Annotated in this window: 59 protein-coding genes (1 of these 59 only partly in view); 20 read left to right on the top strand and 39 right to left on the bottom strand. The window is 29.2% G+C overall.

What is annotated here, in order from left to right; all coding sequences use genetic code 11:
* Positions 1–301, top strand: partial view of a glycosyltransferase family A protein gene (locus ACTG3V_RS02580; protein WP_439130562.1) — the 3' portion only. It extends 143 nt beyond the left edge of the window; only the last 301 of its 444 coding nucleotides appear in the window; the start codon falls outside the window, past its left edge; its stop codon occupies positions 299–301.
* Here the strand turns inward: ACTG3V_RS02580 and ACTG3V_RS02575 are convergent.
* The 11 genes from ACTG3V_RS02575 to ACTG3V_RS02525 form a co-directional block, all read right to left on the bottom strand.
* A complete protein-coding gene (locus ACTG3V_RS02575) occupies positions 298–651 on the bottom strand; it encodes a hypothetical protein (RefSeq protein WP_439130561.1) in 354 nt (117 codons plus the stop codon). The genes ACTG3V_RS02580 and ACTG3V_RS02575 overlap by 4 nt on opposite strands.
* 7 nt (positions 652–658) lie before the next feature.
* The gene (locus ACTG3V_RS02570; protein WP_439130560.1) at positions 659–865 is read right to left on the bottom strand and encodes a hypothetical protein; all 207 of its coding nucleotides are present in this window, start codon (positions 863–865) and stop codon (positions 659–661) included.
* Positions 832–1,053, bottom strand: coding sequence for a hypothetical protein (locus ACTG3V_RS02565; RefSeq protein WP_439130559.1), 222 nt, complete (start codon positions 1,051–1,053; stop codon positions 832–834). The genes ACTG3V_RS02570 and ACTG3V_RS02565 overlap by 34 nt, the downstream gene beginning before the upstream one ends.
* 266 nt (positions 1,054–1,319) lie before the next feature.
* On the bottom strand, positions 1,320–2,930 hold the full coding sequence (locus ACTG3V_RS02560) for a hypothetical protein (RefSeq protein ID WP_439130558.1): 1,611 nt from the start codon (positions 2,928–2,930) through the stop codon (positions 1,320–1,322).
* A 16-nt stretch (positions 2,931–2,946) separates the two neighbouring features.
* Positions 2,947–3,711: a hypothetical protein gene (locus ACTG3V_RS02555; protein ID WP_439130557.1), complete on the bottom strand. Its 765-nt coding sequence runs from the start codon at positions 3,709–3,711 to the stop codon at positions 2,947–2,949.
* A 152-nt stretch (positions 3,712–3,863) separates the two neighbouring features.
* A complete protein-coding gene (locus ACTG3V_RS02550) occupies positions 3,864–5,099 on the bottom strand; it encodes a DEAD/DEAH box helicase (protein ID WP_439130556.1) in 1,236 nt (411 codons plus the stop codon).
* A gap of 244 nt (positions 5,100–5,343) precedes the next feature.
* Positions 5,344–5,811, bottom strand: a complete 468-nt coding sequence (locus ACTG3V_RS02545; protein WP_439130555.1) for a hypothetical protein — start codon at positions 5,809–5,811, stop codon at positions 5,344–5,346.
* 334 nt (positions 5,812–6,145) lie between these two features.
* Positions 6,146–6,448 (bottom strand): type II toxin-antitoxin system RelE/ParE family toxin, encoded by a 303-nt coding sequence (locus ACTG3V_RS02540; RefSeq protein WP_439130554.1) that lies wholly within the window; start codon positions 6,446–6,448, stop codon positions 6,146–6,148.
* Complete coding sequence (locus ACTG3V_RS02535) at positions 6,430–6,666, bottom strand: hypothetical protein (RefSeq protein WP_439130553.1); 237 nt, start codon at positions 6,664–6,666, stop codon at positions 6,430–6,432. Before ACTG3V_RS02535 ends, ACTG3V_RS02540 begins: the two co-directional genes overlap by 19 nt.
* A 178-nt stretch (positions 6,667–6,844) precedes the next feature.
* Positions 6,845–8,755 carry a molecular chaperone HtpG gene (htpG, locus tag ACTG3V_RS02530; protein ID WP_439130552.1) on the bottom strand — a complete coding sequence of 637 codons (1,911 nt, stop codon included), beginning with the start codon at positions 8,753–8,755 and terminating at the stop codon, positions 6,845–6,847.
* Between the two features lie 272 nt (positions 8,756–9,027).
* Positions 9,028–10,419, bottom strand: a complete 1,392-nt coding sequence (locus tag ACTG3V_RS02525; RefSeq protein ID WP_439130551.1) for a Gfo/Idh/MocA family protein — start codon at positions 10,417–10,419, stop codon at positions 9,028–9,030.
* A 107-nt stretch (positions 10,420–10,526) separates the two neighbouring features.
* Here ACTG3V_RS02525 and ACTG3V_RS02520 point away from each other — a divergent pair, with 107 nt between their 5' ends.
* The 5 genes from ACTG3V_RS02520 (at position 10,527) to ACTG3V_RS02500 (ending at position 18,111) form a co-directional block, all read left to right on the top strand.
* Positions 10,527–11,534, top strand: a complete 1,008-nt coding sequence (locus ACTG3V_RS02520) for a 3-oxoacyl-ACP synthase III family protein (RefSeq protein ID WP_439130550.1) — start codon at positions 10,527–10,529, stop codon at positions 11,532–11,534.
* A gap of 228 nt (positions 11,535–11,762) precedes the next feature.
* The gene (locus ACTG3V_RS02515; protein WP_439130549.1) at positions 11,763–12,188 is read left to right on the top strand and encodes a hypothetical protein; all 426 of its coding nucleotides are present in this window, start codon (positions 11,763–11,765) and stop codon (positions 12,186–12,188) included.
* A 133-nt stretch (positions 12,189–12,321) separates the two neighbouring features.
* Entirely contained in the window at positions 12,322–13,404 is a 1,083-nt protein-coding gene (locus ACTG3V_RS02510) for an efflux RND transporter periplasmic adaptor subunit (RefSeq protein WP_439130572.1), read from the top strand.
* A 23-nt stretch (positions 13,405–13,427) separates the two neighbouring features.
* Positions 13,428–16,676, top strand: coding sequence for an efflux RND transporter permease subunit (locus tag ACTG3V_RS02505; protein ID WP_439130548.1), 3,249 nt, complete (start codon positions 13,428–13,430; stop codon positions 16,674–16,676).
* Positions 16,666–18,111, top strand: coding sequence for a TolC family protein (locus ACTG3V_RS02500; protein ID WP_439130547.1), 1,446 nt, complete (start codon positions 16,666–16,668; stop codon positions 18,109–18,111). Before ACTG3V_RS02505 ends, ACTG3V_RS02500 begins: the two co-directional genes overlap by 11 nt.
* Before the next feature lie 136 nt (positions 18,112–18,247).
* Here the strand turns inward: ACTG3V_RS02500 and ACTG3V_RS02495 are convergent, their stop codons facing one another.
* A complete protein-coding gene (locus ACTG3V_RS02495) occupies positions 18,248–20,722 on the bottom strand; it encodes a TonB-dependent receptor domain-containing protein (protein WP_439130546.1) in 2,475 nt (824 codons plus the stop codon).
* A 94-nt stretch (positions 20,723–20,816) separates the two neighbouring features.
* Between ACTG3V_RS02495 and ACTG3V_RS02490 the strand changes: the two genes are divergently transcribed.
* Complete coding sequence (locus tag ACTG3V_RS02490) at positions 20,817–21,179, top strand: CoA-binding protein (RefSeq protein ID WP_439130545.1); 363 nt, start codon at positions 20,817–20,819, stop codon at positions 21,177–21,179.
* Positions 21,180–21,346: 167 nt separating this feature from the next.
* Here the strand turns inward: ACTG3V_RS02490 and ACTG3V_RS02485 are convergent, their stop codons facing one another.
* From ACTG3V_RS02485 to pyrR, 6 genes are read right to left on the bottom strand one after another with little or no spacing between them, the layout of a single operon-like run.
* Positions 21,347–22,117: a LuxR C-terminal-related transcriptional regulator gene (locus ACTG3V_RS02485; RefSeq protein WP_439130544.1), complete on the bottom strand. Its 771-nt coding sequence runs from the start codon at positions 22,115–22,117 to the stop codon at positions 21,347–21,349.
* Entirely contained in the window at positions 22,086–23,030 is a 945-nt protein-coding gene (locus ACTG3V_RS02480) for a ribonuclease Z (protein ID WP_439130543.1), read from the bottom strand. Before ACTG3V_RS02480 ends, ACTG3V_RS02485 begins: the two co-directional genes overlap by 32 nt.
* Positions 23,027–23,347: a T9SS type A sorting domain-containing protein gene (locus ACTG3V_RS02475; protein ID WP_439130542.1), complete on the bottom strand. Its 321-nt coding sequence runs from the start codon at positions 23,345–23,347 to the stop codon at positions 23,027–23,029. The genes ACTG3V_RS02480 and ACTG3V_RS02475 overlap by 4 nt, the downstream gene beginning before the upstream one ends.
* Before the next feature lie 10 nt (positions 23,348–23,357).
* A complete protein-coding gene (locus tag ACTG3V_RS02470; protein ID WP_439130541.1) occupies positions 23,358–23,690 on the bottom strand; it encodes a hypothetical protein in 333 nt (110 codons plus the stop codon).
* A gap of 30 nt (positions 23,691–23,720) precedes the next feature.
* A complete protein-coding gene (locus tag ACTG3V_RS02465) occupies positions 23,721–24,650 on the bottom strand; it encodes an aspartate carbamoyltransferase catalytic subunit (RefSeq protein WP_439130540.1) in 930 nt (309 codons plus the stop codon).
* A 1-nt stretch (position 24,651) separates the two neighbouring features.
* Complete coding sequence (gene pyrR, locus ACTG3V_RS02460) at positions 24,652–25,191, bottom strand: bifunctional pyr operon transcriptional regulator/uracil phosphoribosyltransferase PyrR (protein WP_439130539.1); 540 nt, start codon at positions 25,189–25,191, stop codon at positions 24,652–24,654.
* Between the two features lie 305 nt (positions 25,192–25,496).
* On the opposite strand from pyrR, the gene ACTG3V_RS02455 reads away from it, so the two are divergent.
* Positions 25,497–26,867 carry a tetratricopeptide repeat protein gene (locus tag ACTG3V_RS02455; protein ID WP_439130538.1) on the top strand — a complete coding sequence of 457 codons (1,371 nt, stop codon included), beginning with the start codon at positions 25,497–25,499 and terminating at the stop codon, positions 26,865–26,867.
* A gap of 3 nt (positions 26,868–26,870) precedes the next feature.
* Here the strand turns inward: ACTG3V_RS02455 and ACTG3V_RS02450 are convergent, their stop codons facing one another.
* From ACTG3V_RS02450 to ACTG3V_RS02415, 8 genes are all read right to left on the bottom strand, one after another.
* Positions 26,871–28,553, bottom strand: a complete 1,683-nt coding sequence (locus ACTG3V_RS02450) for a response regulator (protein ID WP_439130537.1) — start codon at positions 28,551–28,553, stop codon at positions 26,871–26,873.
* Positions 28,546–30,237 carry a response regulator gene (locus ACTG3V_RS02445; protein ID WP_439130536.1) on the bottom strand — a complete coding sequence of 564 codons (1,692 nt, stop codon included), beginning with the start codon at positions 30,235–30,237 and terminating at the stop codon, positions 28,546–28,548. The genes ACTG3V_RS02450 and ACTG3V_RS02445 overlap by 8 nt, the downstream gene beginning before the upstream one ends.
* An 80-nt stretch (positions 30,238–30,317) precedes the next feature.
* Complete coding sequence (locus tag ACTG3V_RS02440) at positions 30,318–31,997, bottom strand: ATP-binding protein (protein WP_439130535.1); 1,680 nt, start codon at positions 31,995–31,997, stop codon at positions 30,318–30,320.
* 4 nt (positions 31,998–32,001) lie between these two features.
* Positions 32,002–33,672, bottom strand: coding sequence for an ATP-binding protein (locus ACTG3V_RS02435; protein ID WP_439130534.1), 1,671 nt, complete (start codon positions 33,670–33,672; stop codon positions 32,002–32,004).
* 428 nt (positions 33,673–34,100) lie between these two features.
* The gene (locus ACTG3V_RS02430) at positions 34,101–35,030 is read right to left on the bottom strand and encodes a peptidylprolyl isomerase (protein ID WP_439130533.1); all 930 of its coding nucleotides are present in this window, start codon (positions 35,028–35,030) and stop codon (positions 34,101–34,103) included.
* Positions 35,031–35,080: 50 nt separating this feature from the next.
* Entirely contained in the window at positions 35,081–36,643 is a 1,563-nt protein-coding gene (locus tag ACTG3V_RS02425) for a hypothetical protein (RefSeq protein ID WP_439130532.1), read from the bottom strand.
* A 4-nt stretch (positions 36,644–36,647) separates the two neighbouring features.
* Entirely contained in the window at positions 36,648–38,240 is a 1,593-nt protein-coding gene (locus ACTG3V_RS02420; protein ID WP_439130531.1) for a peptide chain release factor 3, read from the bottom strand.
* Positions 38,241–38,284: 44 nt separating this feature from the next.
* On the bottom strand, positions 38,285–38,983 hold the full coding sequence (locus ACTG3V_RS02415) for a peptidylprolyl isomerase (RefSeq protein ID WP_439130530.1): 699 nt from the start codon (positions 38,981–38,983) through the stop codon (positions 38,285–38,287).
* Between the two features lie 118 nt (positions 38,984–39,101).
* Here ACTG3V_RS02415 and idi point away from each other — a divergent pair, with 118 nt between their 5' ends.
* Both idi and ACTG3V_RS02405 read left to right on the top strand, forming a co-directional pair.
* On the top strand, positions 39,102–39,620 hold the full coding sequence (idi, locus tag ACTG3V_RS02410; RefSeq protein WP_439130529.1) for an isopentenyl-diphosphate Delta-isomerase: 519 nt from the start codon (positions 39,102–39,104) through the stop codon (positions 39,618–39,620).
* Positions 39,613–40,026: a 6-pyruvoyl trahydropterin synthase family protein gene (locus ACTG3V_RS02405; protein WP_439130528.1), complete on the top strand. Its 414-nt coding sequence runs from the start codon at positions 39,613–39,615 to the stop codon at positions 40,024–40,026. The genes idi and ACTG3V_RS02405 overlap by 8 nt, the downstream gene beginning before the upstream one ends.
* 7 nt (positions 40,027–40,033) lie before the next feature.
* On the opposite strand, the gene ACTG3V_RS02400 is transcribed toward ACTG3V_RS02405, so the two are convergent.
* The 5 genes from ACTG3V_RS02400 to ACTG3V_RS02380 all read right to left on the bottom strand — a co-directional run bounded on the left by ACTG3V_RS02400 (position 40,034) and on the right by ACTG3V_RS02380 (position 44,662).
* Positions 40,034–40,957, bottom strand: a complete 924-nt coding sequence (locus ACTG3V_RS02400; protein ID WP_439130527.1) for a hypothetical protein — start codon at positions 40,955–40,957, stop codon at positions 40,034–40,036.
* A 110-nt stretch (positions 40,958–41,067) separates the two neighbouring features.
* On the bottom strand, positions 41,068–41,994 hold the full coding sequence (locus tag ACTG3V_RS02395; RefSeq protein ID WP_439130526.1) for a hypothetical protein: 927 nt from the start codon (positions 41,992–41,994) through the stop codon (positions 41,068–41,070).
* Between the two features lie 290 nt (positions 41,995–42,284).
* Positions 42,285–43,229, bottom strand: coding sequence for a hypothetical protein (locus ACTG3V_RS02390; RefSeq protein ID WP_439130525.1), 945 nt, complete (start codon positions 43,227–43,229; stop codon positions 42,285–42,287).
* A 172-nt stretch (positions 43,230–43,401) separates the two neighbouring features.
* Positions 43,402–44,316 (bottom strand): hypothetical protein, encoded by a 915-nt coding sequence (locus ACTG3V_RS02385; RefSeq protein ID WP_439130524.1) that lies wholly within the window; start codon positions 44,314–44,316, stop codon positions 43,402–43,404.
* A gap of 181 nt (positions 44,317–44,497) precedes the next feature.
* Positions 44,498–44,662: a lmo0937 family membrane protein gene (locus tag ACTG3V_RS02380; protein ID WP_439130523.1), complete on the bottom strand. Its 165-nt coding sequence runs from the start codon at positions 44,660–44,662 to the stop codon at positions 44,498–44,500.
* A 107-nt stretch (positions 44,663–44,769) separates the two neighbouring features.
* Here ACTG3V_RS02380 and kdsB point away from each other — a divergent pair, with 107 nt between their 5' ends.
* The 4 genes from kdsB (at position 44,770) to ACTG3V_RS02360 (ending at position 46,808) form a co-directional block, all read left to right on the top strand.
* Positions 44,770–45,504 carry a 3-deoxy-manno-octulosonate cytidylyltransferase gene (gene kdsB, locus ACTG3V_RS02375; protein WP_439130522.1) on the top strand — a complete coding sequence of 245 codons (735 nt, stop codon included), beginning with the start codon at positions 44,770–44,772 and terminating at the stop codon, positions 45,502–45,504.
* Positions 45,497–46,189, top strand: coding sequence for an HAD family hydrolase (locus tag ACTG3V_RS02370; protein WP_439130521.1), 693 nt, complete (start codon positions 45,497–45,499; stop codon positions 46,187–46,189). The genes kdsB and ACTG3V_RS02370 overlap by 8 nt, the downstream gene beginning before the upstream one ends.
* A 41-nt stretch (positions 46,190–46,230) precedes the next feature.
* A complete protein-coding gene (locus ACTG3V_RS02365; RefSeq protein WP_439130520.1) occupies positions 46,231–46,491 on the top strand; it encodes a hypothetical protein in 261 nt (86 codons plus the stop codon).
* A gap of 122 nt (positions 46,492–46,613) precedes the next feature.
* A complete protein-coding gene (locus ACTG3V_RS02360; RefSeq protein WP_439130519.1) occupies positions 46,614–46,808 on the top strand; it encodes a hypothetical protein in 195 nt (64 codons plus the stop codon).
* A gap of 28 nt (positions 46,809–46,836) precedes the next feature.
* Here ACTG3V_RS02360 and ACTG3V_RS02355 read toward each other — a convergent pair whose 3' ends face one another.
* The 4 genes from ACTG3V_RS02355 to ACTG3V_RS02340 form a co-directional block, all read right to left on the bottom strand.
* A complete protein-coding gene (locus ACTG3V_RS02355; RefSeq protein WP_439130518.1) occupies positions 46,837–47,295 on the bottom strand; it encodes a sensor of ECF-type sigma factor in 459 nt (152 codons plus the stop codon).
* 11 nt (positions 47,296–47,306) lie between these two features.
* Complete coding sequence (locus ACTG3V_RS02350) at positions 47,307–47,846, bottom strand: hypothetical protein (protein WP_439130517.1); 540 nt, start codon at positions 47,844–47,846, stop codon at positions 47,307–47,309.
* 31 nt (positions 47,847–47,877) lie between these two features.
* Complete coding sequence (locus tag ACTG3V_RS02345; RefSeq protein WP_439130516.1) at positions 47,878–48,426, bottom strand: RNA polymerase sigma factor; 549 nt, start codon at positions 48,424–48,426, stop codon at positions 47,878–47,880.
* An 84-nt stretch (positions 48,427–48,510) separates the two neighbouring features.
* Positions 48,511–49,959 (bottom strand): TonB-dependent receptor, encoded by a 1,449-nt coding sequence (locus ACTG3V_RS02340; protein ID WP_439130515.1) that lies wholly within the window; start codon positions 49,957–49,959, stop codon positions 48,511–48,513.
* Between the two features lie 76 nt (positions 49,960–50,035).
* Here ACTG3V_RS02340 and ACTG3V_RS02335 point away from each other — a divergent pair, with 76 nt between their 5' ends.
* The 6 genes from ACTG3V_RS02335 to ACTG3V_RS02310 all read left to right on the top strand — a co-directional run bounded on the left by ACTG3V_RS02335 (position 50,036) and on the right by ACTG3V_RS02310 (position 55,274).
* Positions 50,036–50,818 carry an MBL fold metallo-hydrolase gene (locus tag ACTG3V_RS02335; RefSeq protein WP_439130514.1) on the top strand — a complete coding sequence of 261 codons (783 nt, stop codon included), beginning with the start codon at positions 50,036–50,038 and terminating at the stop codon, positions 50,816–50,818.
* A gap of 110 nt (positions 50,819–50,928) precedes the next feature.
* Positions 50,929–51,282: a hypothetical protein gene (locus ACTG3V_RS02330; protein WP_439130513.1), complete on the top strand. Its 354-nt coding sequence runs from the start codon at positions 50,929–50,931 to the stop codon at positions 51,280–51,282.
* Entirely contained in the window at positions 51,283–52,098 is an 816-nt protein-coding gene (locus ACTG3V_RS02325; protein ID WP_439130512.1) for a cell envelope biogenesis protein OmpA, read from the top strand.
* A 19-nt stretch (positions 52,099–52,117) separates the two neighbouring features.
* Complete coding sequence (locus ACTG3V_RS02320) at positions 52,118–52,603, top strand: Rab family GTPase (protein WP_439130511.1); 486 nt, start codon at positions 52,118–52,120, stop codon at positions 52,601–52,603.
* 5 nt (positions 52,604–52,608) lie between these two features.
* A complete protein-coding gene (locus ACTG3V_RS02315; protein WP_439130510.1) occupies positions 52,609–54,129 on the top strand; it encodes an ATP-binding response regulator in 1,521 nt (506 codons plus the stop codon).
* A gap of 38 nt (positions 54,130–54,167) precedes the next feature.
* Entirely contained in the window at positions 54,168–55,274 is a 1,107-nt protein-coding gene (locus ACTG3V_RS02310; RefSeq protein ID WP_439130509.1) for a lycopene cyclase family protein, read from the top strand.
* A 4-nt stretch (positions 55,275–55,278) separates the two neighbouring features.
* On the opposite strand, the gene mazG is transcribed toward ACTG3V_RS02310, so the two are convergent.
* The 4 genes from mazG to ruvX all read right to left on the bottom strand — a co-directional run bounded on the left by mazG (position 55,279) and on the right by ruvX (position 57,660).
* The gene (gene mazG, locus ACTG3V_RS02305) at positions 55,279–56,058 is read right to left on the bottom strand and encodes a nucleoside triphosphate pyrophosphohydrolase (protein WP_439130508.1); all 780 of its coding nucleotides are present in this window, start codon (positions 56,056–56,058) and stop codon (positions 55,279–55,281) included.
* A gap of 64 nt (positions 56,059–56,122) precedes the next feature.
* Positions 56,123–56,539 (bottom strand): DUF5606 family protein, encoded by a 417-nt coding sequence (locus ACTG3V_RS02300; protein ID WP_439130507.1) that lies wholly within the window; start codon positions 56,537–56,539, stop codon positions 56,123–56,125.
* A 38-nt stretch (positions 56,540–56,577) separates the two neighbouring features.
* Positions 56,578–57,168, bottom strand: a complete 591-nt coding sequence (gene def, locus ACTG3V_RS02295) for a peptide deformylase (protein ID WP_439130506.1) — start codon at positions 57,166–57,168, stop codon at positions 56,578–56,580.
* Positions 57,169–57,249: 81 nt separating this feature from the next.
* Positions 57,250–57,660 (bottom strand): Holliday junction resolvase RuvX, encoded by a 411-nt coding sequence (gene ruvX / locus ACTG3V_RS02290; RefSeq protein ID WP_439130505.1) that lies wholly within the window; start codon positions 57,658–57,660, stop codon positions 57,250–57,252.
* Between the last annotated feature and the right edge of the window lie 11 nt (positions 57,661–57,671).

Below are 57,671 nucleotides of genomic sequence, written 5' to 3'. Positions count from 1 at the left end.
TAAAATAAAGCTAAAGGCAAACACAAGCGATAACATATTTATTGTAGATAATAGCCGTAATAAAGGCTTAAAATATGCTGTAAAAGCAGGAGCTCGTTTTTTACTAAATGAAGCCGAATTTGAAAATATTATATACCTAGAGTCTAATACTATCTTTTATTTAAAACACATCGAAGAATACTTTTCTCGTTTAGAACTTCAAAAAGAAATATTAACAAAGTACCAAACAAGATCTGATAGAAATGTGCTTAACAATGTTTTTCCTTTTAAAGAACTTATAAAAATAAATGATAGTATTTAATGAAGAAGGGTTTCTTTAACCCGAAAACAATTTTCAAATCCTAAATAAAGTGGATTACCTTCTTCTTCTGACCAAAAACCTTCTAAGATGTCTTTTGTTATGCATTTATAAACAACAGTGCCAGTGTACATTTTATTATTGTCATCTAGGTAATAAAAGTTAATCACCAAAATATTATCTTTAAAGAAACCCTTACCAAATTGTTCTTGATTATTATTAATAATCCATTTTGCTATAATTCTTTTACTATCGTCTAAAGACAAAAAAAGTTCACCTTTATAGGTTTCATCCGAAAAATCTTGATTACTACCAATAACACTAAACTGCCCAATAATATCTTTTACTTTCAAATTTATTTTAAAAACGTTTTCCAATTCCTAATCCTACAGACCAAGTACCAAAGTTATTAGAACGATGATCATAAAATATAGTTGGTGCTATATCCCAATGATTACCAAACTCAATTTCGTATTCTACTCCAGTTCTAATTATAAAGAGATTTTCATTTTTTTCAAATTCTACACCTGTACCTAAAACAATACTAGATCTTTGTAAACTTTCCAAAAAGCATCTATTGTAACCACAACAGGAAATTCTTTTTCAATAAAAAGTTCATGGTCTTTCTCAATTTCGAAAGTTAATAATTCTAAATCATTATGAAAACCTAATCCTAATTTTTCTGTAAACCAATATTCCAAATCTAAACCAAGAGAAGGTACAATAACGGTTTCATTACCATTTATGGAACCCATGGGTATATAAGTGTGGCTTATAACTGGGCTAACTCTAAAATGCTTAATTATTAATAAGGCACAAACTTATTATTAAGTTTTTTATATGAAAATGATAAATGTTATCTTTTATGTAAAAGCCAAAATGTATGTCAGTATTAAAAACAACTAATACATAAGATTTTAAATTTTATGAAAAAAATTACTACAAACTGCGGTATATTTTGTTTGAATTTCAAAAAACTATCAATTGCTTTTAACGAATATCATTAAATTGTTATATCTTTTTAATTACAAAAACCACCATCTACAGTCTCATTATAGGTAACTGAAACGCCATCAATTAGTATTGTTTTTTCAGCAATATTTCCATCGTAACTAACTTTAAAATCGTAGTTTTTATCAATTTGAACAGATGAGACTTTACACGAAGCCCTTTCTAAAACTTGGGTTTCTGAATTAAAATTCCATTTTAAATTAGTAGCAACTCTCCAAGGTGTTCCGCTTTCAGCATCCTCTAACCTATATAAAATAGAAGCATTAGGTAAATCTGTAACTCTAACTTTCTCACCACTATTAGTACAATTTAAAATAACTGTCATAGTTGCGTCTATAAGGTTTGTAGATGGTGCAGGTAAATTAATACTAGGACTTGAAGTGCCACATAAATCTATATTTTCATTAAAGTTACCAGATGGTAGTGTTACATTAATTTTTTTTGTACCTCTTGTAACATTCCTTAAATTAACATTACTAATTCCAGATTGAAGATCAATAGCTCTAAGAAATCCTTTTTCAGTAATATTTATAGTTAATTTATCGTTATTTCCATTTCTGTTAATTTGTAAAATTACATTACATGGCTGTTCGGAAAAATATACAAGCGCCATGTGTTGAAATAAATTAGTGTTTAGTAAATATCTTAATTCTACTCTACCACCTTCTAACGCTGTTACCTCAGGAGTTTTATAAATAATTAACCTTTCAGCTGTAGTTGGGCTAATATATGCTAATCTTAATAATTGATTTAATTCGGCATAAGTATTAGAATTTAAAATAAAATTAACAATATATTCTCCAGTATTGTTCTTGTTTGATGTTTTTAATTTTGACTGATTTTTTGCAATATTTCCAGAAGAGTCTGTTATACTTATCTCAGTAGCTCCAACAACAACTAAGGCAGAATCATTAACGTTTTCTAATAATTCAACAGGTAATGCATTAATAGCTTTAGGGTCACTTGGGTTATAGTAACTATAATTTATACTTAGTTCGCCAACTAAAGGGTTTCCATTTTCTCCTTCAAAAATATAATCTTTTGGAAATTCAAAACTAACACCAGTCTCTGTATTATTATCCGTGTCTAGATTACTAAGAGAAATATTTATAGGGTCATTAATTTTACCATCTGCAGATGTAGAAACAATATTATTATCAGATTTAAAAACTATGCCATTAGGTGGGTTTGAAATATTAACCATTGAAACTGTAAAGTTAGAATTACCAAGTTCTGAAATAGAAATGTTTTTTACTGTTTCTTTAAATCCATCAGCATTTAATTTTAGTTTAACATCAACAGGATTTTGTTCATTTGGGATAATCTCATTTTTTACACCAAAATTAATAATACCACCTCTTATTTTAAGTTCGGTTACTTCATCGCTAAAAGTATCTATAATATCATTTTTATTTTTTCCTTCAAAACTAACATTTACAGGTGCGTTAATAATTTCACCTGTTTTTGCATCTGTTATTATTATGGTTGTTGATGTATTAATGGGTTCCAAACCTACCACTATTCCAAAATTATTGATAGCTTCTTCTAATATTTTTGTATCACATGCATATATAACTAGGATAGAAATACTGCAAATGATTAAATTTTTAACTTTATTCATAATAAATATTTTTTAATTATTGTTTTTCCTTATTCTTTTTAAAAAGTTGTAATGAAACCCCAAGATTTAGCATTGGATACCACCCAAACTCGTTTAAACCTTCTTGTAAGTTTTTTATTTGATTTATGGTAGGAGATATTAACCCTGTGCCTTCCATTTCTAACTTTGGAGATTCACTATAAAGTACACCAAGTGAAAGATTCAGTTTAATAGCACTTCCTTTAGATAGTGAATTTCCAAATCCAAAACCTAAATATGGCATATATGTATTAGGATAAGTTAATAGTGCTGAAATAGAACCTACCCTTTCAGGTGAAAATGTTCGATCACTATTAAATTCATAAGGAGTTAGAGCAGTAGAAAATCCATTTATTTCAAAATTATTTTTTACTACCCCTGCAATTAGTTTAAAACTACTATTAAAAGGATGGTAATCTAAAAGTAAAGCCAAAGCTCCAATGGAACCTTTTGCTTCATAACCAAAAGTTATATTTTCATCAGCTTCTTCTCCTTTTTCAGAATAGCTAAATCCTGTTATTGAAAAGCGTAAGTTTACTTTTTTTGAAATATTTGTAGCAACCTCTCCTCCAAAACCAGTTGTACCTCCTGTAAGGCCAATAGAAAATTTATTAAAGCTATCTGTTTGTGAAGCTAATTTAAAAGGGAAAATAAATAGAAAGAGAATAAATGCTAATTGGTTTTTATTTTTAAAAAGATGTATTAACAAAAAATTTTTACAATTGTCTACAGATTTGATTTTTTCAGGAATGATACCCATCATAATTTTAGCGTTGGAATTTTTGACTTTCAGGTAAAGATATAATTTTTTTTATTTATTATAATAATCTTTTCTTCAACATAAATTTCATTAAACTGTAGAAAGTTTTTATTTTTAGCGTTTTACATTTTTTTTTATTCGAGTATTGCTAAATCTTAGTACCAACGCTTTTTCTTCTTTTTAGAAGCCGCAGATTTTCTACTTTTTTTATGCTTACTTACTGTATTTGGTTGCTTCTTTTTATGCTTTGGTTTGTTGATGGGATAAGGATGGTCATCAATAACTTTAATTGATTTTTCAATTAGGGTTTCTATGGTTTTTATGTATGCATTTTCATCAGGAGAACAAAAAGAAAACGCAATGCCTGATTTTCCTGCTCTACCAGTTCTTCCAATTCTATGAACATAAGTTTCTGCTATATTTGGAATATCAAAATTGATTATGGCATCTACATTAGTAATGTCAATTCCTCTTGCAGCAACATCAGTGGCAATTAAAATAGTGGCTTTTTTATTTTTAAAATCCTCAATAGCTGTATTTCTAATAGCTTGTGTTTTATCACCATGAATACTGGTGGCTTGATAACCGTTTTTTAGTAGCGTTTGTTCTAGTTTGTCTACTCCAAATTTGGTACGTCTAAAAATAATAATTTTACCATTTATTGTATCTCGTAACAAATGCAAACATAAATCGGTTTTGTTCTTTTTAGGGAGATAATACAACAACTGACCAATATTTTTAGCTGTAGTTTCCTCTGGATTTATCTCTACTTTAACTGCATTTTTAATCACAGACTTTGCCAATTCATCAATCTTTTCTGGTATAGTAGCCGAAAATAAAAGTGTTTGTTTTTTCTTTGGTGTTGATTGCTCAATCTTTTTTACATCGTTGATAAAACCCATATCTAGCATTAAATCAGCCTCATCTAAAACAAAGATTTCTAAATGACTTAAATCGATATTTCCTTGCATTTGCAAATCGATTAAACGACCAGGTGTTGCCACTAAAATATCTACACCTTTTGCCAAAACTTCTTTTTGTGGTTCTAAAGAAACACCACCAAAAACAGCAGTAGTTCTTAAGTTTGTGTATTTGCTAAAATTTTTAAAGTTTTCTAAAATTTGAATAGCTAACTCGCGAGTTGGCGTAATTATCAATGCTTTTATAGTTTTTGCACCTTTTTCTGCATCTTGTTTTTCAAACAATAAATCTAAAATTGGTAATGCAAAAGCTGCAGTTTTACCTGTACCTGTTTGCGCTGCAACAATTACATTTTTTTTTGCTAAAACTAAGGGTATTGTTTTTTCTTGGGCTAAAGTTGGTCTTTGAAAACGAGCTTCAGCAACTGCTTTTTGTATAGACTTGTTTAATGGTAATTCAGTGAATTGCATTGGTAAATTTTTTGTAAAGGTAAGTGAAAAGGAATGGGTATTTTGTATTCTTTCGTTTAACGGTTGTGTATAAGAATGGTGCGGTTTTGTGTACGAGGATTTTTCTGCGGGGAAAATAGACGTAACAAAATTGCATTTACCTTTGATTAACTACTAAACTACTAATTATTTTTATCTGGTTTTAACACCAGTATTTACTCTTAAGTTTCACTTTAGCATTTTAAGAATAAAAGTTGTTTTTTATTTACTGATTGCTTTTTAAAATTATAAGGATGTGCCAAGCCATAAAAAATAAAACTCCAACAAAAAATAACATATGAATTAGATTGTAATAAATCACCATTTTTTTCGATAAAGGAGATGTTTTTTTTTCATGTTCAGCTCTGATTTCGGTTACTTTATCCTTATAAATCGTTCTTGACATTTCATTAGATTCCTTTTTCAATTGAAAAAGACTAGAGTAAAATAAAGAACTATAATATTTTGCAGATATTTTTAATCTTAAAAAAAGCAAACCTATCAATGTACTTAAAAGCCAAAAAATACATGCAAATAATAATAAAGTAGTTAGTTCATTTATAATAAGGTTTTTCGTAATTGAAACAGTGTAACCTAGAGCAGTAATATTTAATCCAATTAAATAATAACTGTATTTTATTAAACTATTTTCATATTTATCTTCAAACTTCTTTTTTTCATCATGATAATCCATAATTTTTTTTAGTAGAATTATTGTAATATTATTTATGTCGTTTATTTATTGGTAGCTTACGTAATAACGAATATGCAACGTTTTAATGTTTTATATTCGAAGTTAAACGAATTTAGTTGATTTTTTTGAGAAAGTCAATAAAAAAACCTCTCTGTTTTCACAAAGAGGTCTTGGTTGTTTGTCATTGCGAATGTAATGAAGCAATTTATTATTTAAAAAGAAGATTACTTCAATCGTACCTTATTCGTAATGACGTGTTTTTATTTTATTAGTTCATAAGAGCGTTTGATAAAATTGGTTAACTCTTCACCATTCAATAAGTTTTGAGATCTTTTTAAATATCAATATTTCTATTTTTTTTATCTTGTCTATTATCCCAAAAAGAAAGAATTTCAATGTTATTATTATTTATTTCGTAGAAAATTAAATACACTTTCATTGGTATTACTCGTGTTTTTTTGTTTGAAGTTAATCTCCCAATAAATTCAGATTTTGAGAGTGTTTTTGTTAATTCTTCAATTTCAGCTATAAGTTTCAAGCTATAATTAGTGTTTCCATTTCTCTTATTATAAAACTCAAGAATCTTTTTTAATTGAATTTTTGCTTTAGATGACCAAATTATTTGCTTGTTAACCATTTTTTCATATCAGAAATCACCTCCTTGTTTTCTTCAAAATTGCCAGCTTTTATTTCTTGACGTCCAATTTCTATGGCTTCACTTTGTTTTGTAGATAACTGATATAAAGATTGTTCAGTAGAATCAAAAATAGTTTGTAGTGCTTTTAAAAAACTTAAATCAGTAGAGGTTTTAATTCTGTGGATTAAGTCTTTTTTTATTTGAGTTGTTGTGTCCATAACTACTTTCGCTTTTTATCAAAAATAAGAATTTTTCTTTAATTATGATGTAGAAAGTAAAAACCTCTCTGTTTTCACAAAGAGGTTTTGATTGTCTGTCATTGCGAATGTAATGAAGCAATCTTATCATTTAAAAAGAAGATTACTTCAATCGTACCTCATTCGTAATGATGCGTTTTTATTTTATTAGTTCATAAGAACGTTTGATAAAGTTCGTTAACTCCTCACCATGTAATAGGTTTTGAGATAATTTTGCTAAATCAAAAGCTTGAGAAATTAAGCCTTTTTGTTTGTCTTCATCCGCAGCTAAAATTTCTGAAACTAATGGGCTATTGGTGTTTACCACCAAATTATACATATCTGGCATATTACCCATTCCCATCATTCCACCACCTCCAGAAGCTTGCATTTCTTTCATTCTACGCATAAATTCTGGAACAGTAATGATAAATGGAGAAGCAGCAGAATCCATAGCTTCTAACTGAACTGTGTAAGCAGAATTGTTTACAGCACCTTCAATTACGGGCTTTAATTTCTCTTTTTCTTCATCAGATAATTTAGAAATTACTTCCTCGTCTTTTTTGATTAAATTATCAATATGATCAGCATCAACTCGAGAGAATTTAATTTTACCTTCTCCAGAAGTTTCTAATTTCTGCATTAAATGCGAAATAATTGGCGAATCTAAAATTAACACTTCATAACCTTTTGCAGTAGCCTCTTGAATGTAACTGTGTTGTGCATCTTTGTTAGCTGCATATAAAATTACGTGGTTACCATCTTTGTCAGTTTGGGTGTCCTTTGTTTTTTCTATTAATTCATCAAACGTAAAATACGTATCTGCCACAGTTGGATATAACGCAAATTTCTTAGCTTTGTCAAAGAACTTGTCTTCAGATAACATTCCGTATTCAATAATCACTTTGATATCGTTCCATTTTTTCTCAAAATCTTCACGATCTTTTTTGAATAAAGACGATAATTTATCAGCTACCTTTTTAGTGATGTATCCTGAGATTTTCTTTACAGCTCCATCTGCTTGTAAATAACTACGAGAAACGTTTAATGGAATGTCTGGAGAATCAATCACACCTTTTAACATTTGTAAAAAGTCTGGTACAATACCTTCAACATTATCAGTTACAAAAACTTGATTTTGATACAATTGAATTTTATCCTTTTGCATGTCTAAGTTTTGAGACAATTTAGGGAAGAACAAAATACCTGTTAAATTAAAAGGATAATCTACATTTAAGTGAATGTGAAATAACGATTCTTCAAATTGCATTGGATACAATTCTCTGTAGAAATTGTCATAATCTTCTTTCTCTAAATCAGCTGGTTTCTTAGTCCAAGCAGGTGTTGTATTGTTGATGATATCATCTACTTCAATCTGTCTGTGAGGTTCTGTAGTTTCTTTACCATCTTTATCTTTAGTCGTTTTTGGCTCGTGAGTAGGGTCGTTTACTTTTTTAGTACCAAATTTAATTGGCACTTGGTTAAAACGATTATACTTGGTTAATAAACCTCTAATTTTACCTTCTTCTAAAAACTCTGTAGAGTCTTCTGCAATGTGTAAAATAATTTCTGTTCCTCTGTCAGTTTTGTCATGTTCTACTAAAGTATATTCAGGAGAACCATCACAAGTCCAATGCGCAGCAGGTTCATCTTTAAACGATTTTGTGATAATTTCTACTTTATCAGCTACCATGAACGCAGAGTAAAAACCTAAACCAAAATGCCCAATTACACCAGTTTCGTTTTTATCATCTTTGTATTTATCTAAAAATTCTTCAGCTCCAGAAAATGCAATTTGGTTGATGTATTTTTCAACTTCATCCAATGTCATTCCTAAACCTTGATCTTTAATGGTTAAGGTTTTAGCATCTTTATCAATACTAATTTCAATTTTTGCATCACCCAATTCAGTTTTCGCTTCACCAATAGCAATTAGGTGTTTTAATTTTGTAGTTGCATCAGTTCCGTTTGAAATTAATTCACGTAAAAAGATTTCGTGATCAGAATACAAGAATTTTTTAATCAGCGGAAAAATATTTTCTACTGATACATTAATGTTTCCTTTGCTCATAATTTGTTGTTTTATTTTAAGTTTATGTCATTTCGACCGTTTGTAGAAATCTATTAAATGATGTAATTAAGAGATTCCTATGTTTCAATCGGAATGACAGTTTTATTTTCTGTTCTACAAGTAGTCAAAAAAAATACCAAAATTAGAATTATGACAAGATGACAGAGGTAGGGGTAGAGCGTAAACAGTTTTCAGTTAACAGTTAACAGTTTATCAGTTAACAGTTAACTGTTAATATTAAGCACTTACAACTAATCACTAACAACAAAACACTAAATTTCTCTCAACATTTCAGTTGTATTCTTGTTTTTCCAAGTTCCTCCTGTAAAATCTGGCACTTTAATAGAGGTGCTGTTTTGCGCTACAGACATTTCCGAAAGCGGAGTAATTGCACTCCATAATACACTATCATATACATTAATATCTAAAGGTAAGCCTTGGTTTAAACATTTAATTAGTCTGTAAATCATTACAAAATCCATGCCTCCATGACCAACAGAATTGTCAGAAATTTGTTCTTTTAATTTTGCCCAAAGTGGATGATTGTATTTTTCTCTATACTCCGCATACTTTTCATCATTTAACCAATTATGACCCCACCAAGCTAATTCTTCATCATTAATATATAATTTAGAAGGGTAACCTTCGTGAACTGCTTTGGTACCCACAATTGTATTTAACCTGTCATATGGTCTACCTGTATGTACATCAAATTGTAACATAATGGTTTTCCCTAATTTAGTCTTTATCATTGTGGTGTTCATGTCTCCACATTTTACGTTAGAGAATTTATCAATTCCTGCTTTTTTTGCTGCATTACTCAAACTTTTTTCACGAGAACTCATAGAAACCACATGATCAAAAGTATCTCCTCTACCAATATCCATATATTGGCTAATTGGTCCTAAACCATGAGTGGTGTAAAAATTCCCATCTTTTTTAAGGTGATGTTTTATTCGCCATTGATTTTCGTAATAGGTTTCATCTAACAAATGCTTACGTAAATCATGAATGTAGGCGCCTTCTGCATGGGTTAAATCACCAAAAACACCCTGATTAACCATATTTAACACCCAAAGTTCTTCATTATTAAAACAACAGTTCTCCATCATCATACAATGTTTTTGAGTACGTTCTGCAGTTTCAACCAATTTCCAGCAATCTTCTAAAGTATATCCAATAGGTACTTCAGAAGCCACATGTTTTCCTTTTTCCATTCCATACAAAGCCATAGGTGTATGCATTTCCCAAGGTGTGGCAATAATTAGTAAATCTATATCATCTCTATCTGCAACTTTTTTCCATTCATCAGGATTTCCATAATAAGCATCTGCAGTAGTATTATGTGTGTTTTTAAGGTGTTCATTTAATTTATCGGTTTTTTCTTTTCTTAAATCAGCAATGGCTACAATGGTAGCATTATTGTTTTTTACCAACCAATCAAACATTTGTATTAAGGTTTGACCTCTATTCCCAGCACCTAGAATACCAACTCTAACATTATTGATTTTAGGCGCTTTTAAGCCAAAGGCAGTTCCTTTTGCAGATTTGTTTAAAAGTAAATTTGTTTTTTCTAAAGATTCTTCTTTGCAAGAAACTGTAGTTGTGAGCCCTAAGAAAAGTGCAGCTTTAGATGAAAGTGATAAAAAATCTTTTCTATTCATAATAAAAATTGTTTTGTTGATTTATAAAGCTTTTTGTAAAGGTGTTAATTTATCACTATTTTTGTGAGTTACAAATAGCAAATAACTAATTTTTACAACTAATAAATATGTATAATTCAAAAATCACTGGTTTAGGGTATTATGTTCCTGATAATATTGTTACCAATAACGATTTAAAAGCGTTTATGGATACGTCTGATGAATGGATTCAAGAAAGAACGGGTATTCAAGAAAGACGTTGGATAGACCCAAAAACAGGAGATAATACATCTTCAATGGGTGCAAAAGCTGCAAAAATTGCTATTGAAAGAGCGGGTTTAACCAAAGACGATATTGATTTTATTGTTTTTGCTACTTTAAGTCCAGATATGTATTTTCCAGGTGGTGGAGTTCGTGTACAAGATATGCTTGGAATGCCTACAATTGGTGCTTTAGATGTTAGAAACCAATGTTCTGGATTTATATATGCAATGTCTGTTGCAGACCAGTTTATAAAAACAGGAATGTATAAAAATATTTTAGTTATCGGTGCTGAAAATCATTCTGGTGGATTAGAAAAATCTACAAGAGGAAGAGGAGTAACTGTAATTTTTGGAGATGGGGCAGGAGCAGCAGTTTTGTCTAGATGTGAGGAAGAAGGTAAAGGTATTTTATCATCGCATTTACATTCTGAAGGAAAACATGCAAGAGAATTAATGTTAGATGGACCAAGTACAGGTAGATGGGTGCCAGAAATTTTGGCAGAGAATGATCCAGAAGATCAATCATATTTTCCATATATGAATGGGCAATTTGTATTTAAACATGCTGTTGTTCGTTTTTCTGAAGCCATTGTAGAAGGTTTACAAGCTAATAATTTACAAAGTACAGATATCGATATGTTGATTCCTCATCAAGCTAATTTAAGAATAGCGCAGTTTATTCAAAAGAAATTTAAATTATCTGATGACAAAGTGCATAATAATATTATGAAATATGGAAACACTACTGCAGCATCTGTTATTATTGCCTTAACTGAAGCTTGGGAAATGGGTAAAATAAAAGACAACGATTTGGTTGTTTTGGCTGCTTTTGGTAGTGGTTTTACTTGGGGTTCTGTGGTTATTAGATGGTAAAAGTAGAAGTAAAAAAGATTAATAAAGGATTTTACATTTTGTAAAATCTTTTTTTTTTATTTGATTTTAAAATAAAGTATTAAAAAAACATTTTTTAAACCGATTTATTGAGTTTTATGTATTTTTAAAACGTATAAATTTCATTATTTTTATTAATAATTTTAAGTGCATATATTTAGAATCTTCGTCACTGTAGATATGCTAAATTCATTTATATTTGTACTTTAAATGAAAGTAACAATTTACAAATATTTATATTTTTCACTGCTTTTATTACTTGCGTTTGCACCTTTAAAAACAAACGGATTTAATAATATATCAGATGCTAAAACATTTGTAAAACTTAATAATTCTTTTAATCATTCCTTAGTTAAGGAAACAGATTTTGTTTCATCTCCATTTCTTCATACTACTTTTAGGCACAATAATTCATTACTTTTTTGTGAAATTTTTGAAAGTAGTGAAACCGAAGATGAAGAACCTTCTTTAAAAAACAAATCTTTAAATAATTCTAATAATTTAGCTTTTGCTACTTCTAGGGAATTATATATTAATTTTTCAAAAAAACTTCAAAAGTCCTTACAACGTCCTCAGCGAGTTGTAAATAGTTCTAGCAATAGACTTCACAAACAATACCAAGTTTTTATTATTTGATTTTTTTTATCAGACTTTATTTAAGGTCGATAATCTACTGTTATTAAAATCTTTAGTTAAGTTTTTAATAGAAGAATCTATTTAGGTTCAATTTATTATATCATTTTATAAAATACTTTTAAGAGTGAATACTATTCAAAAAATATCATTTTTCGCAGGTTTAACAATACTTATATTTTTAGTAAGCTGCGAACATAAAAAAGAAGAAAAAAAAGAAGAGGCTACTTTTCATGTTACAAATCCAATTAAAAAAGATACCATAATTATTAAAGATTATGTAAGTCAAATACATTCTGTAAGACATATAGAATTACGTGCTTTGGAAAAAGGATATTTACAAAATATCTCTGTAGATGAAGGCCAGCATGTAAAAAAGGGTCAATTGATGTTCCAAATTATGCCTAATATTTATGAGGCAGAACTTCAAAAAGCTAAAGCAGAATTTAACGTAGCAGAAATAGAACTTAAAAATACGCAATTATTAGCAGATGGAAATGTAGTTTCAGCTAACGAATTAGCGATGGCAAAAGCCAATTTAAACAAAGCAAAAGCGGATGTTGCTTTAGCATCTACTCACTTAGGTTTTACAACTATTAGAGCTCCTTTTGATGGTATTATGGACCACTTAGAAGTTAGAGAAGGTAGCCTTTTAGACGAAGGAGAATTGCTAACAAAACTCTCAGACAACAGTAAAATGTGGGTATATTTTAATGTACCAGAATCTGAATACTTAGATTTTATGATGAGCAAAAACAGAGACGATCATAAAGAAGTAGGGCTTCTGATGGCTAATAATAAGCAATTCAACCAAAAAGGAATTGTAGAAACTATTGAAGGAGAGTTTAATAGCGAAACTGGTAATATTGCGTTTAGAGCTACTTTTCCAAATCCTGATAGAATTTTAAGACATGGAGAAACTGGTAGTATTTTAATGAAAGTGCCATATAAATCATCCATCATAATTCCACAAAAAGTAACTTTTCAAATTTTAGATAAAAATTATGTTTTTGTTATTGATAAAAACAACTTGGTAAAACAACGAGAAATAACAATTGGAGCAGAACTTCCCAACTTATTTATTGTTACTAAAGGTTTGTCTGAAAAAGATGTTATTTTATTAGAAGGAATTAGAAAAGTAAAAAACAACGATAAAATAAAATCTGAATTTTTAGAGCCTAAAAAAGTAATGTCTGAGTTAAACTTATACGCAGAGTAATCTATCATTTAATCTAAAAAGACATGTTTAAAAAATTTATAAAAAGACCAGTTTTGGCAATCGTTATTTCCATTATGATTGTTTTTACGGGTTTGCTTGCATTAATGCAACTTCCAATATCACAATTTCCTCAAATTGCACCAACAACTGTAAATATTTTTATTGCGTATCCAGGTTCTAGTTCAGAGGTTTTAGTGAATTCAACTTTAATTCCGCTTGAAACTGCAATTAATGGTGTGCAAGATATGCGTTATATAGCTTCAGATGCTACAAGTGCTGGTGAAGCTACTATTCGTGTAATTTTTGAACCAGGTACAGATCCAAATCAAGCTGTAGTTAGAGTAAAAACAAGAGTAGACCAAGTAATGCCCTTGTTACCAGAATTAGTACAGAGAGAAGGGGTGGTTATTACCCCAATTCAACCAAGTATGTTAATGTACATTAACCTTTCTAGTGCTAAAAAAAATAATGATGAAAAGTTTCTATACAATTATGCTTATACAAAAGTAATTCCTGAAATTCAACGTATTAAAGGGATTGCGAATGCACAAATTTTAGGAAGTAGAAAATATGCTATGAGAATTTGGTTAAAACCAGATAGAATGAGAGCCTATAACATTTCTGCAGAAGAGGTTTTAAAAGCCATGGAAGAGCAAAGTATTTTGGCAAGACCAGGAAGGTTAGGCCAAAGCTCTGGTTTTACCTCACAATCTTTAGAGTATGTTTTGTCTTATCAAGACCGATTTAACAAGCCAGAACAATATAAAGAAATTATTATCAGAGCGAATAAAGAAGGTGAAATTATAAAATTAGCAGATGTAGCAGATGTTCAATTAGGAAGCGAATTTTTTGATATTTATTCCAATTTAGATGGCAAACCCTCAGCATCTATAGTATTAAAACAAACCTTTGGTAGTAATGGTAGTGATGTTATTAAAGCTGTAAAAGAAAAATTAAAAGAACTTGAAGCTGAGTTACCTCCTGGAGTAGATTTTCAAATTAGTTACGACGTTTCCAACTTTTTAGATGCGTCTATTGAGCAAGTTGTCCATACTCTTAGAGATGCTTTTATATTAGTTGCGATAGTTGTTTTCTTATTTTTAGGTGATTGGAGATCTACTTTAATACCCATAATTGCAGTACCAGTTTCTTTAATTGGTTCTTTTTTTGTGATGCAATTATTTGGTTTATCAATCAATTTAATTACCCTTTTTGCATTGGTGTTATCCATAGGAATTGTAGTTGATAATGCCATTGTTGTAGTTGAAGCAGTACATGTTAAAATAGAAGAAACAAACATGACGCCTTATCAGGCATCTAAAGAAGTTTTAGGGGAAATTGGAGGTGCAATTATTGCAATAACTTTGGTAATGGTTTCAGTTTTTATCCCAATTTCTTTTATGACAGGTCCTGTTGGAGTTTTCTACCGACAATTTTCGATAACAATGGCTGGTTCTATTGTAATTTCTGCAGTAGTTGCTTTAACCTTAACACCTGTTTTATGTGCAATGATGTTAAGAAATAACCATGGGAAAAAGAAAAAATCATTTATTGATAAATTTATAGATGGTTTTAATAGAGGATTTGAAAAAATAACTGGTAAATACGTAGCTATTTTAAATAAAATTGTAGCCAGAAGGATTGTAACTTTTGCAATTTTAGCCGCTTTTTGTGCAGGGATATTTTTCACAAATCAAGTATTACCTGCAGGTTTTATACCTAATGAAGATCAGGGGATGATTTATGCCATTATTCAAACACCTCCAGGAGCTACTTTAGAAAGAACCAACGATGTTGCTCGAAAATTACAGAAAATTTGCGAAGAAACAGAAGGTGTAGAATCTGTTTCTTCTTTGGCAGGTTATGAAATTATGACAGAAGGTAGGGGGTCTAATGCAGGTACATGTTTAATCAACTTAAAATCTTGGTCTAACCGTGAACATACTGTTCATGAAATTATGGAAGAATTGGAAGAAAAATCAAAAGATTTAGGAGCAATTATCGAGTATTTTGAACCTCCTGCAGTTCCTGGTTTTGGTTCTTCTGGTGGATTCGCGCTTCGTTTATTAGATAAAACAAATGCAACAGAGCCACAAGAGTTTCAAAAAATCAATAATAATTTTATTGAAGCTTTATCTAAACGTCCAGAATTAACAGGACTGTTTACTTTTTATTCAGCCAATTATCCACAATACGAGTTGAGTATCAACAATAAAATTGCCATGCAAAAAGGGGTAACAATTGCTAAAGCTATGGAAAACCTAAATATTTTAATTGGTAGTACATATGAGCAAGGATTTATACGTTTTGGAAGGTTTTATAAGGTTTATACGCAAGCTGCTCCAGAATACAGACGTTTACCATCAGATTTAGAAAAACTTTATGTTAAAAATGAAGAAGGTGAAATGGTACCTTATTCTGCTTTTATGACGGTTAAAAAGAAATTAGGGCCTAATGAAATAACACGTTATAATTTGTACAACTCAGCTTCTATTAGAGGTTTACCAGCTAAAGGTTTTACAAGTGGTGATGCTATAAATGCGATTAAAGAAATTGCAGCAAAAGAATTACCAAGAGGCTATGATATTGCTTGGGAAGATTTATCTTTTGATGAAGCCAATCGTGGAAGTGAATCACTTTTTATTTTTATTGTGGTGCTAATTTTTGTTTACTTTGTTTTGGCTGCACAATATGAAAGTTTCTTGTTGCCATTGGCAGTAATTTTATCATTACCAGTAGGTGTTTTTGGTTCTTTTTTCCTTTTAAAAGCAATGGGTTTGGCAAATGATGTATATGCACAAATTGGTGTAATTATGTTGGTTGGCTTATTGGGTAAAAATGCAGTTTTAATTGTTGAATTTGCTGTACAAAAACAACGACAAGGTGCTACAGTTCTAGAAGCTGCAATTGAAGGCTCTAAAGCCAGATTTAGACCTATTTTGATGACATCTTTTGCGTTTATTGCTGGTTTAATACCTCTTGTAATTGCAACTGGTGCAGGTGCTATTGGTAATAGAACTATTGGAGGTTCTTCTTTAGGAGGCATGTTTATTGGTACAATGTTTGGCGTTTTAATTATTCCAGGTTTGTACTACATTTTTGCTAAAATGGCTGAAGGCAAAAACTTAATAAATGATGAAGAGCATGAGCCAATATCAGAAGAGTTTTTTAGAGTGAGTGAAGGTAAAAAACAAACTGAAGAAAATACAGAAAACATAAGTAAACTAAGAAAGTTATTAAAAAAACTTCGTAAAAATAATAATGATGAATAATATAAATATAAAGAGAAATTTATTTCTGTATATGCTATTTTCTGCATTGTTTTTCTATTCTTGTGTACCTACCCAAAACACAATTAGAGAAGAAAATAAAGTAATGCCAGAAAACTATAAAAAGGAATCTTTAGATACTATAAATAGTGCTAAACTTAATTGGAAAGAATTTTTTTCGGACACAAAATTAGTTGCTTTAATAGAAGATGCATTAGCAAATAATCAAGAACTAAACATTATATTACAAAAAATTGCAAGTGCTAATAATGAAATTCAAATTAGAAAAGGAGAATATTTGCCTTTTGTAAAAGTGTATGCAAGTTCTGAAATTGAAAAAGTAGGTGAGTTTACTAGAAATGGCGCAGTTGAAAAGAATTTAAAAATTCATGAAGATGAAGAATTTCCTGAACCCTTAACTGATTTTTCAGTAGGAATTTCTGCTTCTTGGGAACTAGATATCTGGAAAAAACTAAGAAATGGAAAAAAAGTAGCCATTTTAGAATATTTAAGTACCATAGAAGGTAAAAATTTTATGGTAACAAATATAGTTTCAGAAATTGCAAGTTCTTATTATGAGCTTTTGGCTTTAGACAATCAATTAGCAATTATCGACCAAAATTTAGAAATTCAACAAAATGCTTTAAAAATGGTGAAATTGCAAAAAGAAGCGGCAAGAGTTACGCAATTAGCTGTAAGACGTTTTGAGGCAGAAGTGCTTAAAAATCAAAGTTCTAGGCTAGAAGTAAGACAAAGTATTGTAGAAACTGAAAATAAAATCAATTTTTTATTGGGGCGTTTTCCACAAACTATTGATAGAAACTCTAATGATTTTATAGAAAAACCAATTCTTAATATTCATACAGGAATTCCTTCGCAACTTTTAGCCAACAGGCCAGATATTAAGCAAACTGAATATGAGTTAGCTGCATCAAAATTAAATGTTTCAGTTGCAAAAGCTAATTTTTATCCATCAATAGGAATTAAGGCTGGAGTGGGTTTACAAGCATTTAAACCTCAATTTTTGACGAATACTCCAGAATCTTTAGTCTATTCTTTAGTGGGTGATGTGGTTGGGCCTTTAATAAATAGAAATGCGATAAAAGCAGCATATAAAAATGCAAATAATAGACAATTACAAGCAGTTTTTGAATATGAAAAAGCAATTTTAAATGGATATATTGAAGTTGCTAATGAGTTGTCTAATATTAATAACTTAAAAGAAAGTTATCGTTTAAAAGAAGAACAAGTAAAAGCGCTCACAGAATCAATCGATTTGTCTTTGCAACTTTTTAAATCTGCTAGAGCTGAGTACACAGAAGTATTATTTGTACAAAGAGAAGCTTTAGATTCTAAAATTGAAATTGTTGAAACCAAAAAGAATCAGTTTTTAGCAAATGTAAAAATTTACCATGCTCTTGGTGGTGGTTGGAACTAGTTTTATAAAATAGATAAACTTTAAAAAGCCATTTTACAAAATTGTAAAATGGCTTTTTTAAATACTAAAAAAAACCTCAAACTTATTAAATTGCTAAGTTTGAGATTTAACATCAAATAATTATAAAATTTAGTTTCTAGAAAAATCCACCACCACCATCTTTTTCTCTATCATCTCTTTGTCTTCTTGATTTTGCTTTGTTTTTACCACCACCAAACCTGTAGTTAAAACCTAAAAATGTTGTTCTGCTTTCCCAATTAAATTGCCCATTTTGCACAAAAGGGTTTTCTGAATTAAAGGCAAATTTCATACCTTGAAAAATGTCATTTACTCTAAAGTTTATGGTTCCTTTTCCTTTTAAAACGGTCCAGCTAGCTCCCATATTTATCATCCACATATTTTCAACATCCCATTGAATATCTTTTTGAGGCCCTCTGTACATTGCAAATAATTGTAAACGTAAGTTTTTTGTAGCTGCAAAACTATTACTAACTCTTGCATTAAATACATTATTTTGTACTGAAATTTGCTGAGGATTTACGTTTGTATTATCAACTGTACCTAGTTGTTCTTGAGAGTAAAAATCCATACTCGAATTTACCCTCCACCATTTATTTACTTTAAAATTGGCAGAAAATTCTACGCCATAAGCATCTGTATCACTAAAATTTGTAAAGCTTAATATTTGACCAACACCAGGGTTTGCAGGGTCTTCATTAGTTATTCTTGAAATTACGTCATCTATTTTTCTATAAAATGTACCAAAACTTAAATTACCACCTTTAATTTGCCTTGTATAATTTAATTCGAAACTATTGGTAAATTGTGGTCTTAAATCTGCATTTCCAATAGAAATAATATAAGGAGTACTCCATTCTCTAATTGGGTTTACTTGTTGAATACCAGGTCTATCAATTCTTCTGCTATAACTTAATTGATATTGATTTTTATCTGAAGCAGTGTATGTAAAAAATGCAGAGGGATATATGTTAAATAAATTTTGAGAAACTGTTTCAGTATCTCTTAACATTGTTCTATTCTCATCATTATATCTATTAAAAGTTCCATCGATTAAAAAGTTTTCAAAACGTGCGCCTAATTGCATTGTTAACTTTTTGTAAGAAGTGCCATAGCTTGCATAAGCAGAATAAATTTTTCTTTCAAAAGAAAAGTCTGAACTTCCTAAGGCTACTGTGCCATTAATATTATTGTTGGTATCAAAAGAGTAAATATTTTGGTCGGTAATGTTTAAATTGTCTGTATTATCACCTCTAAATTCCATCCCTAATTCTAGTTTTCCTTTTTTAAAAGGGTTTGTGTAGTCAATATTAATTTGCGTATTATTTCTATCATTGTTAATATCGTTGATATAATTAAATACAGCATAATCAAAATCTGTAGGTTGTTGTAAGGTGTTTAAATTATTCAAAAAGTTACTTCCATCAGTTTTTGAGTAGGTAGCCTCAACTTCTAAGTTATGTCCTTCTTTTTCAAAATCAACTTTATAATTTATATTATAAGTTCCTGTAGGGGAAGAGGTTAATTGTTCGTTTGGGGCATTAACTAATTCGTTTCCACTAGCATCCAATATAATGGCACTACCATTAGCCACACCATCAAACAGGTTTTGAGTTGTATAAAAAGAAAGGGTATTTTTATCATTCAAATAAAAATCAGCACCTAATTTTACCAGATTAGATTGATTATTGTTTTTAAAAGTAAATCGCTGCAAGTTTACTCCTGGTCTTTCCACAAAACCAAAATTGTAATTATCTCCATCATTATAACCATAATTCATAAAGAAATTTACTTTACCAGTTTTATAATTTAAATTTGTTGAGGTATTGTATCTAACATAATGCCCAGCTGTAATACCACCATCAACAGAGGCATTAAACCCTTGGTTGGCATTTTTATTTAAAATGATGTTAATAATTCCACTCATTCCATCAGGATTGTATTTTGCAGAAGGATTTGTAATTAATTCAACGCTTTTAATAGAGGTAGAAGGTATTTGACGTAATAATTGAGCTGCTGGAATATTGGTTGGCCTACCATCTACCAAAATTCGAACATTAGCATTACCTCGTAAACTAATAGCGCCAGTTTGGTTATCAACACTAACAGATTGCACATTATTTAATAACTCTGAAGCTGTAGTGCCAGAAGCAGTTAAATCTTTACCAACGTTTATGACTTTTCGATCTACTTTTTGAACTACTGTAGATGTTTCAGCTCTAACTACTACTTCATCTAAAGTTGCACTATCTTCATTCAAGGCAATTGTGCCTAAGTTAATTAGTTTTAATTTATTCGTAATCAGAATTTCTTTAACAAAAGTTTTGTATCCAATAAATTGAATTTCTACAATGCTTTTACCTTTGGGTAAATCTTTAACTTCAAAAAAGCCATTATCGTTTGTAATACCTCCATTAATAATTTTTTTTGCAACATCACGCACTACAATATTAACGTAAGGTAATACTTGTTTGGTGTTATTGTCAATTACTTTACCTGTAATAATTCCTGGTTTAGGTAATTTGTTTTTTGCTAGTTGTGCAGTAGAATTTGCTGCAGTTAAGATTAAAAATAATAGAATTATTTTTTTCATTTTGGTCGATTTTTATTTTGATTGATACTATAAAGACTTCCATTGGTTTATCTTTGTTACCTGTATTAACGCTCTTTAACGAATCATTAACATTATGAAAAAAACAACTTTGGTAATTGGTGCATCAACCAACCCTAATAGATATTCTAATATTGCTATTAAAAGATTACTTGGTAAAAATGTGCCAACAGTAGCATTGGGTTTACGAAAAGGAAAGGTTTTAAATGTAAGTATTGATATTGAAAAAGTTGCCTACAAAAATGTTGATACAGTTACATTATATCTTAACCCTACAAGGCAAGAAGAATATTATAATTATATAATTAGCTTAATACCAAGAAGAGTAATTTTTAATCCTGGTACTGAAAATATGGAGTTTGTAAAACTGTTAAAAGAAAATAACATTGAATCTGAAATTGCGTGTACTTTGGTACTATTGTCAACAAACCAATATTAAAAAAAAACAAGATAGGTAGGTAAAGTTGGGAGATTTCACTCTTCTTTTTCAAAAATATTTTATAATTTAAAGCACTATTTTGCGAGTAAAAACCAACCTATCTTGCCACAAGAACTTTTGGCAAAATTAGTTGGTAGTTCAATAAAAAACAATACTCATTTTGAGTATTATAACAATTTAGGATTACTTTTAAAATAACTAATTAACTCGTAAGTAGAGTTGATGTTGATTTTTTTTAAAATATTTCTTCTATGCGTATTTACGGTATGGATACTAATGTTTAGTTTTTTAGCAATAGCTTCACTTGTGTTTTTGGTAATAATTAATCGAATAATATCTCTTTCTCTATTGCTTATAAGGCCTAATAATTTTGAGTTAGATACATTTTGGTAAAATAAGGTTTCGTACTCATTACTATCATTTAAATATTTTGCACTAGCACAAATATCCATAGCGATATTACCGTTTAAAACTGTATAATGTGCCATTCCTATAATTGGTTTTTTGGCATTATCAAATTGTAAAGGTGTTGTATTTTGAATGATGTTGATATACTCACCTTTAGCATTTTTAATACGATAATTCCAGGTGTAACTCATTCTTTTACGTTGCTCATCATCTAATTCAGTCATGGTAAACGTCATTAAACTGTTTAAGCTTTTAAGCCAAAGTTTAATATCTTCTGGGTGAAATAACGACCAAAAATAATCCATTCCACCCTCTAACATTTTTTCTCTAGATAATCCTGTACAAGCTGAGAAGTTTTTACTCACAAACTCAAAGTTTTGATGAACCGTGTTTGTAATGCAGTAAAATGTAGAATTATATGGATAAAAATAATCCAATTCAATTAATTTTTTGATGTGCTCCTCAATTTCTACTGTAGGATAAGTCTCAAAAATTTCATTATATAAAGCATTTATCTTGTTGAGTTGCATTGATTTTAAATTTTTTACCAGGTTCAGCTAATTCAGTATGTGTAAAAATTTCTTTGGCCTCTTTTTGAAAGATTGAAATGTCTTTATATCGTCCAGAATAATGACCAATTACCAAATGTTTGGCATTTGCATCTTTTGCAATTTGTGCAGCTTGTTTTGAAGTTGTGTGCTTTGTTTTTTTAGCCAAATCTATTCTGTCTGCTAAAAAGGTAGCTTCATGATATAATAAATCAACATTTTTAATTATCGGAATAATATCTGGTTTGTATACAGTATCACTGCAAAATGCAAAGCTTAGCGGTTTTTTTGGTGGTAATGTTAATTCAGAATTTGGAATAATTTCTCCAGTAGATAAGGTAATATCTCTACCTGCTTTTATATTATTATAATCTGCCTTATCAATTTCTGCGTAGTTCTGAATGTTATCGATATGCAGTTTTTTTGGTTTTTCTTTCTCAGTAAATAAATACCCATTGGTATAAACACGATGGTTAAGAGGAATTGTTTTAACAACAACCTTATCATCTTCAAAAATTAACTCACTTTTTTTTGAGGCTAACTCATGAAAAATAATAGGGTATTTTGCATGAGATTGAGAAATCTTTAATTGTAAAAGTGTTACATCTTTAATGCCTTTTGGGCCATAAATATGCAGCTCTTTTTCTCTGCTTAAAATTCCATATGTAGATAGTAAACCTATTAAACCATAAAAATGATCGCCATGTAAATGAGAAATAAAAATATGATTAATTTTTGTAAAACCAACTTTGTACTTACGCATTTGACGTTGTGTACCTTCACCACAATCTATTAAAAAATGCCTGTTATTTATTTCTAAATACTGTGCTGTAGGAAAAGCATTAGCTCTTGGTGTTGCTGAGTGACAGCCCAAAATGGTGAGGTTTAAACTCATTGAATTACAAAACGTTTAGATGTAAAATGTTTTTTGTCTTGTAATGTATAAATATAAATACCTTTTGATAAGTTGCCTTTATCAAACGGAATTGAATTTTTTCCTTTTACAGCTTCTATTTTTTGAGTGTGAACTGTTTTTCCTAAAACATTTTTTACTGTAAAAATAACATCGCTATTTTTAGTAGCGTTAAACGTTATTTTTGTAGCATTGGTAAATGGATTTGGAACAGCTGATAACTTTAGGATAGGTTTCTGCTGCGAAAAACTTATCAATGAAACTAAGAAAAGTAGTGTAAAAAGTAATTTTTTCTTCATTATTTGGGGGTTATAATCCTAATTCTCTTTCAATAGCCTCCATTTCTAAAATATCTTCAGCTTCAATTAAAGTAGGAACTATATTAAAGTTTTCAGGAAAATCATTTACATTTATCTTGGTATTAATGATGACAAATGATTTACCATTTTCCTTTTTTTCTTCTGACGTTGATAAAAATAAGAAAAAATCTTCTTTTTTTACGTTAATCTTATCAGAAATTTCTATAATAATATGTTCATCTTTTAACTGAGGTAAATTATTTAAATATGTAGAATAGAAATCTGAAAACGAATTTTCATCTGAAGAAATTAAGGTATATTTTTCTTTTTTTTCTATTTGCATGTCTCTAATTTTTATTTCAATTTACAACTTTTACCTTTTAATTTGTTGTGCTAGTAAATAAATCACAGCCATTCTAACTGCAACTCCATTTTCTACCTGATTTAAAATGATTGATTGTTTTGAATCTGCAACATCACTTGTAATTTCTACACCTCTATTAATTGGTCCTGGATGCATTATTACAATTTTCTTGCCAAGATTGTCTAAAATTGCTTTGTTAATGCCAAAAAGTTGGGTGTACTCTCTAGTTGATGGAAAATATTTAATATCCATTCTTTCATGTTGAACGCGTAATACATTAGCAACATCACACCATTCTAATGCTTTTTTAAGGTTCGTTTCCACTGTTACCCCTAAACTTGCAATATGTTTAGGTATTAGTGTAGTTGGGCCACAAACTTTTACTTCTGCACCTTGCAATTGCAAAGCAAAAATATTAGAAAGCGCTACTCTTGAATGTAAAATATCTCCAATAATTACTATTTTTTTTCCTTTTACACTTCCTAATTTTTCTCTTATTGAGTAAGAATCTAATAAAGCTTGTGTTGGGTGTTCATGAGTGCCATCACCAGCATTTATAATTTTAGCATCAACATGTTTTGATAAAAAAACACCAGCACCAACATTTCCATGACGCATTACCACAATATCTACTTTCATCGCTAAAATATTGTTTACAGTATCTATGAGTGTTTCTCCTTTTTTTACAGAAGATTGTCCTGCAGAGAAATTAATAACATCTGCGGAGAGTCTTTTTTCGGCTAACTCAAAAGACAGTTTTGTTCGTGTACTATTTTCAAAAAATAAATTGGCAATAGTAATATCTCGTAAAGAGGGTACTTTTTTTATGGGCCTGTTGATTACTTCTTTAAAATGATCTGCAGTTTTAAATATCAAATCGATATCGTTTGCATTTAGATATTTTATACCTAGTAAATGATCTACACTTAGTTTATCCATACTATCTCTGCGCTATATAAACTGCATCTTTTTTGTTTGTTTCTTTCCAAGACACCAATACTTTTTCTTCGTTAATGGCATCAACTTGTCTGCCTCTATAATTAGGTTGAATGGGTAAGTGCCTGCTAAAACGTCTATCAATTAAAACTAATAGCTCAATATTTTTAGGTCTTCCAAAAGATTGTATAGCAGTTAAAGCTGCTCTTACACTTCTACCAGAAAACAAAACATCATCAATAATTACCACTTTTTTATCTTCTACTAAAAAGTTGATTTTTGTAGAAGTGGCTGCTAAAGGTTCATCTCTTCGTCTAAAATCATCTCTATAAAAAGTAATGTCTAACAACCCCAATTGCAGGTCTTTTATGTTGTAATCTGTTTTTAATATAGTTGCTAATCTATTGGCTAAATAAGCCCCTCTTGGTTGTAAACCAATTAAAACAGTGTTGGAGAAATCATTATGATTTTCAATCAATTGGCAAGCCAATCTGTGAAGAATAATTTCAATATCTTTTGAGTTAAGTAAGGTTTTTTTGCTCATAAGAAACCTATCAATTTTTAGTTGATAGTTATTGAAAATCAAAATTAGGAAAATAAATGGTTCTGTAAAAATTTATAGCTACAAATAAGTTTTTTAAAATACATCGTAAACCCCAAAAAAAATTAGGTTATAGAAAATGTAAGTAATAAAATAATACAATTTATTGTTGTAAACCTTTAGTATTTAAACATTAAAGCTAATATCACCTAAGTTTGTTAATTAAATTGTTGAAAACAAAGAACAATTAACCTGTTTTTACATGTTAAGAAATAGTACATTTAAATAATTATTCAGATCAGATAGCTATGTCTTTAACAAAATTTGAATCGATGCTTAAAACCAATTCAGTTTATTTTTTTGATTTGGTTGAATTTGAGGAGATTATTATTCATTATTTAGATGCTGGTAAACATTCTTTGGCTAAAAGAGCAGTAAAGTTAGGTTTAGAACAACACCCACAATCTATAGATTTAAAATTATTGCAAGTAGAATTGTATATTTTTGAGAATGAACTAGACAAGGCATCACTTTTACTAAAAAATATAGAACGTTTAGAGCCTAATAATGATGAGGTTTTTATTCAAAAAGCAACCATACAATCTAAATCTGGGAATCATAAAGGCGCTATTATCAATTTAAAAAAAGCTTTATCTTTTACAGATGACAAAATTGATATTTGGTCTTTAATGGGTATGGAATTTTTGTATTTAGACGATTTTGAAAATGCACGTTTAAATTTTGTAAAGTGTATTGATGTTGATTATGAAGATTATTCTGCTTTGTATAATATAGTGTATTGTTTTGATATGGAAAATGAGCATGATGAGGCAATTAATTATTTAAATGCTTACATTGATAAAAATCCATATTGCGAAGTTGCTTGGCATCAATTAGGAAGACAACATTTTATGTTAGATCAATTTAAACAAGCCTTACGTGCTTTTGATTATGCTGTTTTAATTGATGAACATTTTATTGGTGGTTATTTAGAAAAAGCCAAAACTTTGGAAGCATTAGAAGAGTATGAAGAGGCTATAGAAAATTATAGAATTAGTTTAGAATTAGATGATCCAACTGCATATGCATATATAAGAATAGGTGAGTGCTATGAACAGTTAGAGAACTATGCAGCAGCAACTTCTTATTACAAAAAAGCAGTGCATGAAGATCCTTTGTTAGATAGAGGTTGGGTTTTACTAACCAATTTGTATTATAATGAAGCCAATTATGAAAAAGCATCTTATTATATCCATAAGGCAATAAAGATTGATGAGGATAATGCAATGTATTGGCATAGATATTCAGAAATTAAAATAAAACAAAATTGTTATGAAGAGGCTGTAAAGGGTTTTGAACGTTGCTTAGCTTTACATGATGATTCTATAGAAATTTATATTTCACTTACAGATGTGTTGTCCTTTTTAGGTAGATTTAATGATGCAGTTACTGTTTTATATCGTGCTCAAAAAATTTATAAAAACTTTGCTGAGATTGAATATCGATTGGCAGGTTTGTTTTTTGAGTTAAATAAACAAAATTTTGGATATAATCATTTAATTATGGCTATTAAGATAGATTATGATTATCATGTGGTTTTAAATGAACTTTTTCCAATAGTGTATCAAAACTCAAAAGTGCAAAAGCTTTTGTTAGATTTTAAAAAAGCTTTAGACTAAACTTTAAGTAAAAATTTCTTTTTGTATTTGATCTAATAAATCTTCTGGATCAAAAGGTTTAAAGATAAAACCATTCATACCACTTTCATGTATTTTGTTTTTTACTTCCATAAAAACAGAGGCAGAGAGCGCTATGATTGGTATTTTAGTATTGAATTTACGAATCTCAATGGATGAGGTATAGCCATCCATAACAGGCATTTGAATATCCATTAGCACAATATCATATGTGTTCGCTTTAACCATTTGAACTGCTTCTAAACCATTATAAGCAATCTCTACTGTTAAGCCAGCTTTTTCTAAAATTTGCTTACTTACCATCACATTTATCTGGTTGTCTTCAACCAATAAAACTTTTTTATTTTTAAAGTTATACGTTTGTTTAAGGTTATTTTCTTTTAAATCTTTATCTGATGCTATTTTTAAATCTACTTCAAAATAAAAACGACTGCCTTTTCCAATTTCACTATCAATATTTATACTAGAATCCATAGATTCAATAATACTTTTTACAATTGGTAAACCTAAACCAGTACCTCCATACAAACGATTAGTAGTGTTTGATGCTTGTGTAAATGATTCCCAAATTGTTTCTTGTTTGTCTTTTGGTATACCAATACCTGTGTCTATAATTTCTGTTAAAATCTTAACCTTATCATCGTTAATAGCTTCTTTTTTTATGCTTAGTGTTACAGAACCTTTGTCTGTAAACTTTATGGCATTTGTAACCAAATTATTAATTACTTGGTTAAACCGAACAATATCTAGCCACACTACAGGGATATCTTTATCAATATTTAAATTCATTGTTATTCCCTTACGAATACAGCTGGTTTCATGAATTTTTTTTATTTGTTTAAATGCAGAAGATAAATCTGTTGGTACATTATCTAATGCTATTTTGGTAGATTGCATCTTACTAAAATCTAACACATTATTTAGTAAGTTTAAGAGAATTTTACCTGAGTAATTTAATGCTTCTATATTTTGTACTTGATCTTTTCTTGGGTTGTTATCTCCTAATATATGAGAAAGACCAATAACTGCATTTAATGGAGTTCTAATTTCATGACTCATGGTACTTAAAAAATCAGATTTTGCATTAGAGGCATCTATAGCTTCTTGCTTTTTATAATGGATTGAATTACTGTAACCAGCATTTAAATATGAATAATAACTAAGTTGAAAGGCAACTAAGAGTAAAGTAAAAGTAATTGAAAGAGGATAAATTACAGTTGTTACTGTTTCGTGGTTTATAGCATCTGAATGAAATATACTAAAATTAGTTAAGTATAAGGTAGCCCATAATAGTATTGGTAAAGTTGTGAATAAAGCAACCATTTTTCTTTCTCTTCTAAAAGAAAAAATAATAAATGTAACACCAATAGCATACATTAAAAAAAACTCTATACTAGAACCTTTACCAAAGTAAGAAGCAGTAATTGCTACACTTATATTAAAATTAAGCATAAAAAATAATCTTGCTTTATGAGGTTTTTTAATTACAATTTTAGAGGTATAATAGAAAATTACAGCAACTCCTATTAAAAATAAAGTTAGTCCATAACCCCCTAAAAAAAAGGAAGTAGCAGAAAATAGTAAAGATAAAACAATACATAAAATTGAAATATGATGTATTAGTTTAATTCTTCTTTTCGAAATTCTTTCTCCTCTGTAATTAAACATGATTTGTAAATTTTTCTATTTCTTCTAATAAGTCTTCAGGGTTAATGGGTTTAAAAACAAAACCATTCATGCCACACTCATTAATTTTATCTTTAATTTCCATAAAAACTGATGCTGAAAGTGCTAAAATTGGAATTTTAGTATTGAACTTTCTAATTTCTTGTGTAGCTGTGTATCCATCCATAATTGGCATCTGAATGTCCATTAAAACAATATCAAAACTATTATCTTTAACCTTATTTACAGCTTCTAGGCCATCATTTGCAACAGTTACTTTTAATTTCGCTTTTTCTAAAATTTGCTTACCAACCATAACATTAATTAGGTTGTCATCTACAAGTAATACTTTCTTCCCTATAAAATTATACTCCTTTTTTTCTTTACTTTTCTGTAATTCAGCATCACTAATAATATCTAATTTTAAATCAAAATAAAAACGACTACCTCTACCCACTTTACTTAAAATTTTAACCTTAGAGCCCATTGCTTTTACAATGCTTTGTACAATTGGTAAACCTAAACCTGTACCTCCATAAATTCTGTTTGTTGTATTAGAGGCTTGTGCAAAAGCTTCCCAAATTGTTTCTTGTTTGCTTTTTGGAATACCTATACCTGTGTCTCTTACTTCTGTATGAAGTAAAACTTGATTATTATTTAATATTTTTTTCTTTTTTATGATTAATGAAACTTTTCCTTTATCTGTAAATTTTATTGCATTTGATATTAGGTTATTAATTACCTGATTAAACCTTACAATATCTAAAGAAACTGTGGGAATTTGTTTATCAATGATTATAAATAAGTCGATTCCTTTTCTTTGGCAAGAGGGTTCGTGAATTTTTTTTATTTGTTTTACTGCAGAGGCTATATCTGTTGGAATATTATCTAATTGAATTTTAGTAGATTGCATTTTACTGAAATCTAAAACATTGTTTAAAAGATTTAAAAGTATTTTACCTGAATAGTTTAACGCTTCAATATTTTCTTTTTGATCTTCCCTTGGTTTATTATCTCCTAAAATATGGGATAAACCTATAACTGCATTTAACGGAGTTCTAATCTCATGACTCATTGTACTTAAGAATTTTGATTTTGCCTCTGAAGCTTCTAAAGCAAATTCTCTTTTTGAATGAATTTTTGAATAGTATTTTATATTTGATTTTGAAAAATAAATAAGCTGACTTATAACAAAGAAAAAAGTACTAATACAGGCCAAGGGATATACAATATTAGCAGCTAATTCTTGATCTAAGTGGGTATTAGTAAATAACTTAAAATCTGTAGCATTTAAAATAATCCATAACAGACCAGATAAACATGAAAAAAAGTAAACATATTTTTTTTCTGTTTTAAAAGAAAACATAGTAAATGGTAATGCTAAACAATATAAAAACAGGTACTCTACATTACCAGCTCTACCAATATAAGAGGCCGTAATTGTTATACCTAAGTTTAAAAAAAGAAAAAAAATGATTCTTGATGTTTTAATATAACCATACACAGCTAATATGGCACTTAAAATATAAATAAAACCACTAGCTAAATGAAAGTAGGCTAAGGTTTCTAATTCTAAATAATTACTAAATACAAAACCAACAAAACCAAATACAGCAGAAAATAAACTTAATCTATAAGTTATTTTTACTACTCTTTTTGAAATTGATTTTCTAAATAATTTTAGCATGTTTTTTTTTAATTATATCAACTCCAAAAAATATAAAAAGAATCTTAGGGGAAGATAGATATAAATTTAGTAAAAATATTTTAAACGGACTTAAAGATTGTATTTTCAATTTTATTTAAAAGATCATCAGGGTTAAAGGGTTTAAAGATAAAACCGTTCATACCACAATCTTGTATTTTATCTTTAACTTCCATAAAAACAGATGCTGAAAGCGCAAGAATAGGAATTTTTTTATTAAATTTTCTAATCTCTAAAGTTGCTGTATATCCATCCATAATTGGCATTTGAATGTCCATTAAAACAATATCAAAAAAAGATTCTTTAATCATTTTTACGGCAGTTGCTCCATCATTTGCAACTGAAACATTAAACTTATGTTTTTCTAAGATTTGTTTACCCACCATAACATTAATCAAGTTGTCTTCTACCAATAATACTTTTTTATCTTTAAAGTTATAGGTTTTCTTTTCCTGGGTATTTTTAAGTTCTTTTTTTGATGCAATTTCTAAATCAATTTCAAAATAAAAACGACTTCCTTTACCCAAGTCACTCTCAATTTTAACATCTGAACCCATTGCATTTACAATACTTTTTACAATAGGTAACCCTAAACCTGTGCCACCATAAAGTCTGTTGGTATCGCTAGAAGCTTGTGTAAAGGCCTCCCAAATGGTTTTTTGTTTATTTTTTGGTATTCCTATTCCTGTATCAATAACTTCTGTAAGTAATGTTACTTTTTCACTCGTTTTATTTTGTGTTTGTATACGTAAGGTTACGCTTCCTTCATCAGTAAATTTTATAGCGTTGGTTACAAGGTTGTTGATTACTTGATTAAATCGAACAATATCTAGCCAAACCATTGGTATGTCTTCATCTATCACTAAATTCATACGAATTCCTTTTCGCAAACAATTAGCCTCGTGTATTTTTTTAATTTGTTTAGTGGCAGACAATAAATTAGTTGGTATGTTATCTAACTCTATTTTAGTAGATTGCATTTTGCTAAAATCTAACACATTGTTTAATAAATTTAATAAGATTTTACCAGAATAATTAAGCGCTTCGATATTTTGAACTTGATCTTTTCTAGGATTGTTATCTCCTAAAATGTGCGAAAGACCTATAACAGCATTTAAAGGTGTTCTAATTTCATGGCTCATTGTGCTTAAAAAATTAGATTTTGCGTTTGAGGCCTCAATAGCCTCTTGTTTTTTATTTTCTATTCTATAAAAATATTTTTTATTGATAACAAGAAAATAAATCAACTGAAAAATCACTAAAAAAATAGCACTAGAAACTGAGATTGGGTATATAAAATCTTTTGCTATAATAGGGTCTAATTTCTTGTAACTAATTAAATTGTAGTCGGTTATAAAAAGTAAAATCCATAAAATCAGTGGTAATAGCATGAAAAGAATAACATAAATTCGCTCTCTTCTAAAGGAAAAGAAAATAAATGGCAATCCTATATTAAACATATATACAAATTCCACACTTCCATTTTTACCTACAAATGATGAAATGATGGCGATACCAATAGCGCTGGTTACTAAATAAATAATTCTTGCAAGATTTAATTTATTATTTTTTGCCAAGATTGCAGCAATAGCATAAGGTAAAATATTAAGGGCATTGTAGTTTCTAAGCCAAATAAAATTGAACATATCAGAAATTACAGTGCACAATATGGCAAAGCCAATATTTACTACGCAAATGGTAAATACAAGATTTATTCTTCTTTTTGAGTGCTGTTTTGTCATTTTGTTATTGGTTCACAACTTCTTCAATTTTATCTAATAAATCTTTAGGTTCAAAAGGTTTAAAAATAAAGCCATTCATACCACTATTATTTATTTTATCTTTAACTTCCATAAAAACTGAAGCAGAAAGCGCTAAAATTGGGGTCTTTATATTAAGTTTTCTAATTTCTGTTGATGCTTCATAACCATTCATAACTGGCATTTGTATATCCATTAAAATAGCATCATATTTCTTTTCTTTTGCCATATTTACGCCTATTAAACCATCATTGGCAACTTCAACATTTAGTCCGGATTTTTCTAATATTTGTTTTGCAACCATCACATTAATTAAATTATCTTCAACTAATAAAATGGTTTTGTCTTTAAAGTTATGTTGTTTTTTTACGGTATTTTGCTTGAATTCTTGGGTAGAAGCTGTTTTTACATTTAATTGGAAATAAAAACGACTTCCTTTGTTTTCTAAGCTGTCAATTTTTACATCAGAGCCCATTGCTTTTACAATGTTTTTTACAATCGGTAAGCCTAAACCTGTACCACCATACAATCTGTTTGTGGTGGTAGATGCCTGTGTAAAAGCTTCCCAAATGCTTTCTTGTTTATCTTTCGGAATTCCAATTCCAGTATCTTCAACCTCTGTAAGTAGTGTAACAGAATCTTCTTTTTCGGATATTTTTTTTATGCGTAAGGTAACACTCCCTTTTTTTGTAAATTTAATAGCATTAGTGACCAAGTTATTAATAACTTGATTAAAACGTACAATATCTAACCAAATGATGGGGATATCTTCATCAATTTCTAAATGCATTTGTATACCTTTTTTTAAACAAGAAGTTTCATGTATTTTTTGAATTTGCTTTACAGCATTTCGCAAGTCTGTAGGAATAGGATCTAATTCAATTTCAGTGGATTGCATTTTACTAAAATCCAAGACATTGTTGAGCAGGTTTAGCAAAATTTTACCAGAATAATGTAAAGCATTAATGTTCTGAACTTGATCTTCTCTTGGTTTATTATCACTTAAAATATGAGATAAACCAATTACGGCATTTAAAGGAGTTCTAATTTCATGACTCATTGTGCTCAGAAATTTAGATTTAGCTTTAGATGCTTCTATGGCTTCTTCTTTAAAGACATGTATAGAAGAAAGGTTGCTAAAATTTAAATATGAATAGTAAAATAATTGAAAAATAACTAAAAATAATGTTGATAATATAGCTAATGGATAAACTAATTTTGAGGCGCTATCAGGGTTAATATTAGTGTTTGATACAATCGTAAAGTTAGTTAGGTATAAGGAGGCCCAAAGCGCAATAGATGTTAAACAAAAAACAAGAATAAAAATTTTTTCTCTACTGAATGAAAAAACCATGAATGGTAGAGACATTGAAAACATAAATGTAAACTCTACACCTCCTTGTTGTCCTATATAAGATGAAGAGGTTAAGATACCTATATTCAAAATCAACAAATAGATGATTCTTGATTCTATTAAATTTTTCTTTTTCGCAAAATAAGCACAAACTAAATAGAAAGAAATGCAAATTGTATGAAGATAAACTAAAGGATCTAAATCTAGTTTTATACCAATAGCAATATAATTTAAACTAACCACACAAGTAATGAGTGATAGCATATAAACCATTTGGGTGCGTCTTAGGGAGAAATCGGACATCGGGTTTTATTTTCGGTACTAAATATACAAAAAACAATTTTTAAAATGGGAATTACTTGTTTTTTATACCATCTTCATTACGATTTAATAAATATTTGGCTTTTATAGTTTTACAAACAAACAAATGATGCTAATTTTTGTAAGGTTAAAATAGTTTTTATGATAAATATATTTTGAATCATACATTTGTTTTAATCAAAATAAAAAGTAGAAAACAAGTATAGCAAGAAAAATGTATTTAGAGCTTTATAAACTAAAATTCTTAATACTGATATTTGTGTTAAATTTCATTGGTTTCAATTCTGTAATTTACTAGAATTGATATAATTACATCAATTTATACAGCTAGAATTTATTATTTTTTAATATTTATTAAACTAAAAAACTCCTGAATTTTCAGGAGTTTTTTAGTTTTGTAATACATGTTTTTATTTTACACCCATCAATTCAACATCAAAAATTAATGTTGCATTTGGTGGTATTACACCTCCAGCTCCACGTTCTCCATAAGCTAAATTAGAAGGAATTACGAAGCGAGCTTTATCACCAACTTGTAACAATTGAATTCCTTCATCCCATCCAGAAATTACTTGGCCAACACCAACATTAAAATCTAAAGGTTGTTTTCTTTTGTATGATGAATCGAAAACAGTACCATCTAACAATTGTCCTTTATAATGTACAGATACTTTTGCGCCTTTTGTAGCTTGCTTTCCATCACCTTTTTGCAATACTTTATATCGTAACCCACTCTTAGTTTCATCATAACCAGAAGCTACTTTATCTAGCATTTCTTTTTGTTTTGCTTTTGCTTCTGCTTCACGTTTTTCTCTTGCCCCTTCAAAAGTTCTAAAAGCTTCTACAGCGTTAAATTTTTCTGCATTTTCACCAACTCTAATAATTTCTACAGACATATCATCACCTTGAGCAACAGCATCAACAACATCTTGCCCTTCAACTACAGATCCAAAAACGGTATGTTTACCATCTAACCAAGGAGTAGGCACATGAGTAATGTAAAACTGACTTCCATTAGTTGCTGGTCCTGAATTTGCCATAGCTAATTTTCCTGGAGCATCGTGTTTTAAATCTGGGTGAAATTCATCATCAAACTTATAACCAGGATTACCAGTTCCTGTTCCTTGTGGGCAACCTCCTTGAATCATAAAATCAGGAATTACTCTATGAAATTTTAATCCATCATAATATGGTGTTCCTTGAGGTTTTGCTGAGTTTTCTAAGTTACCTTCTGCTAGTGCAACAAAGTTTCCTACGGTTCCAGAAGCTTTTTCGTGTTCTAATTGTACTAAAATATTACCTTTTGGTGTTTTGAATTTTGCGTAAATTCCGTTGTTCATTATATTTAATTTAATTATTTATATTTTTTCTGAAATGATTCAGAATAGTATTATTTTTTTGCGTTTAAAATTGATAAACTATAAGTAAAACCAATATTTAGATTGGTAGAATTTACTTTTCCATAAGGAGTTGAGGCGCTACCTGCAGCAATATTGAATTTTAAGTTATCATTAATATGATAATTTATACCAATATTTGGTCTTACTAAAATTCCTTCTCCTGTATCAACACCTGCACCACCTGCAACACCACCTAAAAGTTCTACAAAGGTAGAAACTCTATTATTAAAAATTGGATTACTGCGAATACCTAAACCAAAAATTCCATGTGCGTAACCCCCAGATTTGCCTTCGTATGCAAAAGAAGCTTCACCTACAAAATAAAAACGTTTGTTTAAATCGTATAGAATTTTTAAAGCGATCATTTGTAAATCTACATTAGGTCCAGCGTCTTTAGCAACATCGAAATAAGTTTGATTTTGAACTCCAATTCCAATTCCTCTTGTTTTAATTTTTGAGGCAGTTTTTCCTGTAAAAGGATCTTTAACACCACCACTTAAACCGTAATATTTTAAACTAAAGCCAGCAGTATAGGCTTCAAAAGTACCACCAATTGCTCTATGATATCCTCCATGAACACTTACTCCTAAATGATTTGTAAGTCGTACATCAAAACCTGCATTAGGGTACATTGTTAAACCACCTTCTGGATATATTCTTCCACCTGCAGCACCTATGCCCATTTTAGCAAAGAAATTTATGTATTTGGTTTCTATAAAGTTTTTACCAACACCAAAAAATAAATCCATAAAACCAGATACTAAACCAGCATACATAGCATCTGCATGCACATAAACAAAAGTATCTGGAGTTAAATATCTTTGATATTCGAAACCTAAGATTGATAAGGTTTCTCTTAAAGGTTTATAGGGTGGATTTGTTGTGATATCTGCCCTAGACATTCCAATGGGGAAAAAGTAATCAAAGGTGAGTTGTTGCACACTTTTTACGGCAGGTTTTTGCCAAAATTCATCAGTTAAATTGTCACCAACAATAAAAGTTTTTTGAGCGTTTTTGTATGAGCTTGTTCTAACCAAAGTTGGAATTTCTATAAAAAATGAGATGTTATCATTCTTTTGAATTCCCGTAAAAAAATTCATGTAGCCATATTGCGCTCCAAAGGAAAAACCATTTTTTTTAAACTGTAAACCGATATTTGGATACATGATTCCCCCACCATTTACCAAGCTTCGAAATCCACCACCACCACCAAAATGTAAATTGGCATCAAAATATAAATTTTTATATATTTTTTTATTGACGCCTAAATTTATTCCAAGGGTAAATAAACCTCCTTGGTCTCCTGTAATAGCTGTATGAAAACCTGCACCAGTATATAACCAATCATTTAAAGGAAAATTATAATTTAATCCGATAAAACCCATTGTGGGGTCTAATTGATAACCTACTTCACTAAAAGGTTGATGAATTAAAATATAGTTTAATCGAATGCTGTTATGTAATTCTTTACCTTCTAAATCATCTAATGTTAAAATTTGCGCATGGTGATATACGCTAAAAAGAAGAAAGAATAAAAGAAATACTTTTTTCATACAATTACTTTTTAAACTCGCTCGTAAAATGCAGTTTTACTGAAGGATATTTGCTCTGAGTCATTTGAATGGTAAAAGCAGAATCAGCTAAAAAAACCAATTGACCTTGTTTGTCTTTTGCTAAATAACGCTGTTTTACTCTTTTAAAATCTTTGAACTCATCATTTTTAGGATTTTCTGGTTCTACCCAACAAGCTTTATGAACACTCAGGTTTTCGTACGTACATTTTGCGCCATATTCATGTTCTAAACGATATTGAATTACCTCAAATTGTAATGCACCTACTGTACCAATAACTCTTCGTCCATTCATTTCTATAATAAACAATTGGGCAACACCTTCATCCATTAATTGATCTAAACCTTTGTATAATTGTTTAGATTTCATAGGGTCTGCATTGTTTACATATCTAAAATGTTCTGGAGAAAAACTTGGAATTCCTCTAAAATTTAAATCTTCGCCTTCGGTTAAAGTATCACCAATTTTAAAGTTTCCTGTGTCGTGTAAACCCACAATATCACCAGGAAAAGATTCGTCTACAATTTCTTTTTTTTCTGCAAAAAAGGCATTCGGACTAGAAAATTTCACTTTTTTGCCATTTCGAACATGCAAGTATGGCGAGTTTCTTTTAAATGTACCAGAAACTACTTTTATAAAAGCCAATCTGTCTCTGTGTTTAGGATCCATGTTTGCATGAATTTTAAACACAAAACCAGTCATTTTTTTCTCTTTAGAATCTACCAAACGCTCTTCTGCTTTTTTGGGTTGTGGTGAAGGTGCAATTTCTATAAAGGCATCTAACAATTCTTTTACACCAAAATTATTTAAAGCAGAGCCAAAAAATACAGGCTGAAGTTCGCCTTTTAAATATTCATCATGATTAAATTCTGGGTAAACTTCGCTAATCAATTCTATTTCATCACGTAAAGTTTCGGCTGCAGTTTCTCCTACAGCTTTATCTAAATCAGGATTTGATAAATCATCAAACTCAATACCTTCTGAAATTGTAGTTTTTTTATCACCTGAAAAAAGATTTAATTTCTTTTCCCAAATATTGTAAATTCCTTTAAAATCGTAACCCATTCCTATAGGGAAACTCATTGGGGTAACTCGCAAACCTAATTTCTGTTCTACTTCATCTAACAAATCGAAAGCATCTTTACCTTCTCTATCTAATTTATTGATAAATACGAGCATAGGTATGCTACGCATTCTACAAACTTCAACTAATTTTTCGGTTTGTGGCTCTACACCTTTGGCAACATCAATTACAACAATTACACTATCTACAGCAGTTAAGGTTCTAAAAGTATCTTCTGCAAAATCTTTGTGACCTGGTGTGTCTAAGATGTTTATTTTTTTATTTTGATAGATAAAAGCCAACACAGAAGTTGCCACAGAAATTCCTCTTTGACGCTCAATCTCCATAAAATCGGATGTGGCTCCTTTTTTTATCTTATTATTTTTTACAGCACCTGCTTCTTGAATTGCACCACCAAACAAAAGTAATTTTTCTGTTAATGTTGTTTTTCCAGCATCTGGATGCGAAATGATACCAAAAGTTCTTCTACGTGCTATTTCTTCTAAAAAACTCATTTACAAATTTTGAGGTGCAAAGATACGTTTTAGAATGGCAATTATCAATCTAAAATTTCAATGGTCATTTGTATGTCGTTTACAGGCCATTCATCAACGCCTACTTTTACTTTAGAGATTTTATCCATCGTATCGAAACCAGAAATTACTTCACCAAAAACAGTGTGTTCGTTATTTAAGTGATGTGCTCCCTTTCTACTATGAACGATGTAGAACTCAAAAGGACTAGATAATTTATCAGGATTGTTTTCCCACTGTCTAGCAGCAGCCAAAGCTCCGTATTTGTGCTTTCTATGTGGTCTAAATTCAGGTTTCATTAAATAATTTCCATATTTTCTCCGCTGTTTTTGGGTGTACATATTATCTGAATTCCCTCCTTGAATTACAAAATTTTTAGCGACTCTGTAAATAACTGTGGTATTAAAGTACTTAATTTTAGTAAGAAAGATAAAGTTTGCTCTATGTATTGGTACATCTTTGTAAAGGCGCAGTTTAATATTCCCAAACTTTGTTTTTATAATAACTTTAGTTTCTGGGTTTTGTTTGCCATAGGCTGCTAAAAAAGCTTCTGTATTGTTACTATTTAAACTATCCCATGGTTTTGCGATTTTCTTTTCTTGTTGTTTTTTTATTGATAATGTATCCGCATTTACATCCTTTTTATCGATTTCTTTTTGGGGAGAATTGCATTGAAAGAAAACTAGTAAAATAAGTAAGAAAAATACTCGATACAAAAACTTCATGTTGTTCAATTTAAAAAGACTTCAAATATAAATCATCAAAATAAAAGAATAGAAAAACCTTATGATTTTATAATAAATTTAAGTTTTAAAGCTTTTTGTTTGGTTTATATTTGCAAATATGGAAGAATTGGTAGTTTTAGTTGATGAAAAAGATAATAAAATAGGCTTGATGCCTAAAATGGAGGCGCATGAAAAGGCACTTTTACATAGGGCTTTTTCGGTATTTGTTTTTAATAAAAAAGGCGAATTAATGCTACAACAAAGAGCAGCACACAAATACCATTCGCCATTATTATGGACAAATACTTGTTGTTCTCATCAAAGAGATGGTGAAACCAACCTTGAGGCAGGCAAAAGAAGATTGCAAGAAGAAATGGGTTTTACTACTGATTTAAAAGAAGTTTTTTCTTTTAAGTACAAAGCACCTTTTGATAATGGTTTAACCGAACACGAATTTGATCATGTAATGATTGGTTATTTTGATGATGTGCCTAACATTAATAAAGATGAAGCTGAGGCCTATAAATGGATGTCTTTAGAAAAGGTTAAAGAAGATATTGAGCAAAATCCGGCTATATATACAGCGTGGTTTAAGATAATTTTTAAAGAATCTTACGAAAAACTAAGCAATGCCTAAAGTTACAGTTCATAGAAAAGCACATTTTAATGCCGCTCATAGATTATACAGAAAAGATTGGAGTGACGAAAAAAACTTCGAAGTTTTTAACAAGTGCAGTAATCCTAATTTTCATGGCCATAACTATGAATTAATTGTTTCGCTAACTGGGGAAATTAACAAAGAAACTGGCTATGTATTTGATTTAGGGATTTTAAAAAATTTGATAAAATCGGAAATAGAAGATTGCTTTGATCATAAAAACTTAAATATAGAAGTCGCTGAATTTAAAGATTTGAATCCTACAGCAGAAAATATTTGTGTTGTGACTTATGAAAAACTACGCAAGCATTTACCAACTGAATTAGATTTAAAAATAACCTTGTATGAAACTCCAAGAAATTTTGTGAGTTATTCTGGCAATTAATTCAAGATTATCTCCTTTTTTTGTGAAGGTTTATAACATAATTTAAATATCCGTAATTGTAATAAGAAAAGCCTTTAAAATTAAGATGTTTCTCTAAAGAAATGTCGTTTTCTTCTAAATTTTTAAAAAATTTAATTTCCGCTTCATGTAGTTTATGGTCTTTCAGCCATTTTCCCATAAAATCCATTTCAGAAGAATAGAGAACAGATATATCTATTTTAGAATTTATTTTATTCAAAAGATTTAAGCGTTCTTTGATGTAAATAAAGTTTCTATTCGGGTTTTTTACATAATCATGAATTAACAAACGATCTACATGTTCGCTAATTTCTTTAACCTCAGTATGCTTAAAATTACCAATATAAGCTTCTACTTCAATACCTTCATCTAACTCTTTTGCTAAAGTTTTCATGACAAATAAGGATTGTATAAAATATTTAAAGGAGTTTTCTCTGTTACAAGGTAATTGTACATTTTTAAGATAGGTATTGCAATAGTAACCGTCTTCTAAAGATTCTTTTTCGTTCCAATACTCATATTCTAAATTATAAACGTCAAATCTTTCTAATTTATCTTTTCGAGATATGTTATAAGGATGAATAGCTTTTATAAAAAAATTACTACTCTCTCCAGATGCGCTTAATTTTTTTATACCAAATTCTGTTCTAGCTTTTTTGATGAAACTAGCCAATAAATGATTTTTACTGAGGTCTCCCAAATGAAATCTTTTATTGATTTTATGCAAATCATAAAGAATAAGTGTATTTATTTGATGATTTTTAGAAAATTCTAAAAGCTCATTTTCTAAAGTTGTAGACCCAAGTATGGTTGCAAAATTATCAACATAAAGGGCTCTGTTTTCATATTTCTTTTGGCCATAACAAAATGATGTTGCAACTAAAAAGTATAAAAGTAATTTGTGAATTTTCATTTACATTTATGAACTTGTAATAAAGTCTATAAATATAATCATTTATTTTAAGGTTACCATTTGCAATTCAATGACAAATCAAGTACGGCTCAATTTTTAAATTAATCAGTTTAATAATCGGGTTCAACACCAGTTCTTCTTAATTTTTCAAAACCCACCGATTTTTTGAGTTCAGAATATTTAAAGTAGGTAAATTCTGTAAAATTTATATTCTTGTATTTCGATATGTATTTTTTAAATTTTTTCTCTGTACTTTCTAACGAGTTATATTTTAGATAACCAGACATAAACAATGGTTCGGATGATAAAAGGATGGAAACTTCATTAGAACATCGACTTTGAGATATCATTTTTAATTTTTTTTCAATTTTTTTAAAACTGAATTGCACATTATCACCATAAGCACTTAGTCTAAATTTGATGTTGTATTTCTTTAATTTAAGGATTTGTTTTTTATTAAAACTCCCCAAATACACTTCAATATCTAATTTATAATTGGCATCTTTTCTTAAAAAGTCTAGTACGCTTATGGTTTCTTCAAAGTATTTGAAACTGCCTTCTTCTGTACATGGAATCTTATTTTTTCTTAAATAATTTTCGCAATAATATCCTCCTAAATCAGAATTTGTTTTATGCCAGAATTCATATTCAATATTGTATGCGTTGAATCTTTCAATTTCAAGTTTTCTTGTATCATTATAAATATGTAAGTAGTTTAAAAAAATCTCACTATTTTCTCCAGAGGCTATAACTTTATCAATATTGTATTTTGTTTTTGCAAGTGTTATAAAATCAGCAAGAACTCTAATTTTATTTTCATCATTAATTGGTAATCGCTTTCTTACCAAATGTAACTCATACAAAATTAGTTGGGTGAAATTATTGTCTTGGGCAAAATAAAGTAGTTGTTCTTCTTCATCTTTATTACCTAGAATATCGTTAAAATCATCTACGTATAAAGCTCTTTGTGCAGATAATACATTAAAAGAAAAGATGAATGCAAAAAGTATATTTATCTTAAAATGTATATTTCTCATTTTATTGGGGGAATTTATGTGAATATACGATTTTATTTCTAATAATAGTAAAAATATAAATAAATCGTATTAAAATATTTTGATGCTGTACTATAGAGAAATTAGTATAAAATTAATAATTTAGGAATATTATATTTTGCTTTTAAACTTAAATTAAGACATTTTTTTTATCATTAAAAAACGCAGTTCAACAATGATACTTTACACATTTAATTTCTTTGCCAAAAACTTAAAATACCCTACTCAATTTTAAAGAGAGTATAATGTGTTTTGAGAATTAAAATTGACATTTAGGGTTTTTCTGAAGTAATAATTACTTCATTTTTATCGATTTTAGAATCAAAATCAGTAATCTGTGAGTTGTTGTAATACTTTACTGATTTTGCCAAATAATTGTAATTGTAATAGGTGAAATCTGTAAATTTTATTTTTCTTAAAAGACCTTTATTATTCTTTTTTAAGCTATCAATAAAAATATTTTCACCTTTTTTTAAAGAATTATATTTTAACCAACCGCCCATAAATAAAATTTCTGAAGAGTAAATTATAGATGTTTTTGGCATATTTTTTACTTCTGATAGATATTCTAAGCGCTTATTTGCAAAATTAAATCCGTGCTTCGGATTTTCTACATAAACATGAATTAGAAGTCTATCTACGTAATTAGCAATTTTCTTAATTTCGTGTTTATAATATTTACCTACGTAAGCTTCTACTGTAACTTTATGACTGTTTTCTTTAGCGAGCTTTTTCATAACAGCTAAAGAGTTGATAAAGAATTTAAAGCTATTTTTTCTATTGCAAGACTGTCCTGTTTTTTTTAGGTAATTTATACAATAATAACCACCATTTTCTGAAGGAGATTTTTTCCAATATTCATACTCTAAATTATAGGTGTCAAACCTTTCAACAGGATTTATTCTAGACATGTTATAGGCATGTATAGCCTTTATAAAAAAATCTGCACTTTCTCCAGAACCACCAACACCTGCAAGGCCGTAATTTATTTTTGCTTTAAAAATAAAACGAGCTAGAATATCGTTTGTGTTAAGATCTGCTAAAGGATAATCTCGGTTTATTTTATGTAAATCATATAAAATAATTTTATCAAAACCATTTTTTACGGTAAAATCTAAAAGATTATTTTCTTTTTCATCATTACCAAGAATGTCGTAGAATTGATCTACATAAAGAATTCTATTTGCACTGTAAATTTGAAATACAGTAAACAGCATTATCACTAGAAATTTAGGGAATTTCCATTGCATACCTAAGGGGATTTAAGGGATTTAACAGCTGTAAAAATACAACTATTTTAGCTAACGATTAAAAAATATCAATAATTAATTTGGTATAATAATGCGAAATAAACTGGATTTTTTTAACAATTTATAAATGTGATTATTCCTAATTTTTAGAATAAGAAAAATAAGCAACTGATTTTTCTAAAAAAGAATAAGTATGATAACTAAAACCATCTAAATTTATGCTTTTCTTAAGCAAATAGTTGTTAGCATTCATGGCATTAAAAAATTGCTGTTCTGCAGTATCTAAACTATTTGATTTAAACCAATATCCCATTTCATTCATGCGTGTAGTATACAAAATGGATGTTTTAACGTTGGTCTTAATTTTAGAAATTAGAGATAAACTCTTTTTAGCAAAATTAAAAGATATCTTTGGTGAATTTCCAGAGGTTTGTATAATTAACCGATCACAGTATTTTACAATTGTAGAAATTTCATTTTGAGAATAATACCCTAAATAAGCCTCTGTTTTTATAGGGTGCTTATTGTTTTTACAAAGGTTGTTTAAGTGTTTTAAATTGGCTATAAAATAATTAAAAGATCCGCTTCTATCGCAAGGTATTGCGTTTTCTTCTAAATAATTTACACAATAATAACCATTAGGCCCAGAAGCTTTTTTAGACCAATACTCATATTCTAAATTATAAATATCAAATTTTTCTTCAGCTTTATTTCTAGTATTGTTGTAGGGATCAATTACATCTTTAAAAAACAGAGCAGACTCACCAGAAGCACCTATATATGTTATGCTAAATTTAGTTTTGGCTTTCTCAATAAATTCAGCCAAAACACTGTTTTTTCTTGGGTCAGTTAAATTCCAAATTTTATCAACTTTATTGAGCTGATATAAGATGAGGGTTTTAAAATTATTACGTTGAGCAAATAATAATAATTTGTCTTCTTTATTTGGGCTACCAATAATATTGATAAAATTATCTACATATAACGTTCTTTGCCTTCCAAAAATAATTGTAGTTGATAAGATGCAAAAAAGTAGGGCTAGGGTTATTCTCAATTTCAATTAAAATAATGCATTATAATAGTTGAGGAACAAAGTGGTAAAAATAATGAAAACTTTTTATTGTATTCATTAATTGAGATACTAATTTGTAAGTTTTGATCTTTATTTTTACAATTTTTGCATCAAATTATAATGAATTATTTTTTTAAGAAGAAAAAAATGTTTTTATATTTTTTTAACGTCTTTTACCCGTAATTAAATTGTATAAAACACTAATTATTGCAATTACCAATAGTATATGAATTAAATTTCCTGTTGGCATTCCAGATGCAAGACCAAAAAAGCCTAACAACCAAATTATTATACAAATTACTGCAACTAACCATAATATACTTCTCATAATTTTATTTTATTTATTTGTTATGGTTGTAAATTCGGTCTAATTCATCTATAAAATTAACACTATCCATTTAAATCTTATCTTTGTTGCATCAATAACTGATAATTATGAAAATCATAGCAATGATTCCTGCACGTTATAGTGCATCACGTTTTCCTGGAAAATTAATGAAAGATTTAGGTGGAAAACCTGTAATTTTAAGAACCTATGAGGCTGCTTTACATACTAATTTATTTGCTGATGTTTATGTAGTTACAGACTCTGATGTTATTTTTGATACAATAGAAAATGCAGGTGGTAAAGTGATAAAGAGTACAAAAGAACACGAATGTGGTTCTGATAGAATTGCAGAAGCTGTTGAAAATTTAGCGGTAGATATTGTAGTAAACGTTCAAGGTGATGAACCTTTTATTGATGCAATTTCTTTGTCGAAATTAATTGATGTTTTTAAAAAAGACATAAAAAAAGAAATTGATTTAGCATCGCTAAAAGTAGAAATTACCGATAAAAAAGATATCGAAAACCCTAATAACGTAAAAGTAATTACAGACTATAATAATTTAGCAATTTATTTTTCTAGAAGCGTAATTCCATATCACAGAGATACAGATATTAAGGTAAAGTATTACAAGCATAAAGGAGTCTATGCATTCAGAAAACAAGCGTTAATAGACTTTTATAACACACCAATTACACCTTTAGAGGCTGCCGAAAAAATCGAAGCAATACGATACCAAGAAATTGGTAAAAAAATAAAAATGGTAGAAACCTCTGTTGAAGCTGTAGGTATTGATACTCCAGAAGATTTAAAAGAGGCGATAAAACAACTTAAAAATGTTTAAAAATATAAAAGTTATTGCTTTTGATGCAGATGATACACTTTGGGTTAATGAAACTTATTTTAGAGAGGCAGAACATGCATTTGCAAAACTATTAACAAAATACGAAACAGAAAATAAAACAGACCAAGAGCTTTTTAAAAAAGAGATAGAAAACTTACGTTTATATGGTTATGGTATCAAAGGGTTTGTACTATCTATGATTGAATGTGCATTAGAACTTTCTAACTATCAAATTAGTCAAAATAAAATTGAAACTATTTTAAATATTGGTAAAGAAATGTTAGAAAAACCAATAGAGCTTTTGCCAGGAGTAAATGAAGTTTTACAAGCTCTACAAGGAAAATTTAAGTTGATAGTTGCCACCAAAGGAGATCTGTTAGATCAAGAAAGAAAATTAGCAAAATCTAACTTATTAAAATATTTTCATCATGTAGAGGTTATGAGCGATAAAAAAGAAAGCGATTATCTAAAACTCATTAAACATTTAGATATTCAGCCTTCAGAACTTTTAATGATTGGTAATTCTCTGAAATCAGACGTTTTACCTTTAATTAAAGTTGGGGCAAAAGCCATTCACGTACCTTTTCATACCACATGGGCTCATGAAGAGGTTTCTGTAGAATCGTTTTCTAAAAAGCAGTATTATACACTGCCAAATATTAAAGAAGTTTTACAGTTGATATAAATAAAATAAACTAAATTTGCACTTTATAAAAGATACGATTTATGGCAAGTATAAAGAATTTAAAAAAGGATATCAATTACGTTTTAGGTGATGTTATTGAGTATACTTTAGATGTTTCAATTTTAAAAAATGAAACCCAAAAAGGTGAAGCTATTGTAGATGAGGCTATTGAAACTTTCGACAGTTTAATTGCAAAAGTTAACGCAAAAAATATTGAAGATAAACAAGCACATTTTAAAGCGATTAATGCTGAACTAGAAACACAGGCAAAAGCGTTGGTAGAAAAAGTAAATAGCTTGTGATTTTAACAAATTATAAACAAAATTTTAAGACCAACATTATTCTTTAATGTTGGTTTTTTTATAATTTAGACGCAATAAAAATAAAAATTATACGTTTTGTTTAACATAAATCTTTAAGTAAAATGGCTAGAGCAATGTTTGAATACACAAAAACTGTGTTACAAAAAGTGAGTTTCAATTCTGAGTTGTTTTGTAAAGAGTTAGAAAAAGCAATGAGTAGATTGTTACCTTATGAAATAGATGAATTGGTCATCTGGTTAAAACAATTTACAGCTAATAAACCAGAATTATACTCTTGTTTGAGTCTTGTAAAATGAAAAAAGGAAGCAAATTTGCTTCCTTTTTTTAATGTTTAGGGTTTGGTTCTTTTTGTTTGTACCTCCTCATTAATTTTCTTCCAAACTCCATTTCTGCAATTTGTAATTTAATTATTTTTTTATAAGATATTACATGGACTATTTTTTCAGTAAATTTTTGTTGTGATGCAAATAATTGTTTGTCTGTTTGTAACTTTAAATCAATTAATTTTTTTGCATCCTCTTCAGTAATATTATCCACATCTTCTTTTTTAATAGTTTTTCTTAATGTAGATCTGTAGTTACCTCTAATAGAATGCTGTTCTTTATTGTATGCATTATATACAGGCCAAAATTTTTCAGCTTCAGTACTGGTTAGGTTTAATTGCTCTGTTAAATATGCAATTTTTAAAGCTTTTATTTTTTCCCAGCTTTCTTTTCCTTTCTGTGATTGTATTGAAAGTGTACAAAAAAGTGAAATACCTATAAAAGTGATGATTCTTTTCATAATCTATAATTTTAGTTTAATTCATTTAATAGTGACGTATTATCTATTGAATTAATGTAATCTTCAATACTTTTGTCGTTAAGATTAGCAAAAGAAAATGCAGTTTCATCTAAAATTTCATCTTCCAAAATAGTGATAATTTCACTCGTGTTTATGGTATTTTCGTTTAGCCAATATTCTATTTCAGCGTCTGAAATATTTTCAAAATTAAGTTCGTTATTGATATTAAAAACAAAGGAATTTAAGCTAATAAACAAAGCAATTGATGCTGCAGCTGCATATGGTATTACTTTAAACAAACGCTCTCTAAAAGTAATAACTTTCGTTGATTTTTTGTCTATGTTAATATTTGCTAATATCTCTTGCTCTAAGTTTTTAAAGTAATCTTTAGGAACTTTAAAAGCTGTAGTTTTATCAAAGTTATCTTCAGTAATTTTAGCTGAAACATCAAATTCAATAGTGTCAAAATAATCTGTAGGTACATCAAAAAATGGTTTTTTGCCTACCTTATTTTTTATAAAATTTTCGCTATGTTTAATTTCGTTTTCCATTGTTAGTTAGACCTATATAAAATTAAAAGGTTTAATGTGATTTTGTTTTTATGTAGGTTTCAATTTTTTTTACAGCATGAAAGTAGGAAGCTTTTAAAGCACCAACAGAGGTTTCTAAAATTTCAGAAATTTCATTGTATTTTAGTTCATCAAAATACTTCATATTAAAAACCAATTGTTGTTTTTCTGGCAATGTGGCAATTGCTTTTTGTAAAATAATCTGAATTTCATCACCTGAAAAAAAGACATCACTTTCTAAAGTACTTGCTAATTGTTGATGGTAGTCAGAAATATCTAGATTCCGTTCTTTAGCTCTTTTGTTGATAAATGTTATAGATTCGTTTGTGGCAATTCTATACATCCAAGAGTACAATTTACTTTGTTGGTTAAATTTTTCGATATTTTTAAAAATTTTCACAAAGGTATTCTGTAAAACATCATCAGCATCATCATGTACAATAACAATTTTTCGAATATGCCAATACAAACGCTCTTTGTACTGCGTAATCAATACTTGAAAAGCCTTTTCTCTGGTTTTCGGGTTTTGAAGTTGTACTACTAAAGAAATTTCGTCTGTCAAAAAAAACAAGGTTTTTTATAAGACAGTAAAATACTAAAAAGGTTTAAATAACTTTTGTATAAAATTTATAAATATTTGTGATAATTACTTTTTCACTCTTGTTCTAGAGTAACCAAACAAACGTTTTTGTTTTATGATTTCTGCAATACCTTCTGGTAACATTTCTTCCCATCCTTGCTCTCCATGACGAATCATTTTAAGAACTGTTCTCGAGAAAATGTCTAAAATATCTTTATCAAAGTCAGTAATATCTAAAAGTTTTCCATTGTTTTTAAAGAATTTATACAACTCTTTCATTCTTGGGTGTACTTTTAAATTTTTACTATTAATGTATTCGCCAGAATCAGGATCATGATAAGGGTACATGTATACTTTTAAATCTCTGTAAAATAGTTTTCCAAACGCTTCTAAAATTCCACCACTTAAATCACGATAATATTTTTCATCAAAAATCTGAATCAAGTTGTACACTCCCATAGCCAACGCCATTCTTTCTTTGGTAAATTCACTAAAGTATTCTACCAATTTAAAGTATTGTTGAAAACTGGTGATCATTACATTTTGCCCTAAAGAACACAATAATTCAGCTCTGTCTAAAAAGTCTCTTTCGTTTATTTTACCTTCTGCAGATAAATTACTTAACGTAATTTCAAAAATAATTTGTGTTTTGCTTTCTTCAACTTTGTTTTCTTTTAAAAACATTCTTTTAGACTGCTCAAACATATCCATATTTACTTTGGTAACAGGTCTAAAGCTACCTCTTAATGCTAGGATATTTTTCTTATAAAGTACTTGAGCTGGTAATAAATTATTTCCATCAGGCCCAAACATTACTGCATTGGTCATTCCATTTTTAAGGAGTTGTAAGCTCATTAAACGATTATCTACATACATAAAACGTGGTCCAGAGAAATTAATCATGTCAATTTCTAACTGATGATTTCCTAAATTATCGTAAAAAGATTTTACCAATTCTTTAGGATTATCATTTAAATAAAAAGCACCGTAAATTAAGTTAACACCTAAAATACCAAGGGTTTCTTGTTGTAATCTTGCATCTGTTTCTTTAAAACGCAGGTGTAAAACAATTTCATTGTAACCTTCTAAAGGATCTAATTGAAAACGGATTCCTACCCAACCATGACCTTTAAATTTTCGTGCAAAATCAATGGTGGTTACTGTATTTGCGTAGCTAAAAAAAAGTTTGTTAGGGTGTTTTTCTCTACTTAAACGATCTTCCATTAAGTCAATCTCATGCCCTAACATTTTTTTTAATCGTGGTTGAGTTACATAACGCCTGTCATCTTCAACACCATAAATTGCATCCGAAAAATCTTTATCGTAAGCACTCATTGCTTTTGCAATAGTTCCAGAAGCAGCTCCAGACCTAAAAAAATTACGAGCAGTTTCTTGTCCTGCTCCAATTTCGGCAAAAGTTCCGTAAATATCAGTGTTTAAATTTATTCTTAATGCTTTGTTTTTTGTAGTAGGTACACTACTAATTTCTTGATCTCCTCTTAAAGAAATAGCCATATTAGGTTTTTTATGTAGTTAACAAATGTACTAAATTAGTGAGCTACCAGTCAATTTTTATCTTATTTTTGTTGGGATGAAAAAAGATAAAAAACTGTTAAATATTACTTTTTTAGGTACAGGTACATCTCAAGGAATTCCTATGATTGCCAGTAGCGATCCTGTTTGCTTATCAAAAGATGCCAAAGATAAACGTTTGCGTTCCTCTATTTTAATTTCTTGGGATGATGTTTCGTACACAGTTGATTGTGGTTTAGATTTTAGGCAGCAAATGTTAAGAGAAAATGTGCAGTCTTTAAATGGTGTTTTTTTTACACATCAGCATGCAGACCATATAGGAGGTTTAGACGATTTAAGAGCATTTTGCTATAAAATAGGGGAGATGCCCATTTATTTGAATAAATTAACCTTAAAAAGTTTAGAAAAAAGGTTTGAATATATATTTGATCCTGCACTTAAATACCCAGGAGCACCTACAGTAAAACCAAATATTATTCATAAAGAAACGTTTAAAGTAGCTGGCTTAGAAGTAACACCCATTGAAGTTTTTCATGGTAAATTGCCAATTACTGCATACCGTTTTCAAGATTTTGCCTACATAACAGATATTAAATATATAGAAGAGTCAGAAAAAGAGAAATTAAGAAATTTAGAGGTTTTAGTAGTGGATGCTTTAAGAATTGATGAACACCCTACCCATTTTAATTTACAAGAAGCGTTAGATTTTGTAGAGGAAATTCAACCTAAAAAAGCATACTTTACTCATATCAGTCATAAATTAGGTTTTCATAAAGAAACTTCAAAAATTCTCCCAAAAAATGTTTTTTTAGCCTATGATGGTCTTAAACTTAGCTTATAGATTTTAATACTTTGTTTTTTAGTGTATATTTGTCTGTAATGCTTATGTTTAACAGACTTTGCACAATGGTAAATATAATTCAAACAAAATCTAACCACGATTAAAAACGCATGGAAAATAATCCTGAAACAAACAAAAAATCAACTGCTAGCCCACAAGTAGATAGCAGAATTGCAGCTGTAAGAGATCTTATTTTTGGAGAAAATATTCAACAATATGATTCTGAATTTGCAGATGTCTATGAAAAAATTGAGTCGCTAAAAAATAGTACCAATAAAAATTTAGCAGAAGCTGTAACGAATTTAGAAAATAAATTATCAGATTTAGAGAGTTTAGTAGATCATAAATTTCAAGATTTAAATGATGATTTAGACAAGCGTTTAGCAGATTTAGATGATGAAAAAGCAGATCGAAGAAAACTAGGTAAAGCTTTAGAAAAGATAGCCCTGATGTTGCAGGAATAAATGGGAAACTCAACTCTAGATAATAAAAATGTAGACAATCGATTTGAGTTGCTAAAAGAACTTTTATTAGAAGATGATAGAAAAAATCTTAGTCTTCTTAAACAAGAGATTCTTGAATATGAAAAGTTTAAGGATGAAGTATCTCCTTTAATTGATGGAAAAATAGAAGAATTAAAAATTAATTTTCCAGAATATTTTGGTGATACTATTACAGAAACTATAAAAATTCAAATAAGAGACTCAAAAGATGAGGTTGTAGAAGCACTTTATCCTATTATAGGTAGGCTAATTAAGAAATTTATTGTTGCAGAAATAACCAAACTAACAGAGTCTATTAACCAAACAATTAATGAGAAATTTTCTATTTCTCAAATTATCAAACGTCTTTTTAAAGGAAAGAGAACAGATGCAGATGATGTTTTGCAAGAAGTTTTTGAACCTATTATCGAAGAAATTTTTGTCATAGAAAAGAATTCAGGTTTATTAAAAGGAAATTTTTCAAGAGGTAATATTGCAGATAAAGATATGGTATCTGGTATGTTAACTGCTATTAAATCTTTTGCAGAAGATGCTTTTTCTAAAGAAAGTCAAGATTTAGAAGATATTAGATTCGAAAATTTTCAGCTATCCATTCAAAATTTTAGAACCATATATATAGCAACAGCAACTTCTGGAATTTTAAACCTAGACTTTAAAGAAAAACTTTATGATGATACAAATACTCTTGCAGAGCAAATACTTAAAGACAGAAGTTTTTTAGAAGATGAAGAGCGGTTAAGTAAATTAATCTTTGAAACTTTTATCTTAAAAGATTAGTAGTATTAATAATATTTAAATGATAGCAAAAAAAGTTTTACTAGTAGGTAATTTTGGTGTAGGTAAAACTTCGCTGATAAGAAGGTTTGTGTTAAACGAGTTTTCTGAAGATTATATAAGTACCATTGGTGTTAGGGTTAGTACTAAAATTATAGATTTAAATACCGAAAAAATTAAATTATTAATTTGGGATGTTGCTGGTACAAATGCAGATGAAAAAGTACCCAAAGCTTATTTTTTAGGCGCAAGTGCTGCCATGTATGTTTTTGATGTAACTAGAGAAGACACATATTTAAATTTAGAGCAGCAATTAAAGGTTGTTAAAGATTTATCTGGCTTAAAAAACATTACTATTGTTGGTAATAAAAATGACTTGCTTTCGCATACAGAATTACAAGCTGTTAAAGAAAAAATAGCAATACCTATTGATTTAATAACAAGTGCTAAAGAAAACGACAATGTTGAAGACGCTTTTATTACTTTAGCAAAACAATCCCTAAACTAAAGCTTTTGATACCTCCAAAAATTGAGAATGTTTTTATTGAAATCCTAGTAAACCAAGAAGGAGTTATCAATAAAATTGTTGCAGGTAAATTTGCAGCAAAAGAGTTTACAGAAAATACATCAATTTTTAATAGTTGTCCATATCTTTTTGGTACGCTAGAAGCGTTACCCAATCAAGAAAATTATTTGATTGAGGGGATGATTATCAGTTCTGATAATGAAGAATATAATGTGGATATGGAATTGTATAAAGATCAAGAAGCCATAACTATTTTAATTCACAATAGAACACACATTTATAAAACCATATCAAAACTCAACCAAAATAGAAACGATTTGTTTTTTCTAGAAAAAGAAATTGCAGAAAAAAACAAACAATTGGCTATTTTGCGAAAAGCATCAGACAAAGCCAACGAAGAGAAATCGAGATTTTTGGCAATGATGAGTCACGAAGTTCGAAATCCTTTAAATACTATTTTAGGGTATACAGATTTAGTATCTCAAGAAAATTTAAACCCAAAAGTTAAAGAATATGTTGGTTATTTAACCATAGCAGGAAAAAATTTAAAAGTAATTGTTGATGATATCTTAGATTTATCGAGAATAGAAGCTGGTAAATTAGAGCTGGTATCAGAAGAAATCAATATCAACGCAATCTTAAAAGGCACATTTTTGAATTATAAAATTCAAAATAAAAATAATTTAGTTGCTTTAGAGTTTTTAACATCTAATAAAATACCTGAACTACTTTTAGGAGACGCTGTTAGAGTTACTCAAGTTATAGCCAATTTAATGAGTAATGCATCAAAATTTACCCAAAAAGGAAAAATAACTTTGCAATCAGAACTACTATCAGAGAACGAAACTACATCAGAAATACGAATTAAAGTTAGTGATACTGGTAGAGGAATGACTGCTGAACAAACTGTAAAGATTTTTGAAGAATATGGGCAAACAGAATTAAATGATAACAGAATTCATGGGGGTGCAGGCTTAGGATTATCTATCGTAAAAAGATTGGTAAGTGCTATGAATGGTTCCATTACTGTTAACAGTGTTTTGCATCAAGGCACTAGCTTTTCTGTAGATATTCCTTTTCAAAAAGTATTTAATAATTCACTCAAAAAAGAACTAAAAAACGATACTTTACCTCTTAAAAACTTAAAAGGTAAACGTGTTTTGTTAGCGGATGATGATTTATTAAATCAAAAAATTACAGGCTATTTTTTAGAAAAAGAGCATGCTATCTTAACGTTAGTAAATAATGGATTAGAGGCGTTAAATGCTTTAACAAATCATGATTTCGATGTGGTTATTTTAGATATTCACATGCCAGAATTAACAGGTGAAGAATTGATTAAAAAGAAACCCAATTTGTCCAAAAATATTACTTCCCCTTTTTTAGCGCTAACAGGTAATGCAACCCCTGAGTATAGGGATGAATACATGAAATTGGGGTTTGAAGAGGTTATCTTTAAGCCATACAGACCTGTAGAATTGATTGGTAAAATTGTAAGTTGTTTGTAAAATAAAAAGCTTCAAAAGATAAAAATCATTTTATTATAATGAAAAAATTTGATGTTGTAATTGTTGGTGGTGGAACAGCGGGTATGCTTTTAGCTAGAGAGTTAGGAAAGTTAAAACACAACGTATTACTTTTAGATAGAAAAAAAAATTTGCTAGAGTTTTCTTTCAATACTCTTGGAAGTTTTATGAATGTAGATGATTTTGGTTTTACACAAAACGTAATAGCACAAAACATAAATACGGTTTCTTTGGTGTCTAAAAGAGTAAAAAGAAATATAAAATCAAACCTATATATTCTTGATAAAAAACAAATTCATGTTGAACTTTTAAACGCCATTGATGGTAATTATGTTACAATAAAAACAGGTGTACACATTAAAAATATAGAGACAGATAACCATGGAAATTTTACAGCTGTATTAGATCAAAATAAAGAAAAATATATTGCAAAATTATTTGTTGATGCATCTGGTACAACTGGTGTATTGAGTAAAAAAGTAGGCCTAATAGCTAAGAAAACGCAATTAGCTACAGGAGTAGAATACAATGTAAAGTATTTAGGAAAAGCTACTGAAATGCACCTCTTAATTGGTAAAGTATTTCAAGGAGGTTATGGATGGATTTTTCCGCTAAAAAACCAAAGAGCCATTATCGGTTTTGGTACGTTTGATGATAAAATTGTAAAAGATTTAAAAAATAGATTACATAAAATTTTAGAATTACTTGCCATTAAAAAATTGGTAATCAAAGATAATGTTAAAGTAGAAGGAGGGAGTATTCCTATTACTCCTGTGTTAGACAAGTTTATAGTAAATAATTTAGTATGTGTGGGCGATGCTGTTTCGCAAGTAAACCCAATTGTAGGCGAAGGTTATAAGTTTATTTTCGAAGCTGCAATTATGGCAAGTAAAGCTATACATACATCATTAGAAAACAATGATTTAAGTTTATTGAAAAACTATGAAACTGATTGGAAAAATCGTTTTTTAGCCAATTATCAACGATCAAAAAGAGCTCAAGAACGTTTTTTTAAATATTCTCAAAATAGCCTTTTGATGGATTATGTGTTGTTGATATCTAAATTATATCCAGATGCTAGAGCAATACGTTCTTTATCTGGTGAATATGGATTAGAAAATAGTTGATTTTTTAAGAGAAATATTTTTTAGAAGCATTCCAATATACATCCATTTCTTCGAGAGACATTTCAGATAAGGTTTTCCCTTCATTTTTGGCAGCTTTTTCTAAAAATTGAAAACGATTGATAAACTTTTTATTGGTTTTTTCTAAGGCATTTTCAGGATTCACCCCAATAAAACGAGCATAATTAATCATAGAAAACAAAACATCACCAAATTCTTTTTCAATGTTTTCTTTATGGTTGGCTTTAATTTCTTCGTTTAATTCAGAGAGCTCTTCTTGTACTTTTTCCCAAACCTGCTCTGGTTTTTCCCAATCAAAACCAACTCCAGCCACTTTATCTTGAATTCTATTGGCTTTTACAACAGCAGGCAAGCTCTTTGGGACACCCTCTAAAACCGATTGCTTACCTTCCTTGAGTTTTAATTGTTGCCAGTTTCTTTTTACATCGTTTTCATCTTTAACCTTAACATCTCCATAAATATGAGGATGTCTATCAATCAACTTATCGCAAATACTATTGGCAACATCAGCAATATCAAAAGCCTTTTGTTCACTTCCTATTTTTGCATAAAAAACAATGTGCAACAACACATCACCCAATTCTTTTTTAATTTCTGGTAAATCATTGTCTAAAATGGCATCAGCTAATTCGTAGGTTTCTTCAATAGTTAAATGGCGTAAACTCTCTAACGTTTGTTTTTTATCCCAAGGACATTTTTCACGTAAATCGTCCATAATATCCAAAAGGCGATTTATGGCTGCTAATTGATCTTTCCTTGAGTTCATGTTTAAGTTTTAACTACTAACTACTAACTACTAACTACTAACTACTAAATACTAACAACTAAACTTACTTCTCACTTTCTTCAGAAACCGATTCAATTTTAGAAAAATCAAAACCAGTTTCAATCAATAGGTTAAACCACTGAATTACTTTTTTAATGTTAGAGGTGTATACTCTTTCATCATCATAATTAGGTAAAACTTCTGCAAAAAATGAAGCTAATTTTTTACCACTTTCTTTGTGAGATATGGCTTTTGCACCTTCTGTTTTTTCTGAAATTGCTTTAAAAACTTCTAATAAAGGTACATCTTCCTCATAGGTGTAAATAGCAATATTTTCTAATAAACTTACGTTTTGAGTAGAGTTTACAGCCAACCTTTTTTGATCTACTAAAGATTCTACAATAATTGCATTTTTAGATTGAGATACTACTTGAAACAATCCTGGTTTACCTGAAACCGATATAATTTTACTAAATTCCATTTGTATATTTTTATGTCATCTCGAGCGCAGTCGAGTGGTTATTTACCTTTTTTTAAGTTTGGAAAACGCATTCTGTAGTCTGCTCTTATTTTTCCTTTAGATATATTTTCTAATTTCTTTTTTAGTAATCTTTTTTTGAGTGATGATAATTTGTCTGTAAACAAAATACCTTCAATATGATCATACTCATGCTGAAAAACCCTTGCTGCAAGGCCTTCTAAAACTTCTGTATGTGTTTTAAACGCTTCATCGTGATAAGTTATCGTAACTTTTGGCTGACGATTAACATCTTGACGAACATCAGGAATACTTAAACATCCTTCATTAAAAGCCCATTCTTCACCTTCTTCTTTAATGATTTGTGCATTAATAAAAACTCTATTAAATGTTTTTAAAGTAGCTCTATCACTTTCATTTAAGTCTTCATCTTCAGCAAATGGGGAAGCATCAATAACAAATAAACGTATGGCTTTACCAATTTGAGGTGCAGCCAAACCAACACCAGAAGCATTGTACATGGTTTCTTTCATGTTCGCAATAAGCTCTTTTAAATTGGGGTAATCTGCATCAATTTCTATACACTGTTTTCGTAAAACAGGATCTCCATAAGCTACAATTGGTAAAATCATTTTTCTTTTTTTATCGTTTGCAAAAGTACAATTTCAAATTACGAACTACCAAACTTTGAATTCATAATTTAAAGTTGGCGTTTATTGATGATATAAGTAAGATTGTAGAATTATGGTAGCACTAATTTCATCAACAAGTGCCTTATTTCTGCGTTTACTTTTTTTTAAACCACCATCTATCATGGTTTGAAAAGCCATTTTGGATGTAAAACGTTCGTCAACTCTTTGGGTTGGTATATTCGGAATTTCTTTAGATAGTTTTTGTAAAAAAGGTACAATTAGAGTTTCACTTTCACTATCAGTATTATTCATTTGTTTTGGTTTCCCTATTAAAAAGAGTTCTACATTTTCTTTAGAGATGTAATCTTTTAAAAACGGAACTAGGTTATCTGTTGGTACAGTTGTTAATCCAGATGCAATGATTTTTAATTCATCTGTAATGGCTATACCTGTTCTAACTTTTCCAAAATCAATTGCTAAAATTCTACCCAAATCGTATACTT

This window comes from Polaribacter sp. (assembly GCF_965660385.1).
Classification (GTDB): domain Bacteria; phylum Bacteroidota; class Bacteroidia; order Flavobacteriales; family Flavobacteriaceae; genus Polaribacter.
Note: the sequence above shows the minus strand (reverse complement) of the source record. Positions and strands in the feature narration are given on the sequence as shown.

Coding starts and splice junctions, on each gene's coding strand:
- ACTG3V_RS02515 (WP_439130549.1), top strand. CDS start 11,763: ATGAAAGTAACAATTTACAAATATTTATATTTTTCACTGCTTTTATTA.
- idi (WP_439130529.1), top strand. CDS start 39,102: ATGGAAGAATTGGTAGTTTTAGTTGATGAAAAAGATAATAAAATAGGC.
- ACTG3V_RS02490 (WP_439130545.1), top strand. CDS start 20,817: ATGAAAAAAACAACTTTGGTAATTGGTGCATCAACCAACCCTAATAGA.
- ACTG3V_RS02445 (WP_439130536.1), bottom strand. CDS start 30,237: ATGCTAAAATTATTTAGAAAATCAATTTCAAAAAGAGTAGTAAAAATA.
- mazG (WP_439130508.1), bottom strand. CDS start 56,058: ATGAACTCAAGGAAAGATCAATTAGCAGCCATAAATCGCCTTTTGGAT.
- ACTG3V_RS02425 (WP_439130532.1), bottom strand. CDS start 36,643: ATGAAAAAAGTATTTCTTTTATTCTTTCTTCTTTTTAGCGTATATCAC.
- ACTG3V_RS02390 (WP_439130525.1), bottom strand. CDS start 43,229: ATGCTGTTTACTGTATTTCAAATTTACAGTGCAAATAGAATTCTTTAT.
- ACTG3V_RS02435 (WP_439130534.1), bottom strand. CDS start 33,672: ATGTCCGATTTCTCCCTAAGACGCACCCAAATGGTTTATATGCTATCA.
- ACTG3V_RS02340 (WP_439130515.1), bottom strand. CDS start 49,959: ATGGCTATTTCTTTAAGAGGAGATCAAGAAATTAGTAGTGTACCTACT.
- ACTG3V_RS02500 (WP_439130547.1), top strand. CDS start 16,666: ATGATGAATAATATAAATATAAAGAGAAATTTATTTCTGTATATGCTA.
- ACTG3V_RS02380 (WP_439130523.1), bottom strand. CDS start 44,662: ATGAGAAGTATATTATGGTTAGTTGCAGTAATTTGTATAATAATTTGG.
- ACTG3V_RS02400 (WP_439130527.1), bottom strand. CDS start 40,957: ATGAAAATTCACAAATTACTTTTATACTTTTTAGTTGCAACATCATTT.
- ACTG3V_RS02475 (WP_439130542.1), bottom strand. CDS start 23,347: ATGAAGAAAAAATTACTTTTTACACTACTTTTCTTAGTTTCATTGATA.
- htpG (WP_439130552.1), bottom strand. CDS start 8,755: ATGAGCAAAGGAAACATTAATGTATCAGTAGAAAATATTTTTCCGCTG.
- ACTG3V_RS02355 (WP_439130518.1), bottom strand. CDS start 47,295: ATGAAAAGAATCATCACTTTTATAGGTATTTCACTTTTTTGTACACTT.
- ACTG3V_RS02525 (WP_439130551.1), bottom strand. CDS start 10,419: ATGAATAGAAAAGATTTTTTATCACTTTCATCTAAAGCTGCACTTTTC.
- ACTG3V_RS02430 (WP_439130533.1), bottom strand. CDS start 35,030: ATGAACAACGGAATTTACGCAAAATTCAAAACACCAAAAGGTAATATT.
- ACTG3V_RS02485 (WP_439130544.1), bottom strand. CDS start 22,117: ATGCAACTCAACAAGATAAATGCTTTATATAATGAAATTTTTGAGACT.
- ACTG3V_RS02365 (WP_439130520.1), top strand. CDS start 46,231: ATGGCAAGTATAAAGAATTTAAAAAAGGATATCAATTACGTTTTAGGT.
- ACTG3V_RS02350 (WP_439130517.1), bottom strand. CDS start 47,846: ATGGAAAACGAAATTAAACATAGCGAAAATTTTATAAAAAATAAGGTA.
- ACTG3V_RS02335 (WP_439130514.1), top strand. CDS start 50,036: ATGAAAAAAGATAAAAAACTGTTAAATATTACTTTTTTAGGTACAGGT.
- ACTG3V_RS02455 (WP_439130538.1), top strand. CDS start 25,497: ATGTCTTTAACAAAATTTGAATCGATGCTTAAAACCAATTCAGTTTAT.
- ACTG3V_RS02560 (WP_439130558.1), bottom strand. CDS start 2,930: ATGAATAAAGTTAAAAATTTAATCATTTGCAGTATTTCTATCCTAGTT.
- ACTG3V_RS02440 (WP_439130535.1), bottom strand. CDS start 31,997: ATGACAAAACAGCACTCAAAAAGAAGAATAAATCTTGTATTTACCATT.
- ACTG3V_RS02310 (WP_439130509.1), top strand. CDS start 54,168: ATGAAAAAATTTGATGTTGTAATTGTTGGTGGTGGAACAGCGGGTATG.
- ACTG3V_RS02320 (WP_439130511.1), top strand. CDS start 52,118: ATGATAGCAAAAAAAGTTTTACTAGTAGGTAATTTTGGTGTAGGTAAA.
- ACTG3V_RS02465 (WP_439130540.1), bottom strand. CDS start 24,650: ATGGATAAACTAAGTGTAGATCATTTACTAGGTATAAAATATCTAAAT.
- ACTG3V_RS02405 (WP_439130528.1), top strand. CDS start 39,613: ATGCCTAAAGTTACAGTTCATAGAAAAGCACATTTTAATGCCGCTCAT.
- ACTG3V_RS02505 (WP_439130548.1), top strand. CDS start 13,428: ATGTTTAAAAAATTTATAAAAAGACCAGTTTTGGCAATCGTTATTTCC.
- pyrR (WP_439130539.1), bottom strand. CDS start 25,191: ATGAGCAAAAAAACCTTACTTAACTCAAAAGATATTGAAATTATTCTT.
- def (WP_439130506.1), bottom strand. CDS start 57,168: ATGATTTTACCAATTGTAGCTTATGGAGATCCTGTTTTACGAAAACAG.
- ACTG3V_RS02370 (WP_439130521.1), top strand. CDS start 45,497: ATGTTTAAAAATATAAAAGTTATTGCTTTTGATGCAGATGATACACTT.
- ACTG3V_RS02360 (WP_439130519.1), top strand. CDS start 46,614: ATGGCTAGAGCAATGTTTGAATACACAAAAACTGTGTTACAAAAAGTG.
- ACTG3V_RS02555 (WP_439130557.1), bottom strand. CDS start 3,711: ATGATGGGTATCATTCCTGAAAAAATCAAATCTGTAGACAATTGTAAA.
- ACTG3V_RS02415 (WP_439130530.1), bottom strand. CDS start 38,983: ATGAAGTTTTTGTATCGAGTATTTTTCTTACTTATTTTACTAGTTTTC.
- ACTG3V_RS02330 (WP_439130513.1), top strand. CDS start 50,929: ATGGAAAATAATCCTGAAACAAACAAAAAATCAACTGCTAGCCCACAA.
- ACTG3V_RS02420 (WP_439130531.1), bottom strand. CDS start 38,240: ATGAGTTTTTTAGAAGAAATAGCACGTAGAAGAACTTTTGGTATCATT.
- ACTG3V_RS02540 (WP_439130554.1), bottom strand. CDS start 6,448: ATGGTTAACAAGCAAATAATTTGGTCATCTAAAGCAAAAATTCAATTA.
- ACTG3V_RS02325 (WP_439130512.1), top strand. CDS start 51,283: ATGGGAAACTCAACTCTAGATAATAAAAATGTAGACAATCGATTTGAG.
- ACTG3V_RS02550 (WP_439130556.1), bottom strand. CDS start 5,099: ATGCAATTCACTGAATTACCATTAAACAAGTCTATACAAAAAGCAGTT.
- ACTG3V_RS02565 (WP_439130559.1), bottom strand. CDS start 1,053: ATGGGTTCCATAAATGGTAATGAAACCGTTATTGTACCTTCTCTTGGT.
- ACTG3V_RS02470 (WP_439130541.1), bottom strand. CDS start 23,690: ATGCAAATAGAAAAAAAAGAAAAATATACCTTAATTTCTTCAGATGAA.
- ACTG3V_RS02495 (WP_439130546.1), bottom strand. CDS start 20,722: ATGAAAAAAATAATTCTATTATTTTTAATCTTAACTGCAGCAAATTCT.
- ACTG3V_RS02450 (WP_439130537.1), bottom strand. CDS start 28,553: ATGTTTAATTACAGAGGAGAAAGAATTTCGAAAAGAAGAATTAAACTA.
- kdsB (WP_439130522.1), top strand. CDS start 44,770: ATGAAAATCATAGCAATGATTCCTGCACGTTATAGTGCATCACGTTTT.
- ACTG3V_RS02535 (WP_439130553.1), bottom strand. CDS start 6,666: ATGGACACAACAACTCAAATAAAAAAAGACTTAATCCACAGAATTAAA.
- ACTG3V_RS02395 (WP_439130526.1), bottom strand. CDS start 41,994: ATGAGAAATATACATTTTAAGATAAATATACTTTTTGCATTCATCTTT.
- ACTG3V_RS02545 (WP_439130555.1), bottom strand. CDS start 5,811: ATGGATTATCATGATGAAAAAAAGAAGTTTGAAGATAAATATGAAAAT.
- ACTG3V_RS02300 (WP_439130507.1), bottom strand. CDS start 56,539: ATGGAATTTAGTAAAATTATATCGGTTTCAGGTAAACCAGGATTGTTT.
- ACTG3V_RS02480 (WP_439130543.1), bottom strand. CDS start 23,030: ATGAGTTTAAACCTCACCATTTTGGGCTGTCACTCAGCAACACCAAGA.
- ACTG3V_RS02520 (WP_439130550.1), top strand. CDS start 10,527: ATGTATAATTCAAAAATCACTGGTTTAGGGTATTATGTTCCTGATAAT.